The following is a 55,742-nucleotide window of genomic DNA, read 5'->3' on the forward strand; positions in this document are numbered from 1 at the left end:
TCAGCCCCGCCGTTGTCGGGTACGCAACTGGCGCAGCTGCTGTCACATGACTGGCCGGGCAACGTGCGGGAACTGGCCAATGCCGCCGAACGCCACGCGCTGGGCTTGGGTTCGCCGAGCCTTGACAGCTTGCCTGCAGGCCAATCCCTGGTAGAGCAGATGGAGGCGTTCGAGGCGCAATGTCTGCGTGTGGCGTTGCGCTTGCACAAGGGTGAGATCAAGGGCGTGATGCAAGACTTGCAACTGCCCAGGCGCACCCTCAACGAAAAAATGCAGCGCCATGGGCTGGTACGCGAGGATTTCGTCGTGCGGGAATGAGCGGAAATCCGCCTATTGGTTAATCTCAATAAGCAAAAATCCGCTTACTTCCATTCTTTTTCCTAGGCCTGCCCTGCAGTTCATCACGTGCAGGCGCAGGCCGATGCAAACCGCGGCCGGCCAGCGGCAGCGCGGCTTCCATGCAAGCTGCAGCTCCGTGAACGGCGCCACGCGCCCTCAAATGAATCACCACGCACCCGTTTGGCACACCTTCTGCAATCTCGCTGGCAAGCTGCGCTTCGGCGCGCTCCACAAAAACAACGAGAAGGTATCCCTGATGGATAACGCCACCTCCCTGCCAACCGGGGCAGCCGTCGCGCCCGCCGCAGAAAGAACCACCGCCAGCCGCCTCAAGTCGATTTTCAGCGGTTCCATCGGCAACATGGTCGAATGGTACGACTGGTACGTCTACGCCGCATTCTCGCTGTATTTCGCCAAGGCCTTCTTCCCGGCCGGCGATTCCACCGCACAACTGCTCAACACCGCCGCGATTTTCGCCGTGGGCTTCCTCATGCGCCCGATCGGTGGCTGGCTGATGGGCCTGTACGCCGACCGCAAGGGGCGCAAGGCCGCGCTGATGGCCTCGGTTCTGCTCATGTGCGCCGGCTCTCTGGTCATCGCCCTGACCCCGGGTTACGAAACCATCGGCGTCGCCGCCCCGGTCCTGCTGGTCATCGCCCGCCTGCTGCAAGGCCTGTCGGTAGGGGGTGAATACGGCACCTCGGCCACCTACCTCAGCGAAATGGCCAGCAAGGAGCGCCGTGGTTTCTTCTCCAGCTTCCAGTACGTGACCCTGATCTCCGGTCAGCTCATCGCCCTGGCGGTGCTGATCGTTCTGCAGCAGACGCTGACCACCGAGCAACTGTATGCCTGGGGCTGGCGCGTACCGTTCGTGATTGGCGCGCTCTGCGCGGTGGTCGCGCTGTACCTGCGCCGCGGCATGGAAGAAACCGCCTCGTTCACCAAGAAGGAAAAGGCCAAGGAAAGCCTGATGCGCACCCTGATGCGCCACCCCAAGGAACTGATGACCGTGGTCGGCCTGACCATGGGCGGTACTTTGGCCTTCTACACCTACACCACCTACATGCAGAAATACCTGGTCAACACCGTTGGCATGAGCATCAGTGACTCGACCACCATCTCGGCGGCCACACTGTTCCTGTTCATGTGCCTGCAGCCGATCATCGGCGGCCTCTCGGACAAGATCGGCCGTCGCCCGATCCTGATTGCCTTCGGCGTACTGGGCACCCTGTTCACCGTACCGATCCTCAGCACCCTGCACACCATTGAGTCCTGGTGGGGCGCGTTCTTCCTGATCATGGCTGCGTTGATCATCGTCAGCGGTTACACCTCGATCAATGCCGTGGTCAAAGCCGAACTGTTCCCGACCGAGATCCGCGCCCTGGGTGTTGGCCTGCCTTACGCCCTGACCGTCTCGATCTTCGGCGGCACCGCAGAATACGTAGCCCTGTGGTTCAAGAGCGCCGGGATGGAGAGCGGTTTCTACTGGTACGTCACGGCGTGCATCGCTTGTTCGCTGTTGGTGTACGCGACCATGAAGGACACCAAGCAGCATTCGCGGATTACGACTGACTGACAGTGACCCTGCGGTTTGAAAAGGGGCGCCCCAGTAACTGGGCGCCCCTTTTTTTGGTTGCTCGCAAAGCCTTTGTGATGTCGCTGGTTGCATGGTTTGAGTGTTCTGGCGCCCTTGACACTCACCCGACAGCCCACCGAATCCCCGCCTTAACCCCGAATTAATACCGCTGCTGCATCCTGCGTAGGCTGGAGAGCCCAATTGCACTCCGCAACGCATCCCTGGCGTTGCCGGGCCGTACCCAGTGCGAAGTGACAATCGGTGCGCCCAAAATGATCTGATAATTCGATTATTTAACGCCAATTTTTGCGCTTTTTAATCAAATTAATCGGCGTAGCATTGGACCCATAGAAACAAACAACCTCTTGAACCCAACGGAGCAACGACCATGAAAAACAAACTGATCCTCACCCTGGCCCTCTCGGTTTTCGCCACTGGCGCCTTCGCCGAAGATGGCTTCGAGCGCACCAACGCCCACAGCTTCGCAGCGGCCCAGAGCCAAGCGGCCACTTACGCTGAAGACGGTTTCGACCGCACCGGTGCACAACGCTTCGCCGAAGACGGCTTCGATCGCACTGGCGCACAACGCTTCGCCGAAGACGGCTTCGACCGCACTGGCGCACAACGCTTCGCCGAAGACGGTTTCGACCGCACTGGCGCACAACGCTTCGCCGAAGACGGCTTCGACCGCACCAACGCCCACCGCATCAGCTGATCCCTGATGCGTGCAACCAGCCCGGCCTCGGTCGGGCTTGATCATTTCCAGGCGGGCACAAGCTTGGCACACTAGGCGCCTCGTCCCCTCTGGAGGTAGGGCCACAGGCCCGACAGATGTACTACTACGAACCCGCCAAAGGCCACGGCCTGCCCCACGACCCGTTCAATGCCATCGTAGGCCCACGCCCGATCGGCTGGATCTCATCCCAGGACCGCGAAGGCCGCTTGAACCTCGCGCCCTACAGTTTCTTCAACGCCTTCAACTACATCCCACCGATCATCGGTTTCTGCAGCGTCGGGCGCAAAGACAGCCTGAACAATATCGAGCAGACCGGTGAGTTCGTCTGGAACCTGGCCACCCGCCCGCTGGCCGAAGCCATGAACCAGAGCTGCGCAGCCGTACCGGCAGAGGTGAACGAGTTCGACTTGAGCGGGTTGACGGCAGCCCCGTCGAGCCTGGTGAAGGTGCCCCGCGTGGGCGAAACCCCGGTAGCTTTCGAATGCAAGGTGAGCCAGATCGTCCAGCTCAAGCGGGCCGACCAGGAACATGTGCCGAGCTGGCTGATCCTCGGCGAGGTGGTGGCGGTGCACATCGCTGAGCACCTGCTCAAGGACGGTATCTACGATACCGCGGCCGCCGAGCCGATCTTGCGAGGCGGTGGCCCGGCGGACTACTTCGAGCTGGGCAACCTGTTCAAGATGAGAAGGCCGCAGGGCTGATCACCAGACCAGCTCGCCTTCTTCACCAACGCCCTTGAGGCGTTCGAGTTCGGCGCAGGCGGCCTCGTCGGCCGCCATGGCGCTCTTGAACACCTGGCCATCGAGCACCTTGTGAAAGCGCGGCGCACCGCCCATGCCCAGCGCCTTGACCGCGATAGCGGCGTTGTAGCCGCCGCCTTCCACCGGGACCATCGCCGAAACCGCTTCGAAATGCGGGAATTCTTTACGTGCCATGTTGCAATCCGCGTCGTTGATCGAGGGGCGGCATTCTACCCCGCGCGGCATGGCATTCAACCGAAGGTATGCAGATCCAGGCTGCTGACCACCTGGGCCTGCACCAGTTCGCCAAACACCTGCAAGGTCGGCGACTCGAAATAACCTGTCATCGCCTGCTGGTCACGCCAGCTCCCACTGAGCAGCCAAAGATCGGCATCGGCCTGCGAACGCTGTACGGTAAAGCTCAGGCAGCCAGGCGCGCTCAGCGAAGGCTCAAGCAGGTCCCGCAGACGCGCGCCGAGCTCCGCCGAACGACCGCTGCTGGCACGGATGAAAGCCAAATGGGTGACCGGTTTTAGAAGGGCCATTGCACGATCTCCTTGGAGCAGACGGACGGGAAAACCAGGCTGCCAAGGTTAGTGGCGCGCTCGCGCGGCGCGTTAGGCCATTACTGCACGTCGATTGCCTGATCCTGCCGCACGGCAGGATCAGGCAATCGACGTGCAGCTTTGGACTAGCGCCCGCCATTGCCCAAACCTATGCTGCGTCGGTCAGCAGAGGAAAGCCATCATGACCACCGCCCCGTCCATTGATCCGACCCTGGAAGTGCAGCGCCAGGAACTGGCCGAGCTGATCGGGCGCCATGCCGGCGAAGCCCACGGCCCCGCGTCGGCCATCGATGATCTGTACCTGGTGCGCTACACCGAGAACGTGCGCTCGGTGCCAACCCTGGCCCAGCCTGCCCTGTGCGTCCTCGCCCAAGGCAGCAAAAGCCTGTTTCTGGGCGACGAGCAGTATGCCTACGACCCGCTGCATTACATGGTGGTGTCGGTGACCCTGCCGCTCAGCGGTGCCAAGCTCGATGCCAGCCCGGAAAACCCCAGCCTGGGCCTGCGTCTGGACCTTGACCCGGCCGAGATCAGCCAGTTGATTGCCGAAAGCGGGCCGATGCTGGTGCCCAATCTGCCCTCAGGTCGCGGCCTCTATGTGGAAAGGACAGATCCGCAACTGCTCGACGCACTGCTGCGCCTGATTCGCCTGCTGGACGCCCCGCGGGACATTGCCATGCTGGCGCCGCTGATCCGGCGGGAAATCCTCTATCGCCTGTTGCGCGGCCCTCAGGGTTACCGCCTGTATGAAATTGCCCTGGCCAACAGCCAGACGCACCGGGTGTGCCAAGCCATCACCTGGCTCAATCAGAATTACCAGCAACCGCTGCGCATCGAGGACCTGGCTCGGGAGGTCAACCTCAGCACGTCAACCTTGCACCACAGGTTCAAAGCCGTGACCTCCATGAGCCCCTTGCAGTACCAGAAGCAGTTGCGCCTGCAGGAGGCCCGCCGGCTGATGCTCAACGATGGCCTCGAGGCAGCGGTGGCGGGTTATCGGGTGGGTTATGAAAGCCCATCACAGTTCAGCCGCGAGTACAGCCGGCTATATGGCGCGCCGCCGATCCGGGATGTGGCGCGCTTGCGGGCCAGTGCCGGGTAATAGAGTGCACAGTCAGCCTTCTACCACCGCCTGCCACTGGTTCTGATCGACCTGGATCAACGTCGGCCCCTTACGCTCCACCGCCCGCCCCAGGGCCACCTGCAACTGCTGCACATCGCCAACCTGTTCCGCTTCAGCCCCCAACGCACGTGCCACGCCGATGAAATCCGGGGTATGGATATCAACCCCTACCGGCTCGATGGCACGATTGACCATGTATTTCTTGATCTCTTCATAGCCCTGGTTATTCCACAGCAGCACGATCAACGGCACCTGCGCCTCCACCGCACTGGCCAGCTCCGGCAGGGTGAACTGCAGCCCACCGTCCCCGATCAGGCACACTGCCGGGGCACGCGTGGCCGGTTGCTCGGCGCTGCCCAGCCACGCCCCCATCGCCGCCGGCAGTGCATAACCCAAGGTGCCGTAACCGGTCGAGGCATTGAACCAGCGGCGTGGCTGATCCATATCCAGGGTCAGGTTGCCGGTGTACACAGGCTGAGTCGAATCGCCCACCAGGATGGCGTTGGGCAAGCGTTCCAGAATGCTGGTCAGCAGGCGGGTCTGGCTCAGGGTTGGCTGGTCCCAGGTAGCGTTCAGTGACGTGCGCAGGCGCTGCGCGCGTGCCGCCCCCCACGAGCCATCGCGGGCAGGCTGTGGCAGGTCGTGCAAGGCAACGAGCAATGCCTGTGCTGCCAGCTCGGCATCGGCGACCAGCGCCAGCTCCGGCAGGTAATTGCGCACGGTCTGGTCCGGATCGATGTCGATGCGCAGCAGTGCGCCGGGGATTTCAAAGCCGCCCTTGAACGTCACGTCGTAGTCGGTTTCAGCCAGTTCGGTACCAATCGCCAGCACTACATCAGCCTCAGCCACCAGCGCGCGGGTGGCGACCAGCGACTGGGTCGAACCGATCTGCAACGGATGGTCAGAGGGCAGCAGGCCCTTTGCATTGATGGTCAGAGCCACAGGGGCCTGCAGGTACTCGGCCATGCGCGCAAGCGCAGGGCCAGCAGCCAAAGCACCGCCGCCTGCCAGGATCAAAGGCTTGCGCGCCTTGGCCAGGCGTTCGGCCATCAGTGCCACAGCCTGCGGCGCGGCGCCCGCGCGGCTACTGCGTACAGGGCGCCCCGGCAGCAGGTGGTCAGCAGGCTCGACCAGCACGTCCAGCGGAATCTCGATATGCACCGGACGCGGCCGGGCGCCATCGAACACGGCAAACGCGCGCGCCAGTACCTGTGGCAAGTCATCAGCGCTCATCAAGGTTTGCGAGAAGGCGGCCACCCCAGCCACCAGGGCGCTTTGGTTGGGCAGCTCGTGCAGCTTGCCACGGCCACCACCCAGCTGGCTGCGCGATTGCACGCTAGAAATCACCAGCATCGGGATCGAATCGGCGTAGGCCTGGCCCATCGCGGTGGTGATGTTGGTCATCCCAGGACCGGTGATGATGAAACATACACCCGGCTTGCCACGCGTACGCGCATAGCCGTCAGCCATGAACCCGGCGCCTTGCTCATGGCGCGGTGTGATATGGCGGATGGACGAGCCCGCCAGCCCTCGGTAGAGCTCCACGGTATGTACGCCGGGGATGCCGAAGACATGGTCTACGCCATAGCCTTCGAGGAGTTTGACCAGTACTTCGCCGCAGGTAGCCATCGCGTTTCACCTTGGATCTTGTTGGAATCTGCGCTCATTGGACCCAACGCACAGCTATCGCCACAAGGCAAAAAAACACATACTAGCCATGTTCTGTAATCATGGCTTGCGCGATGAAACGCCTTCCACCGCTTTCCGCTCTGCACACCTTCCTGATCACCGCTCAGCACTGCAACTTCACCCGTGCCGCACAGCAGTTGCATATCACCCAGGGCGCCGTCAGCCGGCAGATCGCCGGGCTCGAAGAGCACCTGGGGTATGCCCTGTTCCAACGCCAGGCCCGCGGCCTGAGCCTGACGCGTGAAGGCCAGGACTGGCTGCCGCGCGTGCAACAGGTGTTCGCCTTGATCGAACAGGGTGTGCGCGAGGTGGGCGGGCGCAGCGCGACCTTGCAGCTCAAGGCGCCGACCTGCGTGATGCGCTGGCTGTTGCCGCGCCTGATGGAATGGCAGGCACTGCGCCCGGATGTGCCGGTAGAGCTGACCACCACGGTGCAACATGGCGTGGATTTTCGGCGCGAAGGGTTCGATGCGGCGGTGGTCTATGGCAGCTTGCCCAATCATCGGCTGCGGGTGCGCAAGCTGTTCGATGAGCAACTCACGCCCGTCTGCGCGCCATCGTTACTGGCTGGGCCTTTGCCACTGAAGCAGGTCGAGGACCTGGCGCGCCATATGCTGCTGCACCCATCGCGGGATGAGCATGACTGGCGCCTGTGGCTGCAAGCGGCCGGTGCGTCACTCGACCTGCACGGGCCGAAGCAGCACTTCGAGACGCTGGACATGGCCATGGCCATGGCATCCCAGGGCACTGGAATTGCCATTGGCGATTGGGCATTGATTGGCGATGACCTGCGCGGCGGGCGTTTGTGCATGCCCTTCGGGTTGAAGGTGACCACCGGCAAAGCCTATTACCTGGCCTGCCAGTCCAAAAGCTTGCCAGCAGGGCTGGCCGAGCTGATGGACTGGCTGGAGGGCCGTGCCGAGGCTCAGTAACCGACGGTAAACCGCTGCCGCGAATGCGCCGGTTTCTCCAGTTCATCGAGCATGGCAATGGCGTAGTCGCCAAAGGTAATCCAGCTCTTGCCATCGGCGCCGATCAGCAGGTGGTCCTTGCCCAAGGTGTAATGCCCTGTCCGCTCCCCTTCGACGAACTCAGCCGACGGCGACAGGAAGGTCCAGTCCAGGTTCTGTTCCTGGCGCAGCACCTCAAGAAAGCGTACACCGGCGCTGGCCTCGGCCTTGTAAGCCTCGGGAAAGTCCGGGCTGTCGATGACCCGATGCCCGGAAGGCAACAGCAGGCTGCCGGCGCCCCCGACCACCAACAGGCGTTTGACGCCCGCACGCTTGACCGGCTCGATGATCGCATGCGGCTCAATGGTCGAAAAATGCGCAGCGCTCAGCACCGCCTCCACACCCGCCAGCGCCTTGTGCAGCGCCGCGCTGTCCTTGACGTCGAGCGCCTGCACGGTCACGCCCGCGCGCCCCTGCAGTGTCGAAGGGTCGCGGGCAATGGCGAGCACACTGTGCCCGCGGCGCAACGCCTCTTCCAGCAGTTGGCTGCCAGCGCGGCCAGTAGCACCGATGATTGCGATCTTGCTCATGAGGAACACTCCTTCAGTTGAATGGAATTACCACTTCATCTCGCCCTTGGCGACCTTGGCACCGAGCTCCAGCGAGCTCTCGTCGGCCAGGCCCGGGTAACGCTTCTTCATTGCGCCGATCAGCCCATCGGCGTCTTTGGCCTTGGCCGCTTCAACATCGAACGCCTGGATGTAGCTCGCCGTGAAATGCACGGCATCGAGCGAATGATCGCTCTGCCCCAAGTAGTGGCCGGCCACGACAGTACGCGGTGCCAACTGCTCGATATGCTTGAGCGTGCCAAGCCAATCCGCATGCGACTTGGCTGACTGGGTATCGGCCATCCACACATGGATGTTTTCGGAGACCACCACCCCACCCACCACCGCCTTGATCGACGGAATCCAGACAAAACTGCGCTCAGGTTGCGGGCCATCCAGCCCCATGACTTCGAGCGGCTGCCCCTCCAGCATCAGGCGATTGCCATCGAGCACCTGTGGCACCACCAGCCGCGCCGGTTTGTCGGAGCCCATCTGCGGGCCCCAGTAAGCCAGCTTGGCATCCATGGTCTGGCGGATATGGGCAACGGTGTCGGCCGAAGCAACCACGCTGGCCTCAGGGAAGGCCTGGGTCAGGGTGTCGAGGCCGAAGTAGTAGTCCGGGTCGCCATGGCTGATGTAGATGGTCGTCAGGTGTTTGCCGCCAGCACGCAGGCGTTGCACCAGCTGTTCGGCCTGGGCCTTGCCGAACTGGGCGTCGACCAGGATGGCGTCCTTTTCGCCACTGACGATTACCGAGCTGACCGGGAAGATGGCCACATGGCCTGGGTTGTAAATGTCCAGTTGCAACGGCTCGGCAGCCTGGGCCTGGCCAGCCAGGGCGACACATGCCAGCACCAGGCTGCGCAAGGGAGTGAATATCGACATGCTCTGTGACCGTCCGCGAGAAGAATGATCAACAGCTTAGTTGCCCGATCCATGACAAAAAATGCGATGCTCGAACATAGTTTGTTTCTGAAATCGGGCAAATCATGGACCGTTTGAACGCGATGCGCGTTTTTGTCACCGTCGTCGACCTGGGCAGCCAGTCGGCGGCGGCCGATCAACTGCAGTTGTCCCGCCCAGTGGTCTCGCGCTACCTCGCCGAGCTGGAGGACTGGGTTGGCGCGCGCTTGATGCAGCGCACCACGCGCAAATTGAGCCTGACCGCCGCTGGCCTGGAGACCCTGCCCCGCTGCCGGCATCTGCTGGAACTGGCCGGCGACCTGCAGGCCGCCGTGCAGCAACCGGCGGATGCGCCCCGTGGCGCCCTGCGCATCAGCGTCAGTACCTCATTCGGCCAGGCACAACTGGTGGATGCGGTAGCCGCGTATGTGCGCCGCTACCCTGGGGTGAGAGTCGAGCTGCAGATGCTTGATCGCACGGTCAACCTGGTGGACGAGCGCATCGACCTGGCCATCCGCACCAGCAACGACCTGGACCCGAACCTCATCGCCCGGCGCCTCACTGTATGCCGCTCAGTCGTCTGCGCGGCACCCGCCTACTTGCATGAGCATGGCACCCCGCAACGGGTTGAGGAGCTGAGCCAGCACAATTGCCTTACTCATGCCTACTTCGGCCACAGCGTCTGGCATTTCGAAGTGGGCGGCCAGCCGATCACTGTCCCGGTCGAAGGTAATATCAGTGCCAACGAGGCCATGACCCTGCAGAAGGCGGCACTGGCCGGTGCGGGGGTCGCCATGCTGCCGACTTACCAGGCTGCTGCGGCCCTGCGTACAGGCGAACTGGTGCGCCTGCTGCCTGATGCACGCCCGCAGGAGCTGAACCTGAATGCGGTGTACACATCACGCAAGCATATGCCGGCGACCTTGCGCAGCATGCTGGATTTTCTGGCGCAGCGGTTCAGGGACGAACCGGAGTGGGATAAAGATTTGTTGTGAACTGCCGCGCAACCGGGCTGTTGCGTCAAGCGTCCACCTGTGATTGACCTATGCTTGAGGTATCACCTGTTTTTGCAACAGGAGGTGAGCACCATGGGCATCAAATCAAGAAGAGTCGCCCTTGTCATGGCAATGACTGCAGCCGTCGGCCTTTACGGCTCCGCCTGCTGGCGCGCCGAGCTGCTACGCAGCCAGCCCAACGCGGCAGCCAGTTGCGAGCAGGCGCACTGCGTGCCGCACACCGCCACCTTGAGCGCCGTCCGCTGAGCCGAACGGCGCAATGCCGGTCACTCGTCGACGCTCATGTATTCCTTGGCCCAGCGGATATAGTCCTCAGGCTGGGTGTAGGTGTGCGACAGCTCGGTGGCCGTGAGGTTTTCCGACTTGTTCTGCTGGCCGCGCTGCAGGCGCAGGCAGTCATAAGTGGCCTTGATCGCGGCAAAGTAGGCGGCATGGCCATCGACCACGATCCGTACGCCAAGGCGTGCCAGGCGCTCATCGTCGCGCAGGTTCGGGTTGGCATAGGTCACCAGCATCAGCGGCACGCTGAGGTGCTCGGCGATCTGCTCCAGTTGCTCGAAGTCTTTGACACCCACCATGCAGATAGCATCGGCACCGGCCTTCTGGTAGCTCTGGGTGCGCACGATGATTTCTTCGGTGCTGAGCACGCCGGCGTTAGTGCGGGCGATGATCGAGAGCGACGAGTCGACCCGGGCCTCCAGCGCCGCACGGATCTTGCCAACGCCCTCTTCGACCGGGATCAGGTCGGTGGACTTGCGCCCGAACTGGGCCGGCAGCAGCGTGTCTTCGATAGTGAGCGCAGCCACACCGGCGCGTTCCAGTTCGATGACCGTGCGCATGACGTTCAGCGCATTGCCATAACCGTGGTCGGCATCGGCGAGCACCGGCAGCTGGGCCACACGGCCGATGCGGGTAGCCTGCTCGACGAACTCACTCAGTGTGATAAGGGCGAAGTCTGGTGCGGCCAGCACCTGCAGCGAGGCGACCGACCCGCCGAGAATGCCGACTTCGAAGCCCAGGTCAGCGGCAATACGCGCCGACATCGGGTCGAACACGGAGGCCGTGTGATAGCAGGAACCTGAAGCGAGCAGCTCGCGGAAGGCAAAACGCAGATCTTGATGGGAAGCCTTGGGCATGATCACTCCGCTTATACGTGAAATTGAACGGTTGCTACCGACCCCTGAATCGGGTCTACCTGACCTGTTCCAACCGTCGCCATCGGGGCGCTCATGCTCGACATGCAGGCAGAGGAATAAAAGGTGTGGGATACAGCGGCACTGGAATCCTGCGACATCATGCTGCACCAAGCTGGTGCGACCCGCGGATTCAAGGCTCTGCGGTCCATGCACGATATCACGCAGCCATGCAGCACTGGATGAATGCGCCAATGCCGATCTTGCATGGGCGATGCTGATAGTACATAGGTAGCTACCTAAGTCAGGTTACAATTGCGGTCTTGGTGCCAGCCCCCTCGTGGGCCAGCAAAGCCACTGCTGTCTTTCAAACAAGGTGCCCCTCCGTGACCGCCGCACTGCCCCCGACCGCCCTGCGCAGCGTCCTCACCGCGTTGATGCTGGCCATCTTCCTTGGCGCCCTCGACCAGACCATCGTCGCCGTTTCACTGCCTGCCATCTCCGCCCGGTTCAATGACGTCGGGCTGCTGGCCTGGGTGATATCGGGCTACATGGTGGCGATGACCGTGGCAGTGCCGATCTACGGCAAGCTGGGGGACCTGTATGGGCGCCGCCGCATGATCCTTACCGGCATCAGCCTGTTCACCCTGGCCTCCATCGCCTGCGCCCTGGCCCAGGACATGCAGCAGCTGGTGCTGGCGCGGGTGCTGCAGGGTATCGGTGCGGGCGGCATGGTTTCGGTGAGCCAGGCGATCATTGGCGACTTCGTACCACCCCGGGAGCGTGGCCGCTACCAGGGCTATTTCAGCAGCATGTATGCCGCAGCCAGCGTGGCCGGGCCGGTACTGGGTGGCTGGCTGACCGAATACCTGTCGTGGCGCTGGGTGTTCTGGATCAACCTGCCCTTGGGCCTGGCCGCCCTGTGGGCCATCCACCGCGCCCTGGAGGGCATGCCCGTGCAACGCCGTCAGGCCCAGGTGGACTATGTGGGGGCGGTGTTGTTGATCATTGGCCTGGGCAGCCTGCTGCTGGGCATTACCCTGGTCGGCCAGGGCCACGCCTGGACTGCGCCTGCCGTGATGGCCCTGTTCGCCTGTGCCGGGCTTGGCACAGCCTTGTTCATCGGGCATGAACGTCGTTGCCAGGAACCGTTGCTGCCACTGGGGCTGTTCGGCAACCGGGTGGCCGTGCTGTGCTGGGCGGTGATTTTCTTCGCCAGTTTCCAATCGATCTCTCTGACCATGCTGATGCCCCTGCGCTACCAGGGCATCACCGGGGCCGGGGCCGACAGCGCCGCGCTGCACCTGCTGCCCTTGGCCATCGGCCTGCCCATCGGTGCATTCACCGGCGGGCGCATGACCAGCTTCACTGGCCGCTACAAGCCGCAGATCCTCGCCGGTGCGTTGCTGATGCCGGTGGCGATCTTCGCCATGGCCATCACCCCACCGCAGTCGGGCGTACTCAGTGCGCTTTTCATGTTGTTCACAGGCATCGCCTGTGGGCTGCAGTTCCCGACATCGCTGGTAGGCACCCAGAGCGCTGTGGATAGCAAGGACATCGGCGTGGCCACCAGCACGACCAATCTGTTCCGCTCACTTGGCGGCGCCATGGGCGTGGCCTGCATGTCCAGCGTACTGCTGGCACTGCTGCATCAGGGGGGGGTCGAATTGGCGGGTAATCCGTTGCTGGGGAGCCTGCAGGCTGGGGAAGCGGATCCTGCAACCCAGGCACGATTGCTGGAAACCTTCAGGCACCTGTTGCTGGGCAGCGCCACGGTGGCGCTGCTGGGGCTGGTGGCGGCAGTGGCATTGCCGGACCGGCAGTTGCGTGGGCGCTAGGGGAGCACCTTAGGTTTTAATCATCCCTTAATGCTCAGGGAAAACACTCCCTCACAATCCTTAACAAAGTGTCAATTGCGCAAGGCAGGGCTCCAGCGCAGCATATCCAGCCCGGTGTCCACCCATTTTTCGGCATCGCGCAGCAGATCGACGCTGTCTGGCAGTAGCAACCAGCGCCCGATCAGGCCATCGACATAGGCAAACAGGGCCACGGCTGCCCGTTCTACATCCAGCCCGGCCGGCAACTGTTCACGGCGCACGGCATTGGCCAACGCCAGGGTAATGCCCTCATGGCAATCCAGCACCGCACTTTGGCGCTGCTGGCGAATTTCACACATGTCATCGGTGAACTCGCACTTGTGATGCAAGATCTCATTGATACGCCGGGTCCGGGCATCGAGCACCAGCCCGTTGAACACTTGCAGCAGCAGCTTGCGCATGCAGCCGAGTGGGTCCAGTTCGTCCTCGCTTTCACTGGCACGCGCCAAGTGGTCATGGGTTTCGTGCAGGCTGTCGAGCAGCGCCTGCACCAACTCCGCCTTATTGTTGAAATGCCAGTAGATAGCACCGCGGGTCACGCCCGCCAGTTCGGCGATGTCAGCCAGGGTGGTTCGCGCAACCCCACGCTTGTAGAAAGCCTTTTCCGCCGCCTCGATGATCTGGGTTCGGGTTTCCTGGGCTTCTTCTTTGGTTCGACGGACCATGGCAGTACAACCTCATCTGGGCCCGCAGGCACGTTGCTTGCGGGGAATCCGCCGGGGTCACCTCTGAAGGGTGCCTCCGGATGGGCTAATCAAGGGACCGGATAGTAGCCAAGTACTACCCAACGGTATTTACAAACAACCATGAATGTAAGTATATTCGTTAGTAAGCTATTTATCCACCTGATAGCATTTTTTCTGACAAGACTCTTCCATTACTCTTGAGCGTCTCCCTGCTCTAGCGACCCGAGGATCCTCATGCAATTCAAGCCAGCCGTTACCGCTCTGGTTTCCGCCGTCGCCCTGGCAACTCTGCTAAGTGGCTGTAACAAAGAAGAAGCCGCGCCCGCAGCACAGGCTCCTCTGGTCGGCGTCGTGACAATCCAGCCCCAGGCCTTCACCTTGACCACCGAGCTGCCGGGGCGCACCAGCGCCTATCGCATTGCCGAAGTGCGCCCTCAGGTCAATGGCATCATTCTCAAGCGCCTGTTCAAGGAAGGCAGCGACGTCAAGGCCGGTCAGCAGCTGTACCAGATCGACCCTGCCGTATACGAGGCCACCCTGGCCAACGCCCAGGCCAACCTCCAGGCTACCCGCTCGCTGGCCGAGCGCTACAAGCAGCTGATAGACGAACAGGCGGTGTCCAAGCAGGAATACGACGACGCCAATGCCAAACGATTGCAGGCCGAGGCAGCGCTCAAAAGTGCCCAGATCGATCTGCGCTATACCAAGGTACTGGCGCCGATCAGCGGTCGTATCGGTCGCTCGTCGTTCACTGAAGGTGCGCTGGTGAGCAATGGCCAGACCAATGCCATGGCCACCATCCAGCAACTCGACCCGATCTACGTCGATGTCACCCAGTCCACCGCCGAGCTGCTCAAGCTGCGCCGTGACCTGGAAAGCGGCCAGCTGCAGAAGTCCGGCGACAACGCCGCGTCCGTCCAGCTGGTGCTGGAAGACGGCAGCCTGTTCAAGCAGGAAGGTCGCCTGGAGTTCTCCGAAGTGGCGGTCGACGAGACCACAGGTTCGGTGACCTTGCGCGCCATCTTCCCCAACCCTGATCACACCCTGCTGCCCGGCATGTTCGTGCACGCGCGGCTCAAGGCCGGGGTCAACAGCAATGCCATCCTGGCCCCGCAGCAAGGCGTGACCCGTGACCTGAAGGGTGCACCGACCGCGCTGGTAGTCAACCAGGAGAACAAGGTCGAACTGCGCCAGCTCAAGGCCAGCCGCACCCTGGGCAGCGACTGGCTGATCGAAGAAGGCCTGAACCCGGGCGACCGCCTGATCACCGAGGGCCTGCAGTACGTGCGCCCGGGTGTCGAGGTCAAGGTCAGCGATGCCACCAACGTCAAGAAACCGGGCAGCCCTGATCAGGCCAGCGCGGCCAAAGCAGACGCCAAAGCGGAGTAAACCATGTCGAAGTTCTTTATCGATCGCCCGATCTTCGCCTGGGTGATCGCCTTGGTGATCATGCTGGTCGGCGCTTTGTCGATCCTGAAGCTGCCGATCAACCAGTACCCAAGCATCGCGCCGCCGGCCATCGCCATCTCCGTGACCTACCCGGGCGCCTCGGCGCAAACCGTGCAGGACACCGTGGTGCAGGTGATCGAGCAGCAGCTCAACGGTATCGACAACCTGCGTTATGTGTCCTCGGAGAGCAACTCCGACGGCAGCATGACCATCACCGCCACCTTCGAGCAGGGCACCAACCCTGATACCGCGCAGGTTCAGGTACAGAACAAGCTGAACCTGGCCACCCCACTGCTGCCGCAGGAAGTGCAGCAGCAAGGTATCCGCGTCACCAAGGCAGTGAAGAACTTCCTGATGGTGATCGGCCTGGTGTCCGAAGACGGCAGCATGACCAAGGATGACCTTGCCAACTACATCGTTTCCAACATGCAGGACTCGATTTCGCGCACGGCAGGTGTCGGTGACTTCCAGGTGTTCGGTGCACAGTACGCCATGCGTATCTGGCTCGATCCGGCCAAGCTGAACAAGTTCCAGCTGACTCCGGTCGACGTCAAGACCGCGGTCGCCGCGCAGAACGTGCAGGTGTCGTCCGGCCAGCTCGGCGGCCTGCCTGCCATACCCGGCACCCAGCTGAACGCCACCATCATCGGCAAGACTCGCCTGCAGACCGCCGAGCAGTTCGAAAATATCCTGCTCAAGGTCAACAGCGATGGCTCGCAGGTTCGCTTGCGCGATGTTGCCCAGGTCGGCCTGGGCGGCGAAAACTACGCCATCAGCGCCCAGTTCAACGGCAAGCCGGCCTCGGGCCTTGCGGTCAAGCTGGCGACCGGCGCCAACGCCCTGGATACCGCCACGGCCCTGCGCAAGACCATCAGCGACCTGGAGCCGTTCTTCCCGCCAGGGGTCAAGGCGGTGTTCCCGTATGACACCACGCCGGTGGTCACCGAATCGATCAGCGGGGTCATACACACCCTGATCGAAGCCGTGGTCCTGGTATTCCTGGTGATGTACCTGTTCCTGCAGAACTTCCGCGCCACCATCATTACCACCATGACCGTACCGGTGGTATTGCTGGGCACCTTCGGCATCCTTGCCGCCGCGGGCTTCAGCATCAACACCCTGACCATGTTCGCCATGGTCCTGGCCATCGGCTTGCTGGTGGACGACGCCATCGTCGTGGTGGAGAACGTCGAACGGGTCATGTCCGAGGAAGGCTTGCCGCCCAAAGAGGCGACCAAGCGGTCGATGGAGCAGATCCAGGGCGCGCTGGTGGGTATCGCCCTGGTGCTGTCGGCAGTGCTGCTGCCGATGGCCTTCTTCGGCGGCTCCACGGGTGTGATCTACCGGCAATTCTCCATCACCATCGTCTCGGCCATGGGCCTGTCGGTGCTGGTGGCACTGATCTTCACCCCGGCGCTGTGCGCCACCATGCTCAAGCCGCTTAAAAAGGGCGAGCACCATGTGGCCAAAGGTGGCTTCTTCGGCTGGTTCAACCGCAACTTCGACCGCAGCGTGAACGGCTACGAGCGCAGCGTGGGTACCATCCTGCGCAACAAGGTGCCGTTCCTGCTGGGCTACGCCTTGATCGTCGTCGGCATGATCTGGCTGTTCGCCCGCATCCCTACCGCGTTCCTGCCCGAGGAAGACCAGGGCGTACTGTTCGCCCAGGTGCAGACACCGGCCGGTTCCAGTGCCGAGCGCACCCAGGTGGTGATTGACCAGATGCGTGAGTACCTGCTCGAGGACGAAGCCGATACCGTGTCGTCGGTGTTCACCGTCAACGGCTTCAACTTCGCCGGTCGCGGGCAAAGCTCGGGCATGGCGTTCATCATGCTCAAGCCGTGGGACGAACGCTCCAAGGAGAACAGCGTGTTCGGCCTGGCTGAGCGTGCCCAGCAGCACTTCTTCAGCTTCCGTGATGCGATGGTGTTCGCCTTTGCTCCGCCTGCGGTACTGGAGTTGGGTAACGCCACCGGCTTCGACGTATTCCTGCAGGATCGTGGTGGCGTCGGCCATGCGAAACTCATGGAAGCGCGCAACCAGTTCCTGGCCAAGGCTGCCCAGAGCAAGGTGCTCAGCGCCGTGCGTCCGAACGGCCTGAACGATGAGCCGCAGTACCAGCTGACCATCGATGACGAGCGTGCCAGCGCCCTGGGCGTGACCATCTCCGACATCAACAACACCCTGTCGATTGCCTTGGGTGCCAGCTACGTCAACGACTTCATCGACCGCGGCCGGGTCAAGAAGGTGTACATCCAGGGCGAACCGAACGCCCGGATGAGCCCGGAAGACCTGCAGAAGTGGTACGTGCGCAACGGTGCAGGCGAGATGGTGCCGTTCTCCTCCTTCGCCACAGGTGAATGGACCTACGGTTCGCCCAAGCTGTCGCGCTACAACGGCGTCGAGGCAATGGAGATTCTCGGTGCACCGGCCCCAGGCTACAGTACCGGTGAAGCCATGGCTGAGGTGGAGCGGATCGCTGGCGAACTGCCGGACGGCATCGGCTACTCCTGGACCGGCATGTCCTACGAGGAAAAGCTCTCCGGCTCGCAGATGCCGGCACTGTTCGCCCTCTCGGTCCTGTTCGTGTTCCTGTGCCTGGCAGCACTGTATGAAAGCTGGTCGATCCCGATCGCCGTCGTGCTGGTCGTTCCACTGGGCATCATCGGTGCGCTGATCGCCACCAGCCTGCGCGGCCTGTCCAATGACGTGTACTTCCTGGTAGGCCTGTTGACCACCATCGGCCTGGCGGCGAAGAACGCGATCCTGATCGTGGAATTCGCCAAGGAACTGCACGAACAAGGCAAGAGCCTGTATGACGCAGCGATCGAGGCATGCCGCATGCGTCTGCGCCCGATCATCATGACCTCGCTGGCATTCATCCTCGGCGTGGTACCGTTGACCATTTCCAGCGGCGCTGGCGCGGGCAGCCAGCATGCCATCGGTACCGGGGTAATCGGCGGCATGATCAGTGCGACCGTGCTGGCCATCTTCTGGGTACCGCTGTTCTTCGTCGCAGTGTCGTCGCTGTTCGGCAGCAAAAAGCCGGAACAGGACGCCACCCCTGAAACTCCACGTTATGAGGCTGGGCAATGACCAAGTCTTTGTTGTCCCTGGCGGTAACCGCTTTCATTCTCGGCGGCTGCTCGCTGATCCCTGATTACCAGACGCCGGAAGCACCGGTGGCAGCGCAGTGGCCGCAAGGCCCTGCGTACTCGCCGACCGAGTCGGCCGACGTGGCCGCCGCCGAACAGGGCTGGCGCCAGTTCTTCCACGACCCGGCACTGCAGCAGTTGATCCAGACTTCGCTGGTGAACAACCGCGACCTGCGCGTGGCGGCACTGAACCTTGACGCTTACCGCGCGCAGTACCGCATCCAGCGCGCCGACCTGTTCCCGGCGGTTTCGGCCACTGGCAGCGGCAGCCGCCAGCGCGTCCCGGCGGACCTGTCGACAACCGGCGAAGCCAACATCACCAGCCAGTACTCGGCCACGCTAGGCGTCAGCGCCTACGAGCTGGACCTGTTCGGCCGCGTACGCAGCCTGACCGAGCAGGCCTTGGAAACCTACCTGTCCAGTGAACAGGCGCGTCGCTCCACGCAGATCGCCCTGGTGGCCAGCGTGGCCAACGCCTACTACACCTGGCAGGCCGACCAGGCACTGTTCAAGCTGACCGAAGAGACGCTCAAGACCTACGAGGAAAGCTACAACCTGACCCGCCGCAGCAACGAAGTCGGTGTGGCTTCGGCGCTCGACCTCAGCCAGGCGCGCACCGCCGTGGAAGGGGCACGGGTCAAGTATTCGCAGTATCAGCGCCTTGTCGCCCAGGACCTCAACATCCTGGCCGTGCTGGTGGGTACCGGCATCCCGGCCAACCTGCCCAAGCCGCTGGAGCTCGATGCCGACCAGCTGGCGGAAGTGCCGGCTGGCCTGCCGTCGGACATCCTCCAGCGCCGCCCTGACATCCAGGAGGCCGAACACCTGCTCAAGGCCGCCAACGCCAACATTGGCGCAGCACGAGCAGCGTTCTTCCCGAGCATCAGCTTGACCGCCAACGCCGGCACCCTGAGCCCGGACATGGACGGGCTGTTCAAGGGTGGTTCGGGGACCTGGCTGTTCCAGCCGCAGATCAACCTGCCGATCTTCAACGCCGGCAGTCTGAAAGCGAGCCTGGACTACTCGAAGATTCAGAAAGACATCAACGTCGCCAAGTACGAAAAAACCATCCAGACCGCCTTCCAGGAAGTCTCAGATGGCCTGGCGGCACGCAAGACCTTCGAAGAGCAGTTGCAGGCGCAACGTGACCTGGTGCAGGCGAACCAGGATTACTACCGCCTGGCCGAACGCCGTTACCGCATCGGTATCGACAGCAACCTGACCTTCCTCGATGCCCAGCGCAACCTGTTCAGTGCACAGCAGTCACTGATCACCGATCGCCTGTCGCAGCTGACCAGCGAGGTCAACCTGTACAAAGCGCTCGGCGGTGGCTGGTACGAGCAGACCGGGCAGGCCAATCAGCAGGCATCGGCGGCAACACCGAAGAGCTGACTATTCAGGTAAAAACAAAAAACCCACCCCTTGCGGTGGGTTTTTTGTTGCGCACGACACTACCTGACAAACAATTAACCAACTGGAACATTCCGTTCGATTATCGCCCGCTTCCGCTTGCGACGAATTGCCTCACTGCCGCCCTCCCCGCACCATCCTCTCCAGCAACACGTTGCCAATTTGATCAAAAAACCCGCCCTGCAGACCGCACTCTGCAGCGCACCGGTTCGCCAATAAAAACAAGAGATCCACGACAGATGAGCATTTCGCACCCCGCACGCCAGCTGCTGCCCGGCCTGTTGGCCATGTCCTGCGCCCTCCCCGCATTGGCCGCCGAAGGCGGTTTCATGGAGGACGCCAAGGCCACCCTCAACCTGCGCAACTTCTACATCAACCGCAACTTCGTCGACCCGGCTCACTCCCAGGCCAAGGGAGAGGAATGGACGCAAAGCTTCATCCTCGATGCCCGCTCCGGCTTCACCCAGGGCGTCGTAGGTTTCGGCGTGGATGTACTGGGCATGTATTCGGTCAAGCTCGACGGCGGTAAGGGCACCACCAATACCAACCTGCTACCGGTCCACGATGACGGCCGGCCCGCCGACGACTTCGGCCGCCTGGGCGTCGCACTGAAAGCCAAGCTGTCGCAGACCGAACTGAAAGTTGGCGAATGGATGCCCGTGCTGCCGATCCTGCGCTCGGATGACGGCCGCTCGCTGCCGCAGACCTTCCGCGGTGGCCAGCTCACCTCGAAAGAAATCGAGGGCCTGACCCTGTACGCGGGCCAGTTCCGCGCCAACAGCCCGCGCAACGACGCCAGCATGGAAGACATGTCGCTCAATGGGCGGGCGGCGTTCACGTCCGATCGTTTCAACTTCGGCGGTGGCGAATATACCTTCAACGACAAGCGCACGATGATCGGCCTGTGGGATGCCCAGCTCAAGGACATCTACCGTCAGCAATACATCAACCTGGTGCATAGCCAGCCGCTGGGCGAATGGACCCTGGGCTCCAACCTCGGCTATTTCATCGGCAAAGAAGACGGGGCCGAACGCGCAGGCCAGCTGGACAACCGCACGGCCTCGGCCATGCTCTCGGCACGCTACAAGGGCAACACCTTCTACGTCGGCCTGCAGAAAGTCAGTGGCGACGATGCCTGGTTGCGGGTCAACGGCACCAGCGGTGGCACCCTGGCCAACGACAGCTACAACTCCAGCTTCGACAATGCCAAGGAACGTTCCTGGCAGGTGCGCCATGACTTCAACTTCGTCACCGTCGGTATCCCCGGCCTGACCCTGATGAACCGCTACATCAAGGGTGACAATGTCACCTCTGGCAGCATCGACGACGGCAAGGAATGGGCGCGGGAAACCGAACTGGCCTACGTGGTGCAGTCGGGGTCATTCAAGGACCTTTCGCTGAAATGGCGCAACTCCACCATGCGCAGGGACTTCAGCACCAACGCGTTCGATGAGAACCGGTTGATCGTGAGTTACCCGCTGAACCTGTTGTGATCTCACCGGCCATCAGCCATGCGCACTGCCACCATTCGCTAAGCTGATGATAGTGGTGCGCCACAGGCTATCCTGAGCAGTATGAGTGGCCTGTGCCCGCCAACAGTGCGGCACAGGCTACACCATGCAAACAGGCCACCCAGGGAGGAACAACAATGAAAAACCTCGTTGAACACCTGAGCCAATACGCCAGCTACCACCGCGACCCACGCAATATCGCTACCCACTTCGTCGGCATTCCGCTGATCGTGCTGGCCGTGACCATCCTGCTGTCGCGCCCGGGCTGGGACGTCGCCGGGATCTGGCTGTCCCCTGCCCTTGTGGCAGCGGCAGCGTCGGTGTGGTTCTACCTGCGCCTGGACCTGCGTTTCGGGCTGGTGATGGGCTTGCTGCTGGGGCTGTGCCTGTGGGTTGGCCAGGCACTGGCGCTGCAAAGCACCGCGCTGTGGCTCAGTGCTGGGGCAGGGGCATTTGTGGTGGGCTGGATCATCCAGTTCGTCGGGCATTACTACGAAGGCCGCAAGCCAGCGTTCGTCGACGATATCAGCGGGCTGATCATCGGGCCGCTGTTCGTGGTGGCGGAGGCGGCGTTCATGCTGGGAATGTGCCCGGCGCTCAAGCATGCAGTTGAGGCCAATGCCGGGCCGGTGGCGCTGCGCTCTGCGTAGGAGCGGCCTTGTGTCGCGAAAGGGCCGCGAAGCGGCCCCATCACTTTCCGCGACGCTACAACCATCCTGGGGCCGCTTCGCAGCCCTTCGCGACACAAGGCCGCTCCTACGGGTGTTGCGTGAGCTTCACGACTGTTGACGAGACTCTACACCCAACTCATCCCACACCGATTCTGCCAGGTGGAAGGTGGCATTGGCTGCTGGAATACCACAGTAGATAGCGCTCTGCATCAGCACTTCCTTGATCTCTTCACGGGTCACGCCGTTGTTGGCCGCCGCGCGCAGGTGCAGCTTGAGTTCATCGTTGCGGTTCATGCCGATCAGCATGGCGATGGTGATCAGGCTACGCGTGTGCCGTGGCAGGCCTGGGCGGGTCCAGATATCACCCCAGGCATGGCGAGTGATCATTTCCTGGAACTCGCCATTGAAGTCGTTGAGTTTCTCCAGGCTGCGATCCACGTGGGCATCGCCGAGTACTGTGCGGCGTACTTGCATGCCGGCGTCGTAACGTTGTTTCTCATCCATGGCAGATTCCTCAGCGAGCCAGCAGGAAGTCAAGCACGCGAAGGCTGAACGCCTCGCCGATCTCGACATTGGAAAGGTGCGCTGCCGGGAATTCGGCATAGGTGGCACCGATGATCGCGGCCTGCATGAAGCGGCCATGTTCCGGCGTGGTCACCACGTCCTCGGTACCGGCAACGACCAACGTAGGCACCTGGATACGGCCGAGTTGCTCACGGTAATCGGCGTCGCGTACTGCCGCGCAGTTGGCGGCGTAGCCCTGTGGAGAGGTCTGCGCGAGCATCTGGCAGATGCGCTGCGCCTGCTCAGGTTGGGCCTGGGCAAACGCGGGGGTGAACCAGCGAGCGATCGAGGCGTCGCGCAGGTCGGCCATGGCCTGCTGGCCGCCTTTGAGCACCATGTCGATGCGGGTATTCCACACTTCGTCATTGGCGATCTTGGCCGCGGTATTGCACAGGGTCAGGCTGTGCAGACGCTCGCCCGCATTGATACCCAGCCACTGGCCGATCAGGCCACCCATGGACAAGCCGACGAAGTGGGCATGCCGGATATCCAGTGCATCGAGCAGCGCCAGCACATCGCCGCCCAGTTGCTCGATGCTGTATGGGCCATCGGTGACCAGCGAAGCGCCGTGACCGCGAGTGTCGTAACGCAGTACACGCAAGTGCTCGCTCCACAGCGGAATCTGACTGTCCCACATGCCCAGGTCAGTCCCCAGGGAGTTGGACAGCACCAGCACCGGGGCATCGTCCGGGCCATCGAGTCGATAGTTCAGTACGCCATCGGCCAGTTGCAAATGCGCCACAGCGGTCTCCTTCAGGCAGTGAAACGTTGATGTTCAGCCACGGCGCGCGCCACCCAGACGCGGGCCTGGCCAAGGTAATGGGCAGGGTCGAGCAGACGGTCTAGCTCTTGTTCAGTCAGTTCGGCGGTCACCTGCGGCTCGTCGCCCAGCACAGCGCGCAAATGGCGCTGTTCGGCCACGGCGCGCTGGCAGCATTGCTCGAGCAAGTGATGGGCGCGGTCGCGGCCAAGGCGTTGGGCCAGGACGATGCTCACCGCCTCGGCCAGCACCAGGCCCTGGGTCAGGTCGAGGTTACGGCGCATGCGCTCGGCGTCCACCTCCATGCCTTCGACGATCACCTGGGCCTGGCGCAAGGCGCCTGAAACCAGGCAGCAGATCTCCGGCAGTGTTTCCCACTCGGCATGCCACAGGCCGAGGCTGCGCTCGTGCTCCTGGGGCATGGCTGCGTAAAGCGTCGATAGCAGCCCCGGCACCCGGGTGGCGGCACCGATCAGCACTGCAGCGCCCACCGGGTTGCGCTTGTGCGGCATGGTCGACGACCCACCCTTGCCAGGCGCGGAAGGCTCGAACACCTCGCCCGCCTCGGTCTGCATCAGCAGGCTGACATCGCGGCCCAGCTTGCCCAGGCTACCGGCAATAAGGCCCAGCACCGAGGCGAACTCCACCAGGCGGTCGCGCTGGGTGTGCCAGGGTTGCTCGGGCAAGGTCAGTTGCAACTGTGCGGCCAGGCCCTCGGCGACCGGCAACGCTTTGCTGCCCAAGGCCGCCAGGCTGCCGGAAGCGCCACCGAACTGCAGCACCAGCAAGCGCGGACGCAGCTCCTGCAGCCGTTGGCGGTGGCGCGTAACGGCGCCCAGTATGCCGGCAAGCTTCATGCCCAGGGTCACCGGGGTGGCGTGCTGCAGCCAGGTACGCCCCACCAGCGGTGTGTCGGCGTGCAGCAGGGCCTGGCGCGACAAGGTTTCGGCCAGCGTGGCGAGGTCAGCCTCGATCAGCGCCAGTGCATCACGCAACTGCAGCACCAGCCCGGTATCCATCGCATCCTGGCTGGTGGCGCCCAAGTGCACATAGCGTTCGGCCTCGGGAACACCACTGGCGATCACCTTGCCCAGCGCCTTGACCAGCGGGATTGCCGAGTTGCCTGCCGTGGCAATGGCATCGGCGAGCGCGCGAACGTCAAAGCGCTCGGCCTGGCAGGCCGCCTCGATGGCCGCTACCGCGCTGTGCGGCACCAGGCCGGCAGCAGCCTCGGCACGGGCCAGGGCAGCTTCGAAATCGAGCATGCCCTGCAGACGGCCGCGGTCGGAAAAGATCTCGCGCATGGCCGGGGCGGTGAAATAGGCGTCGAACAGTAGGTTGCTCATGCAACGTCCTTAATCATCATGGTGCAGGTACGCCGCCTGTTTCGGCAGGCGCAGGCTGAACAGGAACGCGATTGCCATCATCGCCGTCACGTACCAGTAAAAGGTGTTCTCCATACCCAGGCTTTTCAAGCCCAGGGCCACATACTCGGCCGAGCCGCCGAACATTGCGTTGGCTACCGCGTAAGCCAGGCCTACACCAAGCGCACGCACCTGCGGCGGGAACATCTCGGCCTTCACCAGGCCACTGATCGAGGTGTAGAAACTGACGATGCACAGTGCCAGGGTCACCAGTACGAAGGCCATGAACGGGCTACTGACGGTCTTCAACGCCATCAGCAACGGCACGGTGAACAGCGTCCCCAAGGCACCGAACAGCAGCATCGAGTTACGTCGGCCGATACGGTCGGAGAGCATGCCGAAGAACGGCTGCATCACCATGTACAGGAATAAGGCGCCGGTCATCACGAAGCTGGCGTTCTTCGCGGTCATGCCCGCAGTGTTGACCAGGTACTTCTGCATGTACGTAGTGAAGGTATAGAAGATCAGCGAGCCACCGGCGGTATAGCCGAGCACGGTGATGAAGGCTGCCGTGTGGTTGCGGAACAGGCCTTTGATGGAACCTGCGTCCTTGTCCTTGCGGGCTTCGGCGCTGCTGGTCTCGTGCAGCGAGCGGCGCAGCATCAGCGAGATCAGTGCAGCGATGGAGCCGACCACGAACGGAATGCGCCAGCCCCAGGCGCGCAGTTCGTCTTCGGTCAGCAGTTGCTGAAGGATCACCACCACCAGCACTGCCAGCAGTTGGCCGCCGATCAGGGTGACATACTGGAACGAAGCAAAGAAACCACGCTGGCCACGCAGCGCCACCTCACTCATGTAGGTCGCAGTGGTGCCGTACTCGCCGCCTACCGACAGGCCCTGAATCAAGCGGGCCAGCAACAGCAATGCCGGGGCCCAGGTGCCAATGCTCGAGTAGGTGGGTAAACAGGCAATCATCAAGGAGCCGAAACACATCATCAGCACCGAGATCATCAGGGAATTCTTGCGGCCATGGCGGTCCGCCAGGCGACCGAAGATCCAGCCACCGATTGGCCGCATCAGGAAGCCAGCGGCAAACACGCCCGCGGTATTGAGCAACTGAACAGTGGGGTCGTCAGAGGGGAAGAAGGCCGGCGCAAAATAGATTGCACAGAAGGCGTAGACATAGAAGTCGAACCATTCCACCAGGTTGCCTGAAGAGGCACCGACGATGGCGAAGATGCGCTTACTGCGCTCTTCACCGGTGTAGTAGGTTGAGGTCATGACGGCTTTACTCCTGGAGTGTGCTAAGTAGGTCTAGACACACTTAGTAACACACTCGTTCCGCTTCCGGGCTGGCTATTGGCCTTGTGTCGCATAAGTCCGGCCTTTTCGCGGGCCAAGCCCGCGCCCACAAGAGAGGCGTGGTCCCCTGTGAGAACGGGCTTGTCCCGCGAAAAGGCCGGAACAGGTCAAACCCGCTCGATGGCCAACGCCAGACCTTGGCCAACACCGACACACATGGTCGCCAAGCCCTTGCGCCCGCCGCTCTTCTCCAGTTGGTGCAGTGCAGTCAGCACCAGGCGCGCACCACTCATGCCCAGCGGGTGGCCCAGGGCAATCGCACCGCCGTTGGGGTTCACCTGCGGCGCATCATCGGCCACGCCCAGCTCACGCAGCACCGCCAGGCCTTGGCTGGCAAACGCTTCGTTGAGCTCGATCACATCGAAATCGCTCATGGCTACACCCAGGCGCTCGGTCAGCTTGCGCACCGCCGGTACTGGGCCAATGCCCATCACCCGTGGCGCTACACCGCCGCTGGCCATGCCCAGAACACGGGCACGCGGGGTCAGGCCGTGCTTCTTCACCGCTTCAGCCGAGGCCAGGATCAGTGCCGCAGCACCGTCGTTCACGCCCGAGGCATTGCCAGCGGTGACCGTCTTATCCGGGCCGTTGACCGGTTTGAGCTTGGCCAGTGCCTCAAGGGTGGTTTCCGGGCGCAGATGCTCATCGCGCTCGACGATGGTTTCGCCCTTCTTGTGGGCGATACGCACAGGCACGATTTCTTCGGCGAAGAAGCCGGCAGCCTGGGCTGCGGCGGCCTTCTGCTGGCTGCGCAGGGCGAAGGCATCCTGGTCGGCACGCGAAACCTGGTAATCGTCTGCGACGTTATCAGCGGTTTCAGGCATGGAGTCCACACCGTACTGGCTCTTCATCAGCGGGTTGATGAAGCGCCAGCCGATGGTCGTGTCTTCAAGCTTCATGTTGCGCGAGTAGGCGCTTTCGGCTTTGCCCATGACAAACGGCGCGCGCGACATGGACTCGACGCCGCCGGCAATGGCCAGCTCCATCTCGCCGCTGGCGATGGCACGGAATGCAGTACCGATGGCGTCCATACCCGAGGCGCACAGGCGGTTCAGGGTCACACCCGGGATACTCTCGGGCAGGCCCGCCAGCAGCAGGGCCATGCGTGCCACGTTGCGGTTATCTTCACCGGCCTGGTTGGCACAGCCAAAAAACACTTCGTCGACCTGATCCCACTGCACACCCGGGTTACGCTCGATCAGCGCCTTGAGCGGTACAGCGGCCAGATCATCGGCACGCACGCCGGCCAAGGCGCCGCCGAAGCGGCCGATGGGGGTGCGAATAGCGTCACAGATAAATACGTCGCGCATCAAGCTTCTCCTGCCAGTGGGCCATGGGCCTCGGCGGTGCGGGTTCAAAGTCACGCAGCGCACCCAGCTCGACCTCGGTTCAGGGTGCTACGTTGGGCTCAGATTAAGGAGAGTGGCGGGTCGCTGACAATCCGATAATCGACTATCCGTGCGTTTATCGAACATATTGTCGTCCAGCCACCCTTTCCCAAGGGGCCGCAGCGCGGCCCGTCAGCGCAGGCTCAGGTTGCGTCGGCGTGGCTCACCAGGCCTTTCACGATCACGCCTACCGCGGCCAGCGCAGCTGGCACCAGCAATGCCGTCAGCACCTGCTCGAAGTTCCAGCCCAGGCCAAGCAGGGTCGCGCCACTCCAGGCGCCGAGAATCGCGCCAAAGCGGCCGATGCCGAGCATCCAGGAAACACCGGTGGCACGCGCTTGGGTCGGATAGAACCGCGCCGCCAGCGAAGGCATGGCCGATTGCGCGCCGTTCACACACATCCCGGCTACCAGCACCAGAGTGGCAAGCACGGTAATGTTGCCCAGGCTCTGCCCTACCGCATAAGCGAACACGCCAGCCAGCAAGTAGAAGATACCGATGACCTTGTGCGGGTTGTAACGGTCCATGGCCCAGCCTACTGCCACGGCACTGAGGACACCACCGAACTGGAACAGCGCACCGATGAACGCGGCCTGCTCCATGCTTGCGCCGCTGTCACGCATCAGCGTCGGCAGCCAGCTGGTCAGCAGGTAGACAATGACCAGGCCCATGAAGTAGGTCAGCCACAGCAGCATCGTACCCAGGCCATAGGTGCCGGAGAAGATCACTGCGAACACGTTACGCGCGGCCACAGCCTTCTGTTCCGGCACACTGAAGCTGGCTGCCTGCGCTACGACGGCCGGTGCAATCGGCGCCAGGGTCTTGCGCACCTTGTCGGTACCGCGGTTGCGTACAACCAGAAAGCGTGCCGACTCAGGCAGCCAGACCATCAGCACCACAACCAGCAGCAGCGGCAGCACACCGCCCACCACCAACAGGCTATGCCAGCCGTAGGCCGGGATCATCTTCGCGGAAATGAACCCACCACCGGCCATGCCCAGGTTGAAACCGCAGAACATGCTGGTCACCAACAGTGACTTGAGGCGCTCTGGGGTGTATTCGGAAAGCAGTGTGGTGGCATTGGGCATACCGGCACCCAGCCCGAGGCCGGTCAGAAAGCGCAGCATCAGCAACTGGTCGACGTTGCTGGCGTAGGCCGAGGCCAGGCTGAAACCACCGAACACCAACACCGCACCTACCAGCACGACCTTGCGGCCAAAGCGGTCGGCCAGCGGCCCTGACCCCAAGGCACCGAACACCATCCCGATCAATGCGGCGCTCATCACCGGGCCAAGGCTGGCGCGGTCGATACCCCATTCCTGGGACAATGCCGGAGCGATAAAGCCCATGGCCGCAGTATCCAGACCGTCGAGGAAGACAATCAGGAAGCAAAGGATCACCACGCGCCACTGGTAGCGCGACAGCGGTTGTTCATTGATGAAGGATTGAACGTCGAGGCAGTTCCCGACAGATTGTGGCTTGTTCATTGTTGTTATCCAGAAATTGGGCACAGTCGAGCCACTGCACAAGGGCAACCGGTACAGGGTTCAAAGTCGAAGAAATGCGGCCTGAGTCAGCCTGGATACAACACAACTGCGTGCGGGTGCGGCCGCAGCAGCGAAGTGACAGTGGTCATGATGTGCGCCTCTTGTGTTTTTCTTGTTCGGTCGGCACAGCCGACCGCTGCGAGAGACATTAATCAGCCAATGGAGGGCGCGCAATTCGTCCAGAGCGACACTGTGCGTTTATCGAACAGGAAACGGTTGGCATGTTCGATAACAGTGCACAACGGCAAGACGGGCTGTACGTGTTTCAGCCAAACAACTGATGACAAAGATCGCGACTGGATGCCAGCAGGATCGGCAAGAAGCGCTGCTCCAGCTCGCTTCGGCTTACACGCCCCACATGGGTACTGACATTCAACGCCGCAAGCACCTGCCCGGACGCATCATAAATCGGCACCGCTATCGAACGCAGCCCCTGCTCCAGTTCCTGGTCGACCACGCACCAGCCCTGCTCACGCACCTGCTGAATGCAAGCGAACAGCGACTCCGGATCATGCAAGGTACGGCTGGTGCGGGCCTTGAGGTCGGCGCGGTCAAGGTACTCGCGCAAGCTGGTGTCGTCCATCGCTGCCAACAGAATGCGCCCCATCGACGTGCAGTAGGCCGGCAGCCGCCCACCGACTGACAGATCGACCGATATCAACCGCTCCACAGTGGCCGAACGGGCTATATAAAGAATGTCGTCGCCTTCGAGGGTGGCCATGTTGGCAGCCTCGTGCAACTGATCGCTGATGCGGTCCAGATAAGGTTGGGCCGACATCGCCAAGGGCGTCGACGAAAGGTAGGCGTGGCCAAGGGTCAGCACCTTGGGTAGCAGCGAATAGGTACGCCCATCGGTCGTGGCATAGCCGAGCTTGATCAGCGTATGCAAACAACGACGCACCGCCGCTCGTGGGATCTCGGTGCGGTGGCTGATCTGAGCGATGGTCAGGTGGCGCTTGCGCTCCTGGAATGCCTGGATCACGGCAAGCCCCCGCGCCAGCGAAGTCATGAAATCCGGGTCACCGGTAAATGCCTGAATGCGCTTGGCTGGCGAGGCCACGATTGGCGGCGCCAAGGCAGGGGCGCTCGGGCGCACCGACTCTGGGCTGGCAGTTTCGTTGGCCGGGATTTCGTCACTCATCGCTCACCTCAAAAAAATCGCTGCTTCGTGCGATTATCGAACAAACGGCCGATAATCGCAATTGACCGCTGACACGTTTGCTTATACCTTTCTTCTGCCACTTGTGGCTTCTTTGGAGAGACTGGTCAGGTACCCACCGTAGAAGTCCCCAGGCAACGGCCTCGCCTTTGTGCGAGGCCGTTTTTATTTCCCTGCCTGGCATCTGAACATAAGCGAACTTTCCAAGCGCCGGCCGTTCAAACTTTGCACAAGCAGCCATTACCCGCAACTTGAACGACGGTTGTAAGGGCTGGGTAAATAACACTGTCTGGCGTTTTATCGATTGCTATAATCCAGTCGGCTGGCCCGGATCCGCATTCGGGCAAGGCACTTACGGCCTGACCCTTATCCGACGACCAGCACGCCCTGTGCATGGGCAACGTGCACGTGCACGCACTACCGGCCACTTTTACATTCAGGTACTACTGTGACGAAAGATGAACTGCGCGCGGAACTGGAGCGCCAGGCTGAACGTTACAAGGAAGTTTATGGTGGTGAAGTCACCACTTACGCCGCTCAACCGGAACCGGAGCGCAAACCTTGGCGCAAACGGGCCACGGTCCAGGATCAGGCCTTCAACCAGGAACTGGAGAAGATGGAGAAAGAGTTGCGCAACGAAGACACCTGAGCGGCTTGCCGCGCGCAATTGCATTCGCGGTCGAGGGCGGCGCCCCTGGCACCGATCGTTACCAAAAGGCCGAGTATGAAATGGAATTACACAAATTTCATACAGCTGTTTGAATCATGATTAGCCATTCCCGTTTGCAGGAAAACGGCGAAATTCGGCGTTTTTTGTGATTTTTAGTGAAACCTTCTACGCTTTACTCCGTGGACGCCAATGCTTGGAAGTCGGTCAAAAGACTGCCATCGGTCAGCTGCGGGTGCATCGATTGCCAAGGTTTTCTGGCATAATCCCGCCCCCCAAATGACCGCCAGACAACCTTCATGATCGATTTATTCAGCGGACTGGATGCCTGGGTATTGGTGAGCCTGCTGCTCGCCCTGACCTTCGTGCTCGCATTCGAGTTCATCAATGGCTTTCATGACACCGCCAACGCGGTAGCCACCGTCATCTATACCAAAGCCATGCCACCACACCTGGCCGTGTTCTTCTCCGGGGTGTTCAACTTCCTTGGCGTTCTGCTGGGCGGTGTCGGGGTGGCTTACGCCATCGTTCACCTGCTGCCGGTCGAGCTGCTGATCAATGTGAACACCGGGCATGGCCTGGCCATGGTCTTCTCGTTGCTGGCTGCGGCCATCACCTGGAACCTGGGTACCTGGTATTTCGGCATCCCGGCCTCGAGCTCGCACACCTTGATCGGTTCGATCCTTGGCGTGGGCCTGGCCAATGCCCTGATCAGCGACATTCCCTTGGGTGACGGCGTCAACTGGCAGAAGGCGATCGACATCGCCATGTCCCTGGTCATTTCGCCCATGGCCGGCTTTGCTGTGGCTGCGCTGTTGCTGCTCGGCCTGAAATGGTGGCGCCCGCTGTCGAAGATGCACAAGACGCCAGAGCAGCGCCGCAAGCTCGACGACAAGAAGCATCCCCCCTTCTGGAACCGCCTGGTGCTGGTGATTTCGGCAATGGGCGTGAGCTTCGTACACGGCTCCAACGATGGCCAGAAAGGCATCGGCCTGATCATGCTGGTACTGATCGGCATTGTTCCGGCCAAGTTCGTGCTCGACCTGAACAGCACCACCTACCAGATCGAGCGCACCCGCGACGCGACGATGCACCTGAGCCAGTTCTACCAGCGCAACGCCGCCACCCTGGGCGAGTTCCTGGCACTGGGCAAGGCGCAAGCCAGCGACCTGCCGGAGCAGTTCAGTTGCAACCCGCAACAGACCGAACCCACCATCGCCGCACTGCAATCCTCGCTGCAGGGCGTGACCGATTACCGTGCCCTGGAAGCCGACAAGCGCGTGGAAGTGCGCCGCTATCTGCTGTGCCTGGATGACACGGCGAAGAAGGTCGGCAAGCTGCCGGGGCTGGATGCGCGTGAAAAGGCCGACCTCGACAAATTGCGCAAGGACCTCACCGCCACCACCGAATATGCCCCGTTCTGGGTAATCGTTGCCGTCGCCCTGGCTCTGGGCCTGGGCACCATGGTCGGCTGGAAACGCGTGGTACTGACCGTAGGCGAGAAGATCGGCAAACAGGGCATGACCTATGCCCAGGGCATGTCGGCCCAGATCACCGCAGCATGCGCCATTGGCATGGCCAACGTGTTCGCCCTGCCGGTTTCGACTACCCACGTGTTGTCGTCCGGCGTGGCCGGCACCATGGTTGCCAACAAGAGCGGCCTGCAAGGCGGCACAGTGAAAACCATCCTGCTGGCCTGGGTATTGACCCTGCCGGCGACGATGGGCCTGGCGGCTGGCCTGTTCTGGCTGGCGTCCAAGGTGATGGGCTGAGCCATAGCGGCGCAGTGAAAAGGGCCGCTTTGCGGCCCATCGCCGGCAAGCCGGCTCCCACAGGTACAGCGCAGACCTCAAGAGCTGCGCGGTCCCTGTGAATGCTAACGCTTCTTGCCCCCGAGCAATGACCCCATCAACCCCCGCACCAGCTGGCGCCCCAACTGGTTGGCCGCCTGACGCACCGCCGACTTGATCGCCTGCCCCGCCGCGCTCTGCAAGAAATCCCCGGCCTTGTCGACCAGGCTGTCATCATCCGCCTTGGGCGCCGGCACGGGCTCTACCGGCTCGCCTTTGCGCCGGGCCAGCATTTCGTACGCCGACTCCCGGTCAATAGGCTTGTCATAGCGCCCCGCCAACGGTGACCCTGCTATCAGCGCACTACGCTCGGCCACACCCAACGGCCCGATTCGCGATTGCGGCGGCGCAATCAGCACCCGCTGAACCATCGCCGGAGTGCCCCTTTCTTCAAGCGTACCCACCAGAGCCTCGCCAATCCCCAGCTCGGTCAGCACTGCCAGAGTGTCGAATGCCGGGTTCGGGCGAAAGCCGTCTGCCACGGCCCGCAGCGATTTCTGCTCCTTGGCGGTAAAGGCCCGCAGCCCATGCTGGATGCGCAACCCCAGTTGGGCCAGCACGCTGTCGGGCAGATCGCCCGGCGACTGGGTGACAAAGAACACCCCCACGCCCTTGGAGCGAATCAGCCGAACCACCTGTTCCAAGCGATCCTGCAGGGCTTTCGGGGTGCCGTTGAACAGTAGATGCGCTTCATCGAAAAACAGCGCAAGTACCGGCTTGTCGGCATCGCCTCGCTCCGGCAACTGCTCGAACAGCTCGGCCAGCAGCCACAGCAGGAAGGTGGCGTATACCTTCGGGGCCTCATGCACCAACCGGCTGGCATCGAGCAGGTGAATTCGCCCACGACCATCAGCGTCCGTGCGCAACAGGTCCTCAAGTTGCAATGCCGGCTCACCGAACAGCGCCTCGGCACCCTGTTGCTCCAGCGTTGCCAAACGCCGCAACAATGCCTGGGTCGAGGCCGTGGTCATCAGCGCACTGTCTTCGCCCAGCAACTGGGGATTGTCTTTAAGGTGGGCCAGCAGCGCCTTGAGGTCCTTGAGGTCGAGCAGCAGCAACCCGTCACGGTCAGCCACCTTGAATGCGGCATATAACGCAGCCTGCTGGCTGTCGGTCAGCTCAAGCAGATTGCCGAGCAACAGGGGCCCCATCTCACTGAGGGTGGTGCGCAGCGGGTGGCCGGACTGCCCGGCGATATCCCACAGGCTCAGCGGGTAGGCCTGCGCCTTGTAACCCAGCCAAGGCATGCCGGCAATGCGCTCGGCCACCTTGCCCTGGGGCGCACCCGCCGCACCGGCACCGCACAGGTCACCTTTGACATCGGCGGCGAACACTGCCACACCAGCATCACTGAACACCTCCGCCAGGTGTTGCAAGGTCACGGTCTTGCCGGTACCGGTGGCACCGGCAACCAGGCCATGGCGGTTAGCCAGGCGCATGGCTTGAGTCACAGGCTGGCCATCCGGGCCAGCGCCTACAACTATGGTCGAAGTTTCCGACATCTTTTTAATCCTCTGCTCAAGCTTGACCACCCACCAGCCGATAGCTCTGGATGATATTCGCCTTTGAAGACAGAACACCCCTGAAAGGACTTTCGGGATGTTGCACTGTTTTAAGCGGTACTCGTGCGAACGCCCGATAAAAACCTTAGCGGAACCGATCACGCCATGAACAAAAGCCTTCGTTTCAGCCACAAGATTCTTTTGGCCGCATCACTGATCGTGATACTCGCCTTCAGCCTGTTCACCCTCTACAACGACTATCTCCAGCGTAATGCCATCCGTGAAAACCTGGAGAATTATCTGGCTGAAATGGGCACATCCACTTCGAACAACATTCGCAACCTGTTCGAAGGCCGTATAAAACTGGTTGAAAACCTGGCGCAGAACATCGCCCAGCAACCTGCCAGCGCAGAAACGCTGATGGGCCAGAGCGCCCTGACGTCAAGCTTCCTGACCGTCTACCTGGGCAAGGTCGACGGTGGCTTCAGCGTGCGACCCGACTCGAAGATGCCTGATGGCTACGACCCACGCACCCGCCCCTGGTACAAGGATGGCATGAGCGCCCCGGGCGCCATCCTCACCGAGCCCTACATCGACATGACCACCAACCAGATGGTCATCGGCATCCTCAGCAAAGTGTCCGCGGGTGTCGGCGTGGTCGGTGGCGACCTGGCCCTGGACGGCCTGGTGCAGATCATCAACTCGCTGAATTTCGGCGGCATGGGCTATGCCTTCCTGGTCAACGACCAAGGCAAGATTCTGGTGCACCCGGACAAGGCACTGGTCATGAAATCGCTGTCGGACCTGTTCTCGCAGCACACGCCGAAACTGACCGGCGAGCTCACCGAAATCGAGGCCGATGGCCAGACCCGCCTGCTGACCTTCACCCCGATCAAGGGCCTGCCATCGGCCAACTGGTACATCGGCCTGTCGGTGGACAAGGACAAAGCCTTTGCCATGCTCAGCAACTTCCGTACGTCGGCCGTGATCGCCACGGCGGTGGCGGTCGTGATCATCATTGGCTTGCTGGGCCTGCTGATCCGCGTGCTGATGCAACCCTTGCTCACCATGACCCGCGCCATGGAAGACATCGCCGAAGGTGAAGGCGACCTGACCAAACGCCTGAAAATCCACAACCATGATGAGTTCGGCATCCTCGGCACCGCCTTCAACCGCTTCGTCGAGCGCATCCACGGCTCGATCCGCGAGGTGTCCTCGGCCACCGAGCAGGTCAACGAAGTGGCCCTGCGCGTGATCAGCGCCTCCAACTCGTCGATGACCAACTCGGACGAGCAGTCCAACCGCACCAACAGCGTTGCCGCGGCCATCAACGAACTGGGCGCCGCCGCCCAGGAAATCGCCGGCAATGCCGCCCAGGCCTCGCAACATGCAAGCTCTGCACGCCTGCTGGCCGAAGAGGGCCAGCAAGTCGTGACGCGCAATATCGAGGCGATGAATCGCCTGTCGGACCTGATCGTCACCTCCAGCGCGCACATCGAAACGCTCAACAGCAAGACGGTGAACATCGGCCAGATCCTTGAGGTGATCACCAGTATTTCCCAACAGACCAACCTGCTGGCGCTGAACGCCGCCATCGAAGCCGCACGGGCTGGAGAAGCCGGGCGTGGTTTTGCCGTGGTCGCCGACGAAGTACGCAACCTGGCGCACCGTACCCAGGAGTCGGCGCAACAGGTACAGGCGATGATCGAGGAGCTGCAGGTCGGTGCCCGCGAGTCGGTCGATACCATGGGCCAGAGCCAGCGCCACAGCCAGGACAGCATGGCGATCGCCAACCAGGCCGGTGAGCGCCTGGACAGCGTCACCGTGCGCATCGGTGAAATCGACGGCATGAACCAGTCGGTGGCCACTGCAACCGAGGAGCAGACAGCCGTGGTCGACTCGATCAACATGGACATCAATGAGATCAACATGCTCAACCAGGAAGGGGTCGAGAACCTGCAGGCCACCCTGCGGGCGTGCTCGGACCTGGAGCAGCAGGCCTCCCGCCTCAAGCACCTGGTAGGCAGCTTCCGCATCTAGCGCCAAGCGGCAAGCTGCAAGTAAAAGCGGATTTGGCGCCGCCTCTTGCTTGCAGCTTGCAGCTTGCAGCTCCCACCCAACCCAACCGAACAAACTATCCTTCAGGTAGGTCAACCTTAGGCGCGTCATCCCCGGCCTGTTACAGCCCGATGACGGACCAAAAGTCGATCCCGGAGGGATGCTGATCGTGCACATCGCTGACATCACCATGTTCTACGCCCCGGCCAGCGGCGGCGTACGCACTTATCTTGATGCCAAACACCACCGTCTCGACGCCATTGACGGCGTACGCCACAGCCTGTTGATTCCCGGAGCCAGCGCTCGCCAGGAAGACGGCATCTATCAAGTTCCGGCTCCGCCCCTGCCCTTCGGCAAAGGCTACCGCTTCCCAGTGCGGCTGGCCCCCTGGTGCAATGTGCTGCGCGGCCTCAAGCCCGACCTCATCGAGGTGGGTGACCCCTACCTGACCGCCTGGGCGGCCCTCGAGGCCCGGCGTCAGCTGGATGTACCCGTGATCGGTTTCTATCACTCCGACTTGCCGCTGCTGGTCAGCAACCGCATGGGCAACTGGTTCATGCCAAATGTAGAAGCCTATGTCAGCAAGCTGTACGGCAATTTCGACCGAGTGCTGGCGCCCAGCCAGGTGATGGCCGACAAGCTTCGCCGCCTGGGTGTGCGCGATGTCCATGTGCAGCGCCTGGGCGTCGATCTGGCCACGTTCAACCCGCAACACCGTGACCCGCAACTGCGCGCCGAACTGGGCATACCCGATACCAGTCGCCTGCTGGTCTTCGCTGGCCGTGGCTCGCGGGAAAAAAACCTGCCCGTACTGCTCGATTGCATACAGCGCCTTGGCCGCCCTTACCACCTGTTGCTGGTGGGCTCGAACATGCCAGCCAACGTCCCTGACAACGTCAGCGTGATCAATCGATTCTGCGCGCCGCAGGACGTCGCCAGGCTGGTGGCCAGCGCCGACCTGCTGGTGCATGCCGGCGACCAGGAAACCTTCGGCCTGGTCATCCTTGAAGCAATGGCCAGCGCCACTCCCGTGGTGGCCGTGCACGCCGGGGCCTTCGGCGAGATCGTCAATGAGCAGTGCGGGCGCCTGTGCCGGGCAAACGATGGGCAGGCCATGGCCACTGCAGTGCGTGAGGTGTTCGAAGCCGGCGTGCGCAAGCTCGGGGCCCAGGCCCGCAGCCACGTTGAGCAACATTATTCGTGGGACAATGTCGTCGCCGGCCTGCTGCAGCACTATCAAGCGGTGCTTGGCCATCAACCACAGGTACGCGCCCATGCTTGAGGCCAGCACCGCGCCGGGCAGCCTGATGCTCGTGCTGCACGATATCGCGCCTGAGACCTGGCCGGACTACCAGCCCTTCGTTCAGGCGGTCGACGAAATGGGCCATGTGCCCATGACCTGGCTGGTAGTGCCGAACTTCCATCACCGCAACCCGCTGGCAGGCTCCCCAGCATTCTGCCGCCTGCTCGAAAGGCGCCTGGCGCGTGGCGATGAACTGGCGTTGCATGGCTTGTATCACGCCGACGATGGGCCATCGCCAAGCAGCCTGCGTGAGTACTTCATGCGCCGCCTGTACACCCATGAGGGTGAATTCTATGCCTTGAACCAGGCGCAGGCCATGCGACGCCTGGAGGCCGGCCTTGAAGTCTTCGCCCGGCAAGGCTGGCCCGTCGCAGGCTTCGTCGCCCCGGCCTGGCTGATGAGCCAAGGCACCCGCCAGGCCCTGAGCCAACTGCCGTTGCGCTACACCAGCACACCACAGCACCTGTATCGCTTGCCGGACTTCACTGCGTTCAATGCCCCCGGCCTGGTCTGGAGTGCCCGCAGCGCCTGGCGCCGCAGCGTGTCGCGAGTGGTCTGTGACTGGCAATGCAGGCGCTGGCGCAACGCGCAAACCCTGCGCCTTGGGCTGCATCCGGTGGACATGCGCCACCGCTCCTCACGAGATTACTGGCTGCGAACGCTGGACAAGCTGCTGATGCAAGGCCGCGCCCCCCTGACCAAGTCGGCCTGGCTACAGCGCCAGGCAAACGGATGAACCGTCTGGGCTGGCTGGCCATGGCTTTGGTGACGGCCATGGTGATACCGGCCCTGCTGGGGGGAAGCGAACTGCTGCCCCGGCTCAAGGCCTTCGACCCCGGCTTGATGCTGACCCTGCTGGGCATGATCCTGCTGTGCTGGGTGATCAATGCCGTGCGGCTGCGCCTGCTGCTTGGCCAGCAGGGAGCAAAGCTTGGGCACGTACGCAGCCTCGGCGTGGTGATGGCCACCGAATTCGCCATTTGCACCACCCCAGGCGGCAGTGGTGGGCCGCTGACACTCATGGCGCTGCTGGCCCGCGACCGTATCGGCCCGGCACGCAGCGGCGCGGTGTTTGCCATGGACCAGTTGAACGACCTGCTGTTCTTCTTCTGTGCCATGTTGGCAATAGCCGGTTACGCACTGTTCCACAGCCTTGGCCGCAGCCAGCAGAGCATGTTGCTGGGCAGCGCGCTGTTGCTGTGCTCGGCACTGGCGGCAATAGTGGCGCTGCTACGTTACCGACGGACGGTGATGCGCCTCAACGGGCGGCTTTTGCAGCGCATGGGGATGGCGCCGGCGCGCAAACGGCGCTGGGCACGCAAGCTGTTGCATTTCATCGATGCCTTGGCGCAGATCTGGCAGCTTCCCAAAAGCACGTTGGTGCTTGTGTTCACCCTCACCTGCGCGCACTGGAGCCTGCGCTACAGCGTGCTGTACCTGGTGTTGCAAGGCTTGGGCGTGGAGTTGTCGTGGATCCCGAGTTTTCTGGTGCAGATGCTCTCGCTCAGTGCCGGGCAATTCAGCCTGCTGCCGGGCGGAGCCGGGGCCGCCGAGCTGACATCGGCAAGCCTGTTGACGCCTCTGGTGGGCAGCTCCACCGCTGCCGCAGCGATCCTGATCTGGCGTGCGGTCACTTACTATTTTTACCTGCTGGCCGGGGGGCCGGTGTTCGTCTGCCTGCTGGCGCGCCCCCTACTGGAGCGCTGGCGGCGTCAGGCGGGTTGAGCTGGCGCCAGAGCTCGGCGGCACCGGGAAAATCGGTGCCGTCCTGTTCGCTCAGGGCATCGGGGTCATAGCGGGCAAGGCAGCCTTCACCGAGGGTGGGCGGTGCTGATGCGGTGGGTTTGTTGCGTGAGCTTGTCATGTTGCATCCCCTGCATAGCTGGGGCTGCGTTGCAGCCCCAAAGCCCGTATCAGTCGAACACGACAGTCTTGTTGCCGTGCACCAGCACGCGGTCTTCCAAGTGATAGCGCAGGCCACGGGCAAGCACCATCTTCTCGACGTCGCGGCCGAAGCGGACCATGTCCTCGATGCTGTCGGCATGGCTCACACGTACCACGTCCTGCTCGATGATCGGGCCTGCGTCCAGCTCTTCAGTCACGTAGTGGCAAGTAGCACCGATCAGCTTCACCCCACGCAGGGCGGCCTGGTGGTAAGGCTTGGCACCGACGAACGACGGCAGGAAGCTGTGGTGGATGTTGATGACTTTTTCGGCGTAATCCTGGCACAACTGCGGTGGCAGGATTTGCATGTAACGCGCCAGCACCACCACATCGGCCGCATGTTCCTGAACCAGGCGCGACACTTCAGCAAACGCAGGCGCCTTGTCTTTCGGGTCGACCGGTACATGGAAGAACGGGATGCCGTGCCACTCGACCATGCTGCGCAGGTCGTTGTGGTTGGAAATCACGCAGGGGATCTCGCAATCCAGTTCATCGGTGTGCCAGCGGTGCAACAGGTCAGCCAGGCAGTGGGATTCGCGGCTCGCCATCAGCACCACGCGCTTTTTCTGAGCCGAGTCAGTAATGCGCCAGGCCATGGAAAACTCTTCGGCGATCGGCGAGAAGGCTTCACGGAAGGCCTCGATACCAAATGGCAGCGATTCGGCGCGGATTTCATGGCGCATGAAGAACCAGCCACTCTGCTCATCGGAGTGGTGGCTCGCTTCGTTGATCCAGCCATTGTACAAAGCCAGGAAATTACTGACTTTCGCCACGATACCAACACGGTCGGGGCAAGCGATCACCAGACGATAGGTGCGCATGAATAAGACTCCAGAACTTCGCAAAGGCGCTCATTCTAGCGGCCCGCCCGGAAAAACGCAGTAATCATTGCACCCCACCGCCGCCCGCCCCCTCGCTTACACGCAAGCTGCGGCACGCTGCAACAGCGAGGGTGAAACATGACGAATTACGGGGCCTTATGTAAATATTTTTTTAACCTTGAGATATTTTGTCACAGCGACATAAACAGTTGAGGAACTGATTAATAGGTTTACTTGAGAGTTTCGCCTGTCTATTATTGCTCCACACATTTCCGAACACGCATTAAGGAACACTCCATGTCCCTGATCAACGAATACCGCGCCACCGAAGAAGCCATCAAGGAACTTCAGGCCCGCCTGGCCAACCTGTCGCAGGATGACAAGCTGAAAAAAGAACTGGAGTTCGAAGGCAAACTGCGCACCCTGATGGGCGAATACTCCAAATCGCTGCGCGACGTCATTGCCCTGCTCGACCCGGAGTCGAAACTGAGCAAAGGGCCACGTGGCGCCGTCAAGACCACCGCCACCAAACGTGCGCGCAAGGTCAAGCAATACAAAAACCCGCACAATGGTGAAGTGATCGAAACCAAAGGCGGCAACCACAAAACCCTGAAAGAGTGGAAAGCCAAATGGGGTGGCGATGTGGTTGAAAGCTGGGCGACCCTGCTGGACTGATTGTCCGCTCGATCGCTGTACTGCTAAAAACAAAAACGCCGGCACGATGCCGGCGTTTTTGTTTGCTTGTATAAAACCACTCAAACACTGATGGCAAACTGCTCCGCCAGTTGTCGGGCATGCGCCTGCCAGGCATCCAGCACCTGACGCCCGGCCTCGTCCGCGTTGGCCCAGGCGCTTTGGCGCGCCTGCTCGAAGTCACCCAGCGTGTTGGGTGCACCCCAATGCGGATCGCTCAGCCGCTGCTGGCAGAAACCATACCAGCGTTGCCGCTCTTCGCTATTCAAGGTTTCCGGGAAGTTGCGCGCCCGATACCGGAACAACAACTCAGGCATGCGCGGGTCATCGAACATCCAGTGGCCTTGCCCCAACTGTGCAGGGTCCAGCGTTCTTACTTGTTCGCACAGCCGGCGGTCGCGGTCGCCGAGAAACCCTTCATACAATTGCTGTTCCGGATCGTCACTCGGAACAAAGTCGTCCTTGCCGTAAATGTGTTCCAGCTTGTGTTGCCAAGCATTCTGTTGATTGGCCAACTCTTCAGCGCGTGATTGCACGAGCGCCAAATCGATACCGAGCCGTTGCTGATCGGGCGCGCGCAATACCGAGAGCGGCGCCACTACCGGGCAGCGATTGATCTGCACCAACTTCAGCGGTATGGGTAATTGCCCGTCAGACAATTCCTCACGACGCGTGTACAAGCGTTCACGAAGCACCTCGGCACTTTCCCTTAATAAGGGTAGGGTTTCCTGTTGCAGGTCGCACACAATCAGCGCGTTGCGATTACGTGGGTGCCAGGCCAAAGGCAAGACCACCCCCAGATAATTGCGCGCCGCCGAGAACCGCCCCGATATATGCACCAACGGCTGCAGCAGACGGATTTGCTCCATCACTTTGTGCTTGCTGCGCAACTGGAACAGCCACTCATACAACTTGGGTTGCTTGTGCCGGATCAGACGCGCCAGTGCGATGGTGGCCCGCACGTCGGAAAGTGCCTCGTGTGCATGCCCATGCTCGATGCCATTGGCCTTGCTGAGCAGTTCAAGACGCAGGCTGGTGCGCCCGTCCTGTTGCGGCCAGACGATGCCTTCAGGGCGAAGGGCATAAGCAGTGCGTACCACATCGATCAAGTCCCAGCGGCTATTGCCGCCCTGCCACTCCCGGGCATAGGGGTCGAAGAAGTTGCGGTACAGGCTGTAGCGGGTAACCTCGTCGTCGAAGCGCAAGGTGTTGTAACCGGCGCCACAGGTCCCCGGGAGGGCCAGTTGCGCGTGCACCCGCGTCATGAACTCGGCTTCGCACAGGCCTTGGCTGGCCAGTTGCTGGGGGGTGATACCCGTCACCAGGCAGGCCGCCGGGTGCGGCAGGATATCGTCGCTGGGGCGGCAATAAAGACTGATCGGCTCGTCGATCTCATTGAGCTCGAAGTCGGTGCGCACTCCGGCCACCTGCAACGGCCTGTCGCAGCGCGGGTTGATACCGGTGGTTTCGTAGTCGTGCCAGAAAATGCTAGAGGTCACGGGGACGTCCTGATCAAAGGTCGCCCCGATTCTAGCGGACATGGCCTCAGACGGAAGCGTTGGCCGGGTGGAAACTGAAATAGTCGCGCAACGAGCGCACGAATTCGTCGTATTCGCGTGGTGCCTGCAGCAGCATGAAGCCCGAATCGTAATGGCCAGGCGTCTGGTCCTCACGGCACCACAGGCAACTGGCGGTCAGGTTGATGAACTGAAAGCCACCACCGGGCAGCGGCAGGCGCAACTGCAACTCGAAATCCGGCCCCACCAGCACCGGTAACTGGCTGATCAACATCAAGCCATCTTCCGAGGCATTGCCCAGCTGCCCGATCGGCTGATCGGTAAAGCGGTTGAAGACCCTCAGTACACAAGGTAACTGATGGCGTTCGATATGACGCTGATTGAACATGGTCACAATTGCAGTCCGTACCCGATGCCAGGAATACGAGGTACTGGCGGTTGTTGTAACAACTGAGTTACAGGTTAACGCAGCGCACGCGGCAAATCCCGTGAAATAAACGATACCTTGGTGTTAACGCCAAGGAGAGGTATTCACCGGGCTGGCCATCGCACCCTCGCCAGCGCGGTAGTGGCCCAGCTTCTCCAGAGTCTGCAGTCGCGCCTTGGCCCGGTAGGCATACTCGTTGCGCGGATACTGCTGGATCAGGTATTCGTAGGTTTGTGCTGCGTCCACGAAAAGCTTCTGGCGCTCCAGGCACTGACCCCGCAGCAACGACACTTCCGGATGGATGAACGGCCGCGCGCGGCTGGTACGATCGACCTGTGACAGCTCGAGCATGACCCGCTGGCAATCGCCTCGGTCGTACGCACGATAGGCGTTGTTCAGATGGTGGTCCATGGACCAGCGGGTACAGCCGACGGCGCTGGCCGCCAGGGCAAAAACGATCAGGGCTCGCATGGGGATCTCCTTTAATAAAGAGTATATCGGCGTGCCGGTATATTTCTTCAACTTGCAACTTGCAGCTTGCAGCTGCCCTATCGTACCCGCCTGCAGGTAGTGCAACGGAACAATGACTACAGGGCGATTCAGGAGTAGCCTTTCGCTGCGCTTCACTATAGGAGTCTGTGCATGACCATCCGCCGTACCAAAATCGTCGCCACCCTCGGCCCCGCCAGCAATTCGCCGCAAGTGATCGAACAACTGATCCTCGCTGGCCTGGACGTGGCACGCCTGAACTTTTCCCACGGCACCCCGGACGAGCACAAGGCGCGCGCCCGCCTGATCCGTGAAATCGCTGCCAAGAACGGCCGCCATGTCGCATTGCTGGGCGACCTGCAGGGTCCGAAGATCCGCATCGCCAAGTTCAGCAACAAGCGCATCGAACTGAAGATCGGTGACAAGTTCACCTTCTCCACCGCCCACCCGCTGACCGAAGGCAACCAGGACATCGTCGGTATCGACTATCCCGACCTGGTCAAGGACTGCGGCGTTGGTGACGAACTGCTGCTCGACGACGGCCGTGTGGTCATGCGCGTCGAGACCGCTACCGCAGATGCACTGCACTGCGTGGTGATCATCGGTGGCCCGCTGTCGGACCACAAAGGCATCAACCGCAAAGGTGGCGGCCTGACCGCGCCGGCCCTGACCGAAAAAGACAAGGCCGACATCAAGCTGGCCGCGGAAATGGACCTGGACTACCTGGCCGTGTCCTTCCCGCGTGACGCCAGCGACATGGAATATGCCCGCAAGCTGCGCGACGAGTCCGGCGGCAGCGCCTGGCTGGTGGCCAAGATCGAGCGTGCCGAAGCCGTTGCCGACGACGAAACCCTCGACAAGCTGATCGCCGCCTCCGATGCCGTGATGGTTGCCCGTGGCGACCTGGGCGTGGAAATCGGCGACGCCGAGCTGATCGCCATCCAGAAGAAGATCATCCAGCACGCACGCCGCAACAACAAGGCGGTGATCGTGGCGACCCAGATGATGGAGTCGATGATCCAGAACCCGATGCCGACCCGCGCCGAAGTGTCCGACGTGGCCAACGCCGTGCTGGACAACACCGATGCGGTGATGCTGTCGGCCGAAAGCGCCGCCGGTTCCTACCCGATCGAAGCGGTACAGGCCATGGCGCGCATCTGCCTGGGCGCTGAAAAGCACCCGACCAGCCAGAAGTCCAGCCACCGCCTGCACACCACCTTCGAGCGCTGCGACGAAAGCATCGCCCTGGCGGCCATGTACACCGCCAACCACTTCCCCGGCGTCAAGGCGATCATCGCCCTCACCGAGAGTGGCTACACCCCGCTGATCATGTCGCGCCTGCGCTCGCACGTGCCGATCTACGCACTGTCGCCGCACCGCGCTACCCAGGCGCGCGCGTCGATGTTCCGCGGCGTCTACCCGATCGCGTTCGACCCGGCTTCGCTGCCGGCCGACAAGGTCAGCCAGGCGGCGGTCGACGAACTGCTCAAGCGTGGCCTGGTGGCGCAAGGTGACTGGGTGATCCTGACCAAGGGCGACAGCTACCACACCATCGGTGGTACCAACGGCATGAAGATCCTGCATGTCGGTGATCCGCTGGTCGGCTGATCTGCCTCAACCGGCGCCGCTCTGCGGCGCCGGTTCAATCACTGCACACCGTCTTCAGGCATGCTCGACGAACACATCGGCAAATACCTGATTCCTCGGTACCCCGGCAATGAACAGCCGCCGCGCGAACCGCTCCACACTTCCCGGCGAGCCACACACCAGCGCAATGGTCTGCCGCGATGATGGCCGCAATGTCGCCAGCGCTGCATCCAGCTGATCCGCCAGTACCCGCTCGACACTCACGCCTTCGATCTGCATCAACGGCTCAGCCAGGTAATGCCCGGCGTCATCATGCGCCACATGCATCACCCTGATCTCCCCCCGATGCCCCTGCCGCACCGCCTCGCGCAAGATGCCCCACAATGGCGCAAGCCCGGTACCTGCTGCCAGCAACCATAGCGCCCGCCCCTGCCAGTCCAGGTCGTAATGCAGCGCCCCACCGCGCAGTTCCCCCAGGCGCAGCGTATCGCCAACTTGCAAACCACGGGCCTTGTCGCAAAAGGCGCCCGGGCGCTGGCAGTCGATATGGAACTCAAGGAAGTCGTCTTCGCCCGGCAGGCTTGCCAATGAATAGGGCCGGGCCACCGCACCGTTCCACAGCACCACATGCTGACCGGCCTGATAACGCAATGCCCGCTCCGGCCGCAGGCGCAAGCGCAGCACATCACCGAACCAGTCCAGCGCACAGACCTGTGCAGGGATGCCGTCCTGCAGGGGGTCGAACACCGCTACGCGCAGGTCGTCAATCACCCGGCACTGGCATGCCAACCGCCAGCCCTGTGCGTGTTTTTCCAGCGCCAGGGCCTCGGGCCGTGCATCGGCGGGTTGCCCGTCCAGGCAATGCACCAGGCAGGCGTGACAGCTACCTGCACGGCAGCTGTAAGGCACATTCAGCCCCGCGTCGTTCAGGGCATCGAGCAGATTGCTGCCGGTGGGCACCGTCCAGCGGCGCTCGCCCACACAGAGTTCAGGCATGGTCATCACTTCTCCGGCTATACATCGCCACTCTAAGGCAAGCCGGCATCGGCAGCAAAAAGGATGCCCGTCGCCTGCAGACCATGGTCCAGACCACACGCAGGTGTTTCGCAGGCACAGGCGCGCTATACTGCCGCGCCTTTTTGCGTCGGCCTGACCTGTCGACGCCTTGCCAGGCGTTTCGACACGCAGGTGTGCAGTGTCGGAAGGCCTTTACGAATGTTCCCGTCTTTAAGAGGAGCGCGCTGCATGACCGTGATCAAGCAAGACGACCTGATTCAGAGCGTCGCCGACGCCCTGCAATTCATTTCGTACTACCACCCCGTCGATTTCATCCAGGCGATGCACGAGGCCTACCTGCGTGAAGAGTCGCCTGCCGCGCGCGACTCCATCGCCCAGATCCTGATCAACTCGCGCATGTGCGCCACCGGCCACCGGCCGATCTGCCAGGATACCGGTATCGTCACCGTATTCGTGCGCGTCGGCATGGACGTGCGCTGGGACGGCGCCACCCTGAGCGTCGACGACATGATCAACGAAGGTGTGCGCCGCGCCTACAACCTGCCTGAAAACGTTCTGCGCGCTTCGATCCTGGCCGACCCGGCCGGTGCCCGCAAGAACACCAAGGACAACACTCCAGCCGTCATCCACTACTCGATCGTCCCTGGCGACAAGGTCGAAGTCGATGTGGCAGCCAAAGGCGGCGGCTCGGAAAACAAGTCGAAGATGGCCATGCTCAACCCGTCCGACTCGATCGTCGACTGGGTCCTGAAGACCGTCCCGACCATGGGTGCCGGCTGGTGCCCGCCTGGCATGCTCGGTATCGGCATCGGCGGTACCGCCGAAAAAGCCGCAGTCATGGCCAAGGAAGTGTTGATGGAGTCCATCGACATCCATGAACTCAAAGCCCGTGGCCCGCAGAACCGCCTCGAAGAGATCCGCCTGGAGCTGTTCGAGAAGGTCAACCAGCTGGGCATCGGCGCCCAGGGCCTGGGTGGCCTGACCACCGTGCTCGATGTCAAGATCATGGACTACCCGACCCACGCCGCATCCCTGCCGGTGTGCATGATCCCCAACTGCGCCGCCACCCGTCACGCGCACTTCGTGCTCGACGGCTCCGGCCCGGCCGAGCTGGAAGCCCCGTCGCTGGACGCCTACCCGGAAATCGTCTGGGAAGCCGGCCCGAGCGCCCGCCGCGTCAACCTCGACGACATCACCCCGGAAGAAGTGGCCAGCTGGAAGCCGGGCGAGACCATCCTGCTCAACGGCAAGATGCTCACCGGCCGCGATGCCGCGCACAAGCGCATGGTCGAGATGCTCAACCGTGGCGAAGCGCTGCCGGTTGACCTCAAAGGCCGCTTCATCTACTACGTCGGCCCGGTCGACCCGGTCGGTGACGAAGTGGTAGGCCCGGCTGGCCCGACCACCGCCACCCGGATGGACAAGTTCACCCGCCAGATCCTTGAACAGACCGGCCTGCTGGGCATGATCGGCAAGTCCGAGCGTGGCCCGACCGCCATCGAAGCGATCAAGGACAACAAGGCCGTTTACCTGATGGCCGTCGGCGGCGCTGCCTACCTGGTGGCCCAGGCGATTCGCAAGTCCAAGGTTTTGGCCTTCGCCGAACTGGGCATGGAAGCGATCTACGAGTTCGAAGTCAAAGACATGCCAGTCACCGTCGCGGTGGACAGCAACGGTGAGTCGGTGCACATCACCGGCCCTGCGCTGTGGCAGAGCAAGATCGCCGAAAGCCTGGCGGTAGAAGTCAAGTAAGCGGTATCGGGGCTGCTTTGCAGCCCCAATCGTTCATGCACCCCTATGGTTCACTGGCAGCCCGCCACGCGGATCATATGGGTAGTTCCTTGAGCCAGAATGACATGATCTTGTTGCTGCTTTCCTGTTCGCCCAAATCGCGCCAAGCGTAATGAGTGCGCAGGGACGGGTCATGCAGGAAGCCCCGGTTTCGCCAGAAACCGTGCAATGGCTTGTAGTTGGCAGGCCGTCTGGGGTGCATGCCAGGGCGCTCGACGGTGCAGAATGCGCAGTAGTCGAATTCGGCCAGCTTGTGCGCGTAGGACTCACGCTCGATGAAGAAGCGCACACCCAGGCCTTGGCCACGGTATTCGGGCAGCACCAGCGATTCGCCGAAATAGTACACGCTGGCAGGGTCGCGCCCCTGCGCCAGGAACGGCTGCTGAAACTTGGGCGCAACGTCCACCAGTGGCAGGCCGGTCGAGGCGCCAACCACACGCCCATCGTCCAGGGCCAGCACTACCAGGCTGCGGCCGGAGCGGGCATAGGCTGCCATGTGCTCGGTCTCAAACTCTACTGTGCCGTCATACAGATAGGGGAACTCGCGCAACACAGTCAGGCGCAGGCGAGCGAGGTCATCGATGTAAGGCGCGATAGCGGCACCGTGCAACAGGCGTATTTCCATGCTTGGCGGTCGTTCTGTCGAGGTGGGTGACGCGCTCGGCTAAGCCGGGCTTGAGGGGAAACCCTAACATCCGTACCAATGCCCCACCTTTTCCCCACACGACAGGAACTGTTCCAGGACCGCTACCGAACGGGTAAATGCCCACTACGCAGCTTTCAATGCCGGTGCACCCCAGCATGCCTTGACTCGCTCAGCTGATACGCGTCCCCAGCACCTTGAGGAAGGCCGCAAGCCATGCCGGGTGCGCCGGCCACGCAGGAGCCGTCACCAGGTTGCCATCTACGTGAGCCTGGTCCACGGCGATGTCGATGAACTTCCCCCCTGCCAGACGTACCTCCGGCGCACACGCCGGATACGCACTGCACTCACGCCCTTCCAGCACGCCAGCCGCCGCCAGCAACTGCGCACCATGGCAAACCGCCGCAATCGGCTTGCCGGCCTGATCAAAAGCCTTTACCAGCGCCAGCACACGCTCATCCAGGCGCAAGTACTCCGGAGCTCGGCCACCTGGGATCAGCAAGGCGTCGTAGCTTTCGGCACGGACCTGGACGAAATCATGGTTCAGGGCAAAGTTGTGGCCTGGCTTCTCGCTGTAGGTCTGCTCGCCTTCAAAATCGTGGATCGCCGTGCGCACCGTCTGGCCCGCGATTTTTTCCGGGCACACCGCATGCACCGTGTGGCCCACCATGCTCAAGGCCTGGAAAGGCACCATCGCCTCGTAGTCCTCGACGTAGTCGCCCACCAGCATGAGAATCTTCTTCGCAGTCATCGCATCCACTCCTTCGGTAGTTTGGGGAACAACCACTGCACGATAGTCTGCTTCAGTCGCGACGGTCGAGCAGGTTGACCACAAGGCGGTCGAGCCAGCCCCACACCCGCTGCTTCACGCGGCGCCACAACGGCCGGGCGTGCCAGTGGTCAAGATCGACCTCGTCACTCAGGCTGAAGTCGCGCTCGAAGCTGGCGACCACGGCGGCCGTCAGCGGCGGGTCCAATGCCTCGACGTTGGCCTCCAGGTTGAAGCGCAGGTTCCAGTGATCGAAGTTGCACGAGCCGACGCTGACCCAATCATCCACCAGCGCCATCTTCAGGTGCAGGAAGCACGGCTGGTATTCGTAGATACGTACCCCCGCGCGTAATAAACGAGGGTAGTAACGATGACCGGCGTAGCGTACCGAGGGGTGATCGGTCCGCGGGCCGGTGAGCAGCAGGCGCACATCGACACCCTTGCCTGCCGCCCGGCGCAGCGAGCGGCGCACGCTCCAGGTAGGCAAAAAGTAAGGTGTGGCCAGCCAGACCCGCTGTTTACCGCTGTTGAGCGCACGCACCAGCGAATGCAGGATGTCACGGTGCTGGCGGGCGTCGGCATAGGCCACCCGGCCCATGCCCTGGCCCTGCACCGGCACCTTGGGCAGGCGCGGCAGGCCGAAGCCTTCAGCGGGGCGCCAGGCCGTACGGCGGTTGTTGGCCTGCCACTGGCGGTTGAACAGTAGCTGCCAATCGCTGACCACCGGGCCGCGCATCTGCACCATCACCTCATGCCACTCGCTGGTCGCTTCACCCGGCGTCCAGAACTCATCGGTGACACCGGTACCACCGACCACCGCCAAGCGCTCGTCAACCAGCAGCAACTTGCGATGGTCGCGATACAGGTTGCGCAGGCCGCGGCGCCAGCGCAGGCGGTTGTACCAGCGCAGGTACACACCGGCATCCAGCAGGCGTTGGCGCAAAGCAGCATTGAAAGCCAGCGAGCCGTAGTCGTCGAACAGGCAACGCACGCGTACACCGCGCCGGGCCGCCTGCTCCAGTGCCTGGACCACCGCCTCGGCGCAGGCACCAGCCTCGACCAGGTACAGCTCAAGATCGACCTGGGCTTGAGCACCCTCGATCGCCTGGAGCATGCGTGGAAAGAATTCGGGGCCGTCGATCAGCAGTTCGAACTGGTTGCCATCGCGCCAGGGAAAGACCGGCCCCGGCATGTCAGCGGGCGTTGAAAATCAGCACCGCATTGACCGGTACCGTCGGGTTGATGGATTTGAGCTTGGCGAACTTGCGCAAGGTTTCCAGGCCGGGCAGCAGGCCGAAGTCGTGGGCGTGCAGTATCAACGGTTCGAGGGTCACCACCTGAAAGCGCCGCGCATCGAGGCGGGTTGCCAGCAACAAGGCGTTGTAGCTGTGCGACTGGCCATGCAGCGTAACGGTCAGTGGCAGGCGCAATTCGACCTGCGCGCCGTCGGCCAGGTCGTTTATCGGCCGCAGGTCGAGTTGGGCCTTGACCGTCGCTTCGGCAAAGCGGCCGACCTCGAACAGGTCGTCGCGCATGCGCTCGTCCCGTAGCGGGATACCACTGCTCACCGAGTCCATCTCGATACGCAGCCCGGCTGCGCCCTTGCGGTCGACGGTGCCATGCAGTACCAGAAAACGATGGACCTCGGCCGTATCACCGTCCTTGCCGGTGACGAATGAAAGGCGTGAGGATTCACCATCGAGGTGCCAATTGGCGTGGGCGGGCAGGCACAGAGCCAGCAACAGTGCGGGTAGAAGACGGGGCAGCTTGAACATGACAGATCTCGTGAAACCAGACCGCCAACCTTACCCGGCCGTCTTCATGGCAGCAAGCGGCAGCCAGCCTGCGCCCCCTGCCATGCCGCCTGATTGCGCTGGCCCAGGCCCGCTGCGACAACCAGACGCTGCTGGCTGTCCTCCTCCAGCATGCTCAACGGCAACCACTGCGCGACATAACCCCGGCAATACGCGGGGTCCAAGCCCATGACAAAACGGCAGGAGCAATATTCCTTGGCCGAATAAGCCGAAAGAATACCGGGGAAATCCGCCAATGCCTGGCGTTCCAGCCAGGCCCAGCCCAACAAGGCAACCATCACCAGCCCCAGCAGGCGCTTCATGCACCCTCCTTGGCCAGCGCTGCCAGCACACGCTTGAGCAGTTCGTTATGGTGGTAACTACCATCACGGTCGTCGGCATAGCGGACGATGACCAGCTTGTGGGTCGGCAGTATGTAAAGGGCCTGGCCCCAGTGGCCGAGGGCGGCATAGGTGTCTGCCGGCGCGTCAGGCCACGGTGAAGCACTGCCCGGCAGTGGCTGGTTGAGCCACCAGTGGCCACCCGGGTTGGCTTCGCCGGGCAGCGGTGTAGCCTGGCTGAACAGGGTTCGATTGAAAGCAACCCAGCTTGCCGGCAGCAACTGACGGCCACCCCAGCGTCCTTCACGCTGCATCAACAGGCCGATGCGCGCCAGGTCGCGGGCACTGAGGTAGAGGTAGGAAGAGCCAACGAAGGTGCCACTGCCATCGCGTTCCCAAACGGCGCTGTGAATGCCCAGCGGGGTGAACAGCGCCTCCCAGGGGTAGTCAGGGTAAGCACTGCCCTTGAGCATGCCGCGCAATGCGGCGGCCAGGACATTGCTGTCGCCACTCGAATAAATGAATCGCTGCCCGGGCTTTTCGGCGACGGGCCTTGAAGCGGTATAAGCCGCCATGTCATGGCGCCCGCGCGTGTAGAGCATGGCCACTACCGAGGATTTCAGCGGTGCGTATTCGTAGTCTTCCTGCCAGGCCAGGCCACTGGCCCAATGCAACAGATCGGCCAGACGCACGTCGGGGTGTGCCTGCATGGGCGGGTAAAAGCGGGCCGCAGGGTCCTGCAGTTGAAAACGCCCCTCACCTTGGGCCACGCCCAGCACTGTCGCCAGCACGCTTTTGCTCACCGACCAGGTCAGGTGGGCGGTTTTCGCGGTAGTAGGTGCGGCGTACCGTTCGTGCAGGATACGGCCGTCACGGATGATCAGCAGGGCGTCGCTGCGAATGCCGCTGCGCTTGGTGGCGTCGCGTTCAGGGAAGGCATAGCTGTCGACAGCCTGCCAGTCGATGGCCGTGATGTCGGCCTGCCAATCCGGTAGGGGCCAGTCCTCTGCCCTGGCCGAACCGACCGCCACCGCCAGGATCAAAAACCCTGCCCTCAACATAAACGCCTCTTGGGGCCGCAAGGCGACCCGGGTTTTCAACGGATCAGGCGATCCTGGCAGGCGTTCATGACAATCCGGCAGCCTCCCAAGCCTTGGCCAGGCGCTTTTCCCGAGCAGCCGTCGCCAGCGCCATCACCCCCTGATCACGCTGCCACAACTGCGCCCATTGCGCCGGCCCGGCCGACAGCGCTTTGTCGATGGCCCCTTTCAGTGCCTGAAACTGCGCAAACAAGCCCGCCAACAACAAATGGCAGCCAACACTGTCGGCGCACTGGCGGCTGGCCTCGGCACAGCCGGCCAACAAGGCAATCAGGCGCAACCGCAGCTCCTGTTGCCAGCCGCATTCCTGCGCTACGCCATACAACCAGGCAACCATCGCCGCCAGTACGTACAAATCTTCCAGCGAGCGAAACGGTTTGACGTACGCATCCCAACCATCACCTGCCAACAACTCGCAGGCAGCCTGGCGCAGTTGCAGGCGCCCGTGGCCGACCTCAGGCATCAAAGGCAGGGTCGGCAACGCCTCCAGGGTCACTCCTGGCTCACCCGGATAAACCACTCCCAGGCTCAGGCGCGGTGCTTCACCCTGCCCTTCGCTGCGCGCCGCCACCAGCAGCCATTCGGCGTCAAGCCCGGCGGTCACGAAGTCCTTGCGGCCGGTCAGGCGTAAACCCTCCAGGCGCGTCTGCATGTCCGCAGGGCGCACGCTACGCCGTTCGGTGGCGCATAACGCGCCGAGACTGGCCGGGGCGCTAGGCCACAGCATGCGCAAGGCGGCCTGGTAGCCAATGAGAAACGCCAGGCCGGGTGTGGCCATGGCGCGCCCACCCAGCACCGCCAGCTCGAACGGCGCGCACCCACCGAGGCGCTCGAGCTGCGCGGCATATGCCTCACCCAAAGTACCGGCCAGAGGCTGGCGAAAGGGATCGTTGAGTCGTTGCAACCAGGCCATCGGACGCTCCTCGCTTGTCAGGGGGTGTCACGCAAGCATCACCAAAGGTTCACAGGGGTGACACCGCGCCTACCTAGGCTGACTTTGCACAACAAAGCCGACCGGCCGCAACCCTTCATGGCTGGCTTAGGGAGACTCGCAATGACTCGGACAGCTCGCTCTGGCGACAACAGCACTGAACGCCGTCTGCAAGCCGAACGCCTGGTCGGCGCCGCGGCCCTGCAGGAAGCACAGGCCCTGCGCTACAAAGTGTTCAGCGCAGAATTCAAGGCCAGGCTCAAGGGCGCTGAACTGGGCCTGGACATGGATGACTACGACGTACATTGCCGGCACATCGGTGTACGCGACCTGAGCACCGGCGAACTGGTCGCCACCACCCGTCTGCTCGACCATCAGGCCGCCAGCAGCCTGGGGCGCTTCTACAGCGAAGAAGAATTCAGCCTGCATGGCCTGCTGCAACTGCAAGGCCCAATCCTCGAACTGGGCCGCACCTGCGTCGACCCCGGCTACCGCAACGGCGGCACCATCGCTGTGCTCTGGGGTGAGCTGGCCGAAGTGCTCAATGAAGGCCGCTACAGCTACCTGATGGGCTGCGCGAGCATCCCCATGCAGGATGGCGGGGTTCAGGCCCATGCCATCATGCAACGCCTGCGTGAGCGTTACCTGTGCAACGAACACCTGCGTGCGGAGCCAAAGAACCCGCTGCCCACCCTGGCCCTGCCGAACAACGTCATCGCCGAAATGCCGCCGCTGCTGAAGGCCTACATGCGCCTGGGTGCGAAGATCTGCGGTGAACCCTGTTGGGATGAGGACTTCCAGGTTGCCGACGTGTTCATCCTGCTCAAGCGTGATGACCTCTGCCCACGTTACGCCCGCCACTTCAAGGCAGCGGTCTGATGCCCAAACTGCGGGTGTTCGCCCGCCTCGCAAGGCTGGTGCTGGTACTGCTTTTCGGCATGCTCATGGCCAGCGTGATCGCCATCGGTGAACGCATGGGCATGAAGGCCTCCATCGAGCGCCGCCAGCGCTGGACCTGCCTGTTCATGAAACGCCTGGTCGCTGCCCTGCCCTTCGACGTGCGGGTAATCGGTGAACTGCCCAAACGGCCGATGTTGTGGGTCAGCAACCACGTGTCCTGGACCGATATCCCGCTGCTCGGCATGCTGCTGCCGCTGTCGTTTCTGTCCAAGGCCGAAGTCCGCCACTGGCCCGTGGCTGGCTGGCTGGCGGAGAAAGCCGGCACATTGTTCATCCGCCGCGGCGGCGGCGATAGCCAGCGCTTGCGTGAACAGATCAGCGCACAACTGGGCGACGCCAGGCCGCTGTTGATCTTCCCCGAGGGCACCACCACCGACGGGCGCCAGTTGCGCACCTTCCATGGGCGTTTGCTGGCAGGCGCCATCGATCAGGGTGTGGCAGTGCAGCCTGTTGCCATTGAGTACCTGCGCAACGGCGAGGCTGACCTGGTTGCGCCGTTCATCGGTGATGATGACCTCGTGTCACACCTGATGCGGCTGTTCGCCGAGCCGCGGGGTGAGGTGTGCATCCACCTGTTGCAGCCGATCAGCAGCGTGGACAAAGAACGCGCAGCGTTGGCATTTCAGGCGCAACAGGCTATCCAGATGGCGTTGTTCGGGGTTGGCGAAGTCGAGGTGGCAGCGCGCCGGCAGGCCCGTGCTGCTTGATGCCTGATTGGCAGTACACCGCTATCGGCCAGACCTCTGTGCGGCGGCAAACGTCTGCAACTGCGGATAGAACTCACGGAAATCAGCCAGCAACGGCTCGTACAACCGCTCAAGCTCCGCCATCACGCCCATCATGCCCTCAGGCCGGGACAAGCGTCGCCCAATGCCGTTGAAGACCTGCTCCAGGGTGGAAAAATCGCCATACGCCCCCAGCCAGTCATCTGCGGCCATCAAGGGCGCAATGCGCGCCAGCCGCCCTGGCAACTCGGGCTCGGCCAGCAACACGCGATAGAACGCACCGGTGAACTGCTCCAGCGGCTGTTCGGCATAGTCGCCCCAGTGTTGCGCCAGGCAATGGTCGAAGAACACATCCACAATGATCCCGGCATAGCGGCGCCGCTCCCGGGGGAACCGCGCCAGCGCCGCCAATACCAACGGGTGCTGATCGGTGTAGCTGTCGATGTGCCGATGCAGCCGAATGGCAGCCTCCAGCGTCGGCGCAAAGCGCCCCTCCAGCGAGCCTTTGACGAAATCGCCGTACAGGCTGCCA

The 55,742-nt window shown here is 62.4% G+C and carries 53 protein-coding genes and 2 pseudogenes (1 of these 55 running past the window's edge); 26 read left to right on the forward strand and 29 right to left on the reverse strand.

What is annotated here, in order from left to right; all coding sequences use genetic code 11:
* From BLX42_RS20915 to BLX42_RS20930, 4 genes and pseudogenes are all read left to right on the forward strand, one after another.
* Positions 1-318: pseudogene (locus BLX42_RS20915) on the forward strand (sigma-54-dependent Fis family transcriptional regulator); the annotation flags it as partial.
* Positions 319-595: 277 nt separating this feature from the next.
* Entirely contained in the window at positions 596-1,915 is a 1,320-nt protein-coding gene (locus BLX42_RS20920) for an MFS transporter (protein ID WP_046784965.1), read from the forward strand.
* A gap of 388 nt (positions 1,916-2,303) precedes the next feature.
* Positions 2,304-2,630, forward strand: coding sequence for a hypothetical protein (locus BLX42_RS20925; protein WP_161872528.1), 327 nt, complete (start codon positions 2,304-2,306; stop codon positions 2,628-2,630).
* 116 nt (positions 2,631-2,746) lie between these two features.
* Positions 2,747-3,352 carry a flavin reductase family protein gene (locus BLX42_RS20930; RefSeq protein ID WP_161872529.1) on the forward strand — a complete coding sequence of 202 codons (606 nt, stop codon included), beginning with the start codon at positions 2,747-2,749 and terminating at the stop codon, positions 3,350-3,352.
* Here BLX42_RS20930 and BLX42_RS20935 read toward each other — a convergent pair whose 3' ends face one another.
* Positions 3,353-3,586, reverse strand: a complete 234-nt coding sequence (locus tag BLX42_RS20935) for a hypothetical protein (protein WP_115275480.1) — start codon at positions 3,584-3,586, stop codon at positions 3,353-3,355.
* A 56-nt stretch (positions 3,587-3,642) separates the two neighbouring features.
* Complete coding sequence (locus BLX42_RS20940) at positions 3,643-3,936, reverse strand: putative quinol monooxygenase (RefSeq protein WP_161872530.1); 294 nt, start codon at positions 3,934-3,936, stop codon at positions 3,643-3,645.
* A 202-nt stretch (positions 3,937-4,138) separates the two neighbouring features.
* Here BLX42_RS20940 and BLX42_RS20945 point away from each other — a divergent pair, with 202 nt between their 5' ends.
* Positions 4,139-5,059, forward strand: a complete 921-nt coding sequence (locus BLX42_RS20945) for an AraC family transcriptional regulator (protein ID WP_039604874.1) — start codon at positions 4,139-4,141, stop codon at positions 5,057-5,059.
* Positions 5,060-5,071: 12 nt separating this feature from the next.
* On the opposite strand, the gene BLX42_RS20950 is transcribed toward BLX42_RS20945, so the two are convergent.
* Positions 5,072-6,709, reverse strand: coding sequence for a 5-guanidino-2-oxopentanoate decarboxylase (locus BLX42_RS20950; RefSeq protein ID WP_161872531.1), 1,638 nt, complete (start codon positions 6,707-6,709; stop codon positions 5,072-5,074).
* 113 nt (positions 6,710-6,822) lie between these two features.
* Between BLX42_RS20950 and BLX42_RS20955 the strand changes: the two genes are divergently transcribed.
* Positions 6,823-7,701: a LysR substrate-binding domain-containing protein gene (locus BLX42_RS20955; protein ID WP_161872532.1), complete on the forward strand. Its 879-nt coding sequence runs from the start codon at positions 6,823-6,825 to the stop codon at positions 7,699-7,701.
* Here the strand turns inward: BLX42_RS20955 and BLX42_RS20960 are convergent.
* Together BLX42_RS20960 and BLX42_RS20965 are read right to left on the reverse strand one after the other, a co-directional pair.
* Entirely contained in the window at positions 7,695-8,309 is a 615-nt protein-coding gene (locus BLX42_RS20960) for an NAD(P)-dependent oxidoreductase (RefSeq protein ID WP_161872533.1), read from the reverse strand. The two genes, BLX42_RS20955 and BLX42_RS20960, sit on opposite strands and share 7 nt — an antisense overlap.
* A gap of 27 nt (positions 8,310-8,336) precedes the next feature.
* Positions 8,337-9,212, reverse strand: coding sequence for an MBL fold metallo-hydrolase (locus tag BLX42_RS20965; protein ID WP_161872534.1), 876 nt, complete (start codon positions 9,210-9,212; stop codon positions 8,337-8,339).
* Between the two features lie 104 nt (positions 9,213-9,316).
* Between BLX42_RS20965 and BLX42_RS20970 the strand changes: the two genes are divergently transcribed.
* Positions 9,317-10,225 carry a LysR family transcriptional regulator gene (locus BLX42_RS20970; RefSeq protein WP_115273676.1) on the forward strand — a complete coding sequence of 303 codons (909 nt, stop codon included), beginning with the start codon at positions 9,317-9,319 and terminating at the stop codon, positions 10,223-10,225.
* A 126-nt stretch (positions 10,226-10,351) separates the two neighbouring features.
* On the forward strand, positions 10,352-10,492 hold the full coding sequence (locus tag BLX42_RS26600) for a hypothetical protein (protein ID WP_168216568.1): 141 nt from the start codon (positions 10,352-10,354) through the stop codon (positions 10,490-10,492).
* Between the two features lie 20 nt (positions 10,493-10,512).
* On the opposite strand, the gene BLX42_RS20975 is transcribed toward BLX42_RS26600, so the two are convergent.
* Positions 10,513-11,382, reverse strand: a complete 870-nt coding sequence (locus BLX42_RS20975) for an oxaloacetate decarboxylase (protein WP_046784922.1) — start codon at positions 11,380-11,382, stop codon at positions 10,513-10,515.
* A gap of 383 nt (positions 11,383-11,765) precedes the next feature.
* Between BLX42_RS20975 and BLX42_RS20980 the strand changes: the two genes are divergently transcribed.
* Positions 11,766-13,217 (forward strand): MDR family MFS transporter, encoded by a 1,452-nt coding sequence (locus tag BLX42_RS20980; RefSeq protein ID WP_161872535.1) that lies wholly within the window; start codon positions 11,766-11,768, stop codon positions 13,215-13,217.
* 71 nt (positions 13,218-13,288) lie between these two features.
* On the opposite strand, the gene ttgR is transcribed toward BLX42_RS20980, so the two are convergent.
* On the reverse strand, positions 13,289-13,921 hold the full coding sequence (gene ttgR, locus BLX42_RS20985; protein WP_046784920.1) for an efflux transport transcriptional regulator TtgR: 633 nt from the start codon (positions 13,919-13,921) through the stop codon (positions 13,289-13,291).
* Between the two features lie 255 nt (positions 13,922-14,176).
* On the opposite strand from ttgR, the gene ttgA reads away from it, so the two are divergent.
* The 5 genes from ttgA (at position 14,177) to BLX42_RS21010 (ending at position 22,117) form a co-directional block, all read left to right on the forward strand.
* Positions 14,177-15,331 carry a toluene efflux RND transporter periplasmic adaptor subunit TtgA gene (ttgA, locus tag BLX42_RS20990; protein ID WP_046784919.1) on the forward strand — a complete coding sequence of 385 codons (1,155 nt, stop codon included), beginning with the start codon at positions 14,177-14,179 and terminating at the stop codon, positions 15,329-15,331.
* A 3-nt stretch (positions 15,332-15,334) separates the two neighbouring features.
* Positions 15,335-18,487: a multidrug efflux RND transporter permease subunit TtgB gene (gene ttgB, locus BLX42_RS20995; RefSeq protein WP_046784918.1), complete on the forward strand. Its 3,153-nt coding sequence runs from the start codon at positions 15,335-15,337 to the stop codon at positions 18,485-18,487.
* On the forward strand, positions 18,484-19,938 hold the full coding sequence (locus BLX42_RS21000) for an AdeC/AdeK/OprM family multidrug efflux complex outer membrane factor (RefSeq protein ID WP_161872536.1): 1,455 nt from the start codon (positions 18,484-18,486) through the stop codon (positions 19,936-19,938). The genes ttgB and BLX42_RS21000 overlap by 4 nt, the downstream gene beginning before the upstream one ends.
* A gap of 257 nt (positions 19,939-20,195) precedes the next feature.
* Positions 20,196-21,449, forward strand: coding sequence for an OprD family porin (locus BLX42_RS21005; protein ID WP_161872537.1), 1,254 nt, complete (start codon positions 20,196-20,198; stop codon positions 21,447-21,449).
* Between the two features lie 155 nt (positions 21,450-21,604).
* A complete protein-coding gene (locus BLX42_RS21010; RefSeq protein ID WP_046784915.1) occupies positions 21,605-22,117 on the forward strand; it encodes a DUF962 domain-containing protein in 513 nt (170 codons plus the stop codon).
* Positions 22,118-22,243: 126 nt separating this feature from the next.
* On the opposite strand, the gene pcaC is transcribed toward BLX42_RS21010, so the two are convergent.
* From pcaC to pcaR, 7 genes are all read right to left on the reverse strand, one after another.
* Positions 22,244-22,642, reverse strand: coding sequence for a 4-carboxymuconolactone decarboxylase (gene pcaC / locus BLX42_RS21015; RefSeq protein WP_115273674.1), 399 nt, complete (start codon positions 22,640-22,642; stop codon positions 22,244-22,246).
* 10 nt (positions 22,643-22,652) lie between these two features.
* Entirely contained in the window at positions 22,653-23,444 is a 792-nt protein-coding gene (pcaD, locus tag BLX42_RS21020) for a 3-oxoadipate enol-lactonase (protein ID WP_115273673.1), read from the reverse strand.
* 11 nt (positions 23,445-23,455) lie between these two features.
* The gene (locus BLX42_RS21025; RefSeq protein WP_125924260.1) at positions 23,456-24,808 is read right to left on the reverse strand and encodes a 3-carboxy-cis,cis-muconate cycloisomerase; all 1,353 of its coding nucleotides are present in this window, start codon (positions 24,806-24,808) and stop codon (positions 23,456-23,458) included.
* 9 nt (positions 24,809-24,817) lie between these two features.
* Positions 24,818-26,107 carry an MFS family transporter gene (locus tag BLX42_RS21030; protein WP_046784911.1) on the reverse strand — a complete coding sequence of 430 codons (1,290 nt, stop codon included), beginning with the start codon at positions 26,105-26,107 and terminating at the stop codon, positions 24,818-24,820.
* Between the two features lie 188 nt (positions 26,108-26,295).
* Complete coding sequence (pcaF, locus tag BLX42_RS21035) at positions 26,296-27,501, reverse strand: 3-oxoadipyl-CoA thiolase (RefSeq protein ID WP_177433159.1); 1,206 nt, start codon at positions 27,499-27,501, stop codon at positions 26,296-26,298.
* Between the two features lie 218 nt (positions 27,502-27,719).
* A complete protein-coding gene (locus BLX42_RS21040) occupies positions 27,720-29,063 on the reverse strand; it encodes an MFS transporter (RefSeq protein WP_046784909.1) in 1,344 nt (447 codons plus the stop codon).
* Positions 29,064-29,388: 325 nt separating this feature from the next.
* Positions 29,389-30,264, reverse strand: a complete 876-nt coding sequence (pcaR, locus tag BLX42_RS21045) for a pca regulon transcriptional regulator PcaR (RefSeq protein ID WP_046784908.1) — start codon at positions 30,262-30,264, stop codon at positions 29,389-29,391.
* 466 nt (positions 30,265-30,730) lie between these two features.
* On the opposite strand from pcaR, the gene BLX42_RS21050 reads away from it, so the two are divergent.
* Both BLX42_RS21050 and BLX42_RS21055 read left to right on the forward strand, forming a co-directional pair.
* Positions 30,731-30,931 carry a hypothetical protein gene (locus tag BLX42_RS21050; RefSeq protein ID WP_012312935.1) on the forward strand — a complete coding sequence of 67 codons (201 nt, stop codon included), beginning with the start codon at positions 30,731-30,733 and terminating at the stop codon, positions 30,929-30,931.
* Between the two features lie 317 nt (positions 30,932-31,248).
* Positions 31,249-32,721 carry an inorganic phosphate transporter gene (locus BLX42_RS21055; protein ID WP_046784907.1) on the forward strand — a complete coding sequence of 491 codons (1,473 nt, stop codon included), beginning with the start codon at positions 31,249-31,251 and terminating at the stop codon, positions 32,719-32,721.
* A gap of 104 nt (positions 32,722-32,825) precedes the next feature.
* Here BLX42_RS21055 and BLX42_RS21060 read toward each other — a convergent pair whose 3' ends face one another.
* The gene (locus tag BLX42_RS21060) at positions 32,826-34,301 is read right to left on the reverse strand and encodes a helicase HerA-like domain-containing protein (RefSeq protein ID WP_161872538.1); all 1,476 of its coding nucleotides are present in this window, start codon (positions 34,299-34,301) and stop codon (positions 32,826-32,828) included.
* 309 nt (positions 34,302-34,610) lie between these two features.
* Here BLX42_RS21060 and BLX42_RS27285 point away from each other — a divergent pair.
* The 5 genes and pseudogenes from BLX42_RS27285 to BLX42_RS21080 all read left to right on the forward strand — a co-directional run.
* Positions 34,611-35,483, forward strand: a pseudogene (locus BLX42_RS27285) (cache domain-containing protein); the annotation flags it as partial.
* A 93-nt stretch (positions 35,484-35,576) separates the two neighbouring features.
* Complete coding sequence (locus BLX42_RS27290) at positions 35,577-36,341, forward strand: methyl-accepting chemotaxis protein (protein ID WP_371316836.1); 765 nt, start codon at positions 35,577-35,579, stop codon at positions 36,339-36,341.
* A gap of 178 nt (positions 36,342-36,519) precedes the next feature.
* Positions 36,520-37,641 carry a glycosyltransferase family 1 protein gene (locus tag BLX42_RS21070; RefSeq protein WP_046784903.1) on the forward strand — a complete coding sequence of 374 codons (1,122 nt, stop codon included), beginning with the start codon at positions 36,520-36,522 and terminating at the stop codon, positions 37,639-37,641.
* Complete coding sequence (locus tag BLX42_RS21075) at positions 37,634-38,398, forward strand: DUF2334 domain-containing protein (protein WP_161872540.1); 765 nt, start codon at positions 37,634-37,636, stop codon at positions 38,396-38,398. Before BLX42_RS21070 ends, BLX42_RS21075 begins: the two co-directional genes overlap by 8 nt.
* Entirely contained in the window at positions 38,395-39,387 is a 993-nt protein-coding gene (locus tag BLX42_RS21080; RefSeq protein ID WP_161872541.1) for a lysylphosphatidylglycerol synthase transmembrane domain-containing protein, read from the forward strand. The genes BLX42_RS21075 and BLX42_RS21080 overlap by 4 nt, the downstream gene beginning before the upstream one ends.
* On the opposite strand, the gene BLX42_RS26975 is transcribed toward BLX42_RS21080, so the two are convergent.
* Both BLX42_RS26975 and purU read right to left on the reverse strand, forming a co-directional pair.
* Positions 39,293-39,526 (reverse strand): hypothetical protein, encoded by a 234-nt coding sequence (locus BLX42_RS26975; RefSeq protein ID WP_168216569.1) that lies wholly within the window; start codon positions 39,524-39,526, stop codon positions 39,293-39,295. The genes BLX42_RS21080 and BLX42_RS26975 overlap by 95 nt on opposite strands.
* Before the next feature lie 49 nt (positions 39,527-39,575).
* On the reverse strand, positions 39,576-40,427 hold the full coding sequence (gene purU / locus BLX42_RS21085; RefSeq protein ID WP_012312928.1) for a formyltetrahydrofolate deformylase: 852 nt from the start codon (positions 40,425-40,427) through the stop codon (positions 39,576-39,578).
* Positions 40,428-40,724: 297 nt separating this feature from the next.
* Here purU and mvaT point away from each other — a divergent pair, with 297 nt between their 5' ends.
* Positions 40,725-41,102: a histone-like nucleoid-structuring protein MvaT gene (mvaT, locus tag BLX42_RS21090; protein WP_012312927.1), complete on the forward strand. Its 378-nt coding sequence runs from the start codon at positions 40,725-40,727 to the stop codon at positions 41,100-41,102.
* 80 nt (positions 41,103-41,182) lie between these two features.
* On the opposite strand, the gene sbcB is transcribed toward mvaT, so the two are convergent.
* The 3 genes from sbcB to BLX42_RS21105 form a co-directional block, all read right to left on the reverse strand.
* A complete protein-coding gene (gene sbcB, locus BLX42_RS21095; RefSeq protein ID WP_115273665.1) occupies positions 41,183-42,619 on the reverse strand; it encodes an exodeoxyribonuclease I in 1,437 nt (478 codons plus the stop codon).
* 46 nt (positions 42,620-42,665) lie between these two features.
* Positions 42,666-43,025, reverse strand: coding sequence for a PilZ domain-containing protein (locus BLX42_RS21100; protein ID WP_046784962.1), 360 nt, complete (start codon positions 43,023-43,025; stop codon positions 42,666-42,668).
* A gap of 123 nt (positions 43,026-43,148) precedes the next feature.
* Positions 43,149-43,535 (reverse strand): hypothetical protein, encoded by a 387-nt coding sequence (locus BLX42_RS21105; RefSeq protein ID WP_046784899.1) that lies wholly within the window; start codon positions 43,533-43,535, stop codon positions 43,149-43,151.
* Between the two features lie 171 nt (positions 43,536-43,706).
* Between BLX42_RS21105 and pyk the strand changes: the two genes are divergently transcribed.
* Positions 43,707-45,161, forward strand: coding sequence for a pyruvate kinase (pyk, locus tag BLX42_RS21110; protein WP_039604343.1), 1,455 nt, complete (start codon positions 43,707-43,709; stop codon positions 45,159-45,161).
* Between the two features lie 54 nt (positions 45,162-45,215).
* Here the strand turns inward: pyk and BLX42_RS21115 are convergent, their stop codons facing one another.
* Positions 45,216-46,136, reverse strand: a complete 921-nt coding sequence (locus tag BLX42_RS21115; RefSeq protein WP_161872546.1) for an iron-sulfur-binding ferredoxin reductase — start codon at positions 46,134-46,136, stop codon at positions 45,216-45,218.
* A 249-nt stretch (positions 46,137-46,385) separates the two neighbouring features.
* Between BLX42_RS21115 and BLX42_RS21120 the strand changes: the two genes are divergently transcribed.
* Positions 46,386-47,909, forward strand: a complete 1,524-nt coding sequence (locus BLX42_RS21120) for a fumarate hydratase (protein ID WP_016488901.1) — start codon at positions 46,386-46,388, stop codon at positions 47,907-47,909.
* A gap of 73 nt (positions 47,910-47,982) precedes the next feature.
* On the opposite strand, the gene BLX42_RS21125 is transcribed toward BLX42_RS21120, so the two are convergent.
* The 7 genes from BLX42_RS21125 to BLX42_RS21155 form a co-directional block, all read right to left on the reverse strand.
* On the reverse strand, positions 47,983-48,573 hold the full coding sequence (locus tag BLX42_RS21125; protein ID WP_161872542.1) for a GNAT family N-acetyltransferase: 591 nt from the start codon (positions 48,571-48,573) through the stop codon (positions 47,983-47,985).
* A 190-nt stretch (positions 48,574-48,763) separates the two neighbouring features.
* The gene (locus BLX42_RS21130; RefSeq protein ID WP_012312917.1) at positions 48,764-49,342 is read right to left on the reverse strand and encodes a DJ-1/PfpI family protein; all 579 of its coding nucleotides are present in this window, start codon (positions 49,340-49,342) and stop codon (positions 48,764-48,766) included.
* 52 nt (positions 49,343-49,394) lie between these two features.
* Positions 49,395-50,552 (reverse strand): phosphatidylserine/phosphatidylglycerophosphate/cardiolipin synthase family protein, encoded by a 1,158-nt coding sequence (locus tag BLX42_RS21135; protein WP_119688332.1) that lies wholly within the window; start codon positions 50,550-50,552, stop codon positions 49,395-49,397.
* 1 nt (position 50,553) lies between these two features.
* The gene (locus BLX42_RS21140) at positions 50,554-51,135 is read right to left on the reverse strand and encodes a YceI family protein (protein ID WP_046784896.1); all 582 of its coding nucleotides are present in this window, start codon (positions 51,133-51,135) and stop codon (positions 50,554-50,556) included.
* A 44-nt stretch (positions 51,136-51,179) separates the two neighbouring features.
* Entirely contained in the window at positions 51,180-51,476 is a 297-nt protein-coding gene (locus tag BLX42_RS21145; protein WP_046784895.1) for a hypothetical protein, read from the reverse strand.
* Positions 51,473-52,555 (reverse strand): serine hydrolase, encoded by a 1,083-nt coding sequence (locus BLX42_RS21150; protein ID WP_161872543.1) that lies wholly within the window; start codon positions 52,553-52,555, stop codon positions 51,473-51,475. Before BLX42_RS21150 ends, BLX42_RS21145 begins: the two co-directional genes overlap by 4 nt.
* Positions 52,556-52,619: 64 nt before the next feature.
* Positions 52,620-53,507: an acyl-CoA dehydrogenase gene (locus tag BLX42_RS21155; RefSeq protein WP_161872544.1), complete on the reverse strand. Its 888-nt coding sequence runs from the start codon at positions 53,505-53,507 to the stop codon at positions 52,620-52,622.
* A 141-nt stretch (positions 53,508-53,648) separates the two neighbouring features.
* On the opposite strand from BLX42_RS21155, the gene olsB reads away from it, so the two are divergent.
* Both olsB and BLX42_RS21165 read left to right on the forward strand, forming a co-directional pair.
* A complete protein-coding gene (gene olsB / locus BLX42_RS21160; protein ID WP_046784892.1) occupies positions 53,649-54,404 on the forward strand; it encodes an L-ornithine N(alpha)-acyltransferase in 756 nt (251 codons plus the stop codon).
* The gene (locus BLX42_RS21165) at positions 54,404-55,192 is read left to right on the forward strand and encodes a lysophospholipid acyltransferase family protein (RefSeq protein ID WP_046784891.1); all 789 of its coding nucleotides are present in this window, start codon (positions 54,404-54,406) and stop codon (positions 55,190-55,192) included. Before olsB ends, BLX42_RS21165 begins: the two co-directional genes overlap by 1 nt.
* 21 nt (positions 55,193-55,213) lie before the next feature.
* Here BLX42_RS21165 and BLX42_RS21170 read toward each other — a convergent pair whose 3' ends face one another.
* Positions 55,214-55,742, reverse strand: partial view of an ACP phosphodiesterase gene (locus tag BLX42_RS21170; RefSeq protein ID WP_115273660.1) — the 3' portion only. Its footprint extends 53 nt past the window's final position; only the last 529 of its 582 coding nucleotides appear in the window; the start codon falls outside the window, past its right edge; its stop codon occupies positions 55,214-55,216.

The sequence above is a fragment of the Pseudomonas sp. SG-MS2 genome, assembly GCF_009933855.1.
Classification (GTDB): domain Bacteria; phylum Pseudomonadota; class Gammaproteobacteria; order Pseudomonadales; family Pseudomonadaceae; genus Aquipseudomonas; species Aquipseudomonas putida_E.

Bases quoted from the DNA above. Each gene is read 5' to 3' on its own strand.
- BLX42_RS20920 (WP_046784965.1), top strand. From the start codon at position 596: ATGGATAACGCCACCTCCCTGCCAACCGGGGCAGCCGTCGCGCCCGCC.
- BLX42_RS20925 (WP_161872528.1), top strand. From the start codon at position 2,304: ATGAAAAACAAACTGATCCTCACCCTGGCCCTCTCGGTTTTCGCCACT.
- BLX42_RS20930 (WP_161872529.1), top strand. From the start codon at position 2,747: ATGTACTACTACGAACCCGCCAAAGGCCACGGCCTGCCCCACGACCCG.
- BLX42_RS20935 (WP_115275480.1), bottom strand. From the start codon at position 3,586: ATGGCACGTAAAGAATTCCCGCATTTCGAAGCGGTTTCGGCGATGGTC.
- BLX42_RS20940 (WP_161872530.1), bottom strand. From the start codon at position 3,936: ATGGCCCTTCTAAAACCGGTCACCCATTTGGCTTTCATCCGTGCCAGC.
- BLX42_RS20945 (WP_039604874.1), top strand. From the start codon at position 4,139: ATGACCACCGCCCCGTCCATTGATCCGACCCTGGAAGTGCAGCGCCAG.
- BLX42_RS20950 (WP_161872531.1), bottom strand. From the start codon at position 6,709: ATGGCTACCTGCGGCGAAGTACTGGTCAAACTCCTCGAAGGCTATGGC.
- BLX42_RS20955 (WP_161872532.1), top strand. From the start codon at position 6,823: ATGAAACGCCTTCCACCGCTTTCCGCTCTGCACACCTTCCTGATCACC.
- BLX42_RS20960 (WP_161872533.1), bottom strand. From the start codon at position 8,309: ATGAGCAAGATCGCAATCATCGGTGCTACTGGCCGCGCTGGCAGCCAA.
- BLX42_RS20965 (WP_161872534.1), bottom strand. From the start codon at position 9,212: ATGTCGATATTCACTCCCTTGCGCAGCCTGGTGCTGGCATGTGTCGCC.
- BLX42_RS20970 (WP_115273676.1), top strand. From the start codon at position 9,317: ATGGACCGTTTGAACGCGATGCGCGTTTTTGTCACCGTCGTCGACCTG.
- BLX42_RS26600 (WP_168216568.1), top strand. From the start codon at position 10,352: ATGGCAATGACTGCAGCCGTCGGCCTTTACGGCTCCGCCTGCTGGCGC.
- BLX42_RS20975 (WP_046784922.1), bottom strand. From the start codon at position 11,382: ATGCCCAAGGCTTCCCATCAAGATCTGCGTTTTGCCTTCCGCGAGCTG.
- ttgR (WP_046784920.1), bottom strand. From the start codon at position 13,921: ATGGTCCGTCGAACCAAAGAAGAAGCCCAGGAAACCCGAACCCAGATC.
- ttgA (WP_046784919.1), top strand. From the start codon at position 14,177: ATGCAATTCAAGCCAGCCGTTACCGCTCTGGTTTCCGCCGTCGCCCTG.
- ttgB (WP_046784918.1), top strand. From the start codon at position 15,335: ATGTCGAAGTTCTTTATCGATCGCCCGATCTTCGCCTGGGTGATCGCC.
- BLX42_RS21000 (WP_161872536.1), top strand. From the start codon at position 18,484: ATGACCAAGTCTTTGTTGTCCCTGGCGGTAACCGCTTTCATTCTCGGC.
- BLX42_RS21005 (WP_161872537.1), top strand. From the start codon at position 20,196: ATGAGCATTTCGCACCCCGCACGCCAGCTGCTGCCCGGCCTGTTGGCC.
- BLX42_RS21010 (WP_046784915.1), top strand. From the start codon at position 21,605: ATGAAAAACCTCGTTGAACACCTGAGCCAATACGCCAGCTACCACCGC.
- pcaC (WP_115273674.1), bottom strand. From the start codon at position 22,642: ATGGATGAGAAACAACGTTACGACGCCGGCATGCAAGTACGCCGCACA.
- BLX42_RS21025 (WP_125924260.1), bottom strand. From the start codon at position 24,808: ATGAGCAACCTACTGTTCGACGCCTATTTCACCGCCCCGGCCATGCGC.
- BLX42_RS21030 (WP_046784911.1), bottom strand. From the start codon at position 26,107: ATGACCTCAACCTACTACACCGGTGAAGAGCGCAGTAAGCGCATCTTC.
- BLX42_RS21040 (WP_046784909.1), bottom strand. From the start codon at position 29,063: ATGAACAAGCCACAATCTGTCGGGAACTGCCTCGACGTTCAATCCTTC.
- pcaR (WP_046784908.1), bottom strand. From the start codon at position 30,264: ATGAGTGACGAAATCCCGGCCAACGAAACTGCCAGCCCAGAGTCGGTG.
- BLX42_RS21055 (WP_046784907.1), top strand. From the start codon at position 31,249: ATGATCGATTTATTCAGCGGACTGGATGCCTGGGTATTGGTGAGCCTG.
- BLX42_RS21060 (WP_161872538.1), bottom strand. From the start codon at position 34,301: ATGTCGGAAACTTCGACCATAGTTGTAGGCGCTGGCCCGGATGGCCAG.
- BLX42_RS27290 (WP_371316836.1), top strand. From the start codon at position 35,577: ATGACCAACTCGGACGAGCAGTCCAACCGCACCAACAGCGTTGCCGCG.
- BLX42_RS21070 (WP_046784903.1), top strand. From the start codon at position 36,520: ATGCTGATCGTGCACATCGCTGACATCACCATGTTCTACGCCCCGGCC.
- BLX42_RS21075 (WP_161872540.1), top strand. From the start codon at position 37,634: ATGCTTGAGGCCAGCACCGCGCCGGGCAGCCTGATGCTCGTGCTGCAC.
- BLX42_RS21080 (WP_161872541.1), top strand. From the start codon at position 38,395: ATGAACCGTCTGGGCTGGCTGGCCATGGCTTTGGTGACGGCCATGGTG.
- BLX42_RS26975 (WP_168216569.1), bottom strand. From the start codon at position 39,526: ATGACAAGCTCACGCAACAAACCCACCGCATCAGCACCGCCCACCCTC.
- purU (WP_012312928.1), bottom strand. From the start codon at position 40,427: ATGCGCACCTATCGTCTGGTGATCGCTTGCCCCGACCGTGTTGGTATC.
- mvaT (WP_012312927.1), top strand. From the start codon at position 40,725: ATGTCCCTGATCAACGAATACCGCGCCACCGAAGAAGCCATCAAGGAA.
- BLX42_RS21100 (WP_046784962.1), bottom strand. From the start codon at position 43,025: ATGTTCAATCAGCGTCATATCGAACGCCATCAGTTACCTTGTGTACTG.
- BLX42_RS21105 (WP_046784899.1), bottom strand. From the start codon at position 43,535: ATGCGAGCCCTGATCGTTTTTGCCCTGGCGGCCAGCGCCGTCGGCTGT.
- pyk (WP_039604343.1), top strand. From the start codon at position 43,707: ATGACCATCCGCCGTACCAAAATCGTCGCCACCCTCGGCCCCGCCAGC.
- BLX42_RS21115 (WP_161872546.1), bottom strand. From the start codon at position 46,136: ATGCCTGAACTCTGTGTGGGCGAGCGCCGCTGGACGGTGCCCACCGGC.
- BLX42_RS21120 (WP_016488901.1), top strand. From the start codon at position 46,386: ATGACCGTGATCAAGCAAGACGACCTGATTCAGAGCGTCGCCGACGCC.
- BLX42_RS21125 (WP_161872542.1), bottom strand. From the start codon at position 48,573: ATGGAAATACGCCTGTTGCACGGTGCCGCTATCGCGCCTTACATCGAT.
- BLX42_RS21130 (WP_012312917.1), bottom strand. From the start codon at position 49,342: ATGACTGCGAAGAAGATTCTCATGCTGGTGGGCGACTACGTCGAGGAC.
- BLX42_RS21135 (WP_119688332.1), bottom strand. From the start codon at position 50,552: ATGCCGGGGCCGGTCTTTCCCTGGCGCGATGGCAACCAGTTCGAACTG.
- BLX42_RS21140 (WP_046784896.1), bottom strand. From the start codon at position 51,135: ATGTTCAAGCTGCCCCGTCTTCTACCCGCACTGTTGCTGGCTCTGTGC.
- BLX42_RS21145 (WP_046784895.1), bottom strand. From the start codon at position 51,476: ATGAAGCGCCTGCTGGGGCTGGTGATGGTTGCCTTGTTGGGCTGGGCC.
- BLX42_RS21150 (WP_161872543.1), bottom strand. From the start codon at position 52,555: ATGTTGAGGGCAGGGTTTTTGATCCTGGCGGTGGCGGTCGGTTCGGCC.
- BLX42_RS21155 (WP_161872544.1), bottom strand. From the start codon at position 53,507: ATGGCCTGGTTGCAACGACTCAACGATCCCTTTCGCCAGCCTCTGGCC.
- olsB (WP_046784892.1), top strand. From the start codon at position 53,649: ATGACTCGGACAGCTCGCTCTGGCGACAACAGCACTGAACGCCGTCTG.
- BLX42_RS21165 (WP_046784891.1), top strand. From the start codon at position 54,404: ATGCCCAAACTGCGGGTGTTCGCCCGCCTCGCAAGGCTGGTGCTGGTA.